General features: G+C 44.6%; 41 protein-coding genes (1 of these 41 cut by a window edge). 25 read left to right on the forward strand and 16 right to left on the reverse strand.

All coding sequences use genetic code 11. From position 1 onward, the window contains the following. The 5 genes from secA to CLV93_RS18590 form a co-directional block, all read right to left on the reverse strand. Nucleotides 1–1,336, reverse strand: the start of a protein-coding gene (secA, locus tag CLV93_RS18570; RefSeq protein WP_106543729.1) for a preprotein translocase subunit SecA. The gene continues 1,991 nt to the left of window position 1, outside the view; only the first 1,336 of its 3,327 coding nucleotides appear in the window; it begins with the start codon at nucleotides 1,334–1,336; its stop codon lies off the left edge, out of view. Between the two features lie 265 nt (nucleotides 1,337–1,601). Next, nucleotides 1,602–2,114, reverse strand: a complete 513-nt coding sequence (locus CLV93_RS18575) for a ferritin (RefSeq protein ID WP_106543730.1) — start codon at nucleotides 2,112–2,114, stop codon at nucleotides 1,602–1,604. Nucleotides 2,115–2,198: 84 nt separating this feature from the next. Next, nucleotides 2,199–3,425, reverse strand: a complete 1,227-nt coding sequence (locus CLV93_RS18580) for an NADP-dependent isocitrate dehydrogenase (RefSeq protein WP_106543731.1) — start codon at nucleotides 3,423–3,425, stop codon at nucleotides 2,199–2,201. 114 nt (nucleotides 3,426–3,539) lie between these two features. Further along, nucleotides 3,540–4,184, reverse strand: a complete 645-nt coding sequence (locus CLV93_RS18585; RefSeq protein ID WP_106543732.1) for a hypothetical protein — start codon at nucleotides 4,182–4,184, stop codon at nucleotides 3,540–3,542. Between the two features lie 14 nt (nucleotides 4,185–4,198). After that, a complete protein-coding gene (locus CLV93_RS18590) occupies nucleotides 4,199–5,323 on the reverse strand; it encodes a DNA polymerase III subunit gamma/tau (protein WP_106543768.1) in 1,125 nt (374 codons plus the stop codon). A 188-nt stretch (nucleotides 5,324–5,511) separates the two neighbouring features. Here CLV93_RS18590 and CLV93_RS18595 point away from each other — a divergent pair, with 188 nt between their 5' ends. Further along, entirely contained in the window at nucleotides 5,512–6,057 is a 546-nt protein-coding gene (locus tag CLV93_RS18595) for a glutathione peroxidase (protein ID WP_106543733.1), read from the forward strand. Here the strand turns inward: CLV93_RS18595 and CLV93_RS18600 are convergent. Beyond that, nucleotides 6,054–7,376, reverse strand: a complete 1,323-nt coding sequence (locus tag CLV93_RS18600) for a cryptochrome/photolyase family protein (protein WP_106543734.1) — start codon at nucleotides 7,374–7,376, stop codon at nucleotides 6,054–6,056. The two genes, CLV93_RS18595 and CLV93_RS18600, sit on opposite strands and share 4 nt — an antisense overlap. Before the next feature lie 229 nt (nucleotides 7,377–7,605). Here CLV93_RS18600 and CLV93_RS18605 point away from each other — a divergent pair, with 229 nt between their 5' ends. The 8 genes from CLV93_RS18605 (at nucleotide 7,606) to CLV93_RS18640 (ending at nucleotide 13,640) form a co-directional block, all read left to right on the forward strand. Beyond that, nucleotides 7,606–8,640 carry a threonine aldolase family protein gene (locus CLV93_RS18605; RefSeq protein WP_106543735.1) on the forward strand — a complete coding sequence of 345 codons (1,035 nt, stop codon included), beginning with the start codon at nucleotides 7,606–7,608 and terminating at the stop codon, nucleotides 8,638–8,640. Continuing rightward, nucleotides 8,637–9,368, forward strand: a complete 732-nt coding sequence (locus CLV93_RS18610; protein ID WP_106543736.1) for a rhomboid family intramembrane serine protease — start codon at nucleotides 8,637–8,639, stop codon at nucleotides 9,366–9,368. The genes CLV93_RS18605 and CLV93_RS18610 overlap by 4 nt, the downstream gene beginning before the upstream one ends. A 150-nt stretch (nucleotides 9,369–9,518) precedes the next feature. After that, entirely contained in the window at nucleotides 9,519–10,469 is a 951-nt protein-coding gene (nusB, locus tag CLV93_RS18615) for a transcription antitermination factor NusB (protein ID WP_106543737.1), read from the forward strand. Nucleotides 10,470–10,475: 6 nt separating this feature from the next. After that, entirely contained in the window at nucleotides 10,476–10,934 is a 459-nt protein-coding gene (locus CLV93_RS18620) for a DUF1573 domain-containing protein (protein ID WP_106543738.1), read from the forward strand. After that, nucleotides 10,931–11,245 (forward strand): preprotein translocase subunit YajC, encoded by a 315-nt coding sequence (gene yajC / locus CLV93_RS18625; protein ID WP_170108998.1) that lies wholly within the window; start codon nucleotides 10,931–10,933, stop codon nucleotides 11,243–11,245. The genes CLV93_RS18620 and yajC overlap by 4 nt, the downstream gene beginning before the upstream one ends. Nucleotides 11,246–11,288: 43 nt before the next feature. After that, the gene (locus tag CLV93_RS18630; RefSeq protein ID WP_146142087.1) at nucleotides 11,289–12,314 is read left to right on the forward strand and encodes a YbbR-like domain-containing protein; all 1,026 of its coding nucleotides are present in this window, start codon (nucleotides 11,289–11,291) and stop codon (nucleotides 12,312–12,314) included. Continuing rightward, nucleotides 12,311–12,910, forward strand: coding sequence for a dephospho-CoA kinase (gene coaE, locus CLV93_RS18635; protein WP_106543740.1), 600 nt, complete (start codon nucleotides 12,311–12,313; stop codon nucleotides 12,908–12,910). The genes CLV93_RS18630 and coaE overlap by 4 nt, the downstream gene beginning before the upstream one ends. Next, nucleotides 12,894–13,640, forward strand: a complete 747-nt coding sequence (locus CLV93_RS18640; protein WP_106543741.1) for a TerB family tellurite resistance protein — start codon at nucleotides 12,894–12,896, stop codon at nucleotides 13,638–13,640. The genes coaE and CLV93_RS18640 overlap by 17 nt, the downstream gene beginning before the upstream one ends. Before the next feature lie 104 nt (nucleotides 13,641–13,744). Here CLV93_RS18640 and CLV93_RS18645 read toward each other — a convergent pair whose 3' ends face one another. The 4 genes from CLV93_RS18645 to ffh all read right to left on the reverse strand — a co-directional run bounded on the left by CLV93_RS18645 (nucleotide 13,745) and on the right by ffh (nucleotide 17,503). Further along, nucleotides 13,745–14,119 (reverse strand): DUF3276 family protein, encoded by a 375-nt coding sequence (locus tag CLV93_RS18645; protein ID WP_106543742.1) that lies wholly within the window; start codon nucleotides 14,117–14,119, stop codon nucleotides 13,745–13,747. A 153-nt stretch (nucleotides 14,120–14,272) separates the two neighbouring features. After that, nucleotides 14,273–15,091 carry a M48 family metallopeptidase gene (locus CLV93_RS18650; RefSeq protein WP_106543743.1) on the reverse strand — a complete coding sequence of 273 codons (819 nt, stop codon included), beginning with the start codon at nucleotides 15,089–15,091 and terminating at the stop codon, nucleotides 14,273–14,275. Between the two features lie 171 nt (nucleotides 15,092–15,262). Next, nucleotides 15,263–16,138 carry a bifunctional methylenetetrahydrofolate dehydrogenase/methenyltetrahydrofolate cyclohydrolase FolD gene (gene folD / locus CLV93_RS18655; RefSeq protein WP_106543744.1) on the reverse strand — a complete coding sequence of 292 codons (876 nt, stop codon included), beginning with the start codon at nucleotides 16,136–16,138 and terminating at the stop codon, nucleotides 15,263–15,265. A gap of 27 nt (nucleotides 16,139–16,165) precedes the next feature. Continuing rightward, entirely contained in the window at nucleotides 16,166–17,503 is a 1,338-nt protein-coding gene (gene ffh / locus CLV93_RS18660; protein ID WP_106543745.1) for a signal recognition particle protein, read from the reverse strand. A 283-nt stretch (nucleotides 17,504–17,786) separates the two neighbouring features. Here ffh and CLV93_RS18665 point away from each other — a divergent pair, with 283 nt between their 5' ends. After that, entirely contained in the window at nucleotides 17,787–20,420 is a 2,634-nt protein-coding gene (locus tag CLV93_RS18665; RefSeq protein WP_106543746.1) for a DUF5916 domain-containing protein, read from the forward strand. A gap of 61 nt (nucleotides 20,421–20,481) precedes the next feature. On the opposite strand, the gene CLV93_RS18670 is transcribed toward CLV93_RS18665, so the two are convergent. From CLV93_RS18670 to argS, 3 genes are all read right to left on the reverse strand, one after another. After that, nucleotides 20,482–23,958, reverse strand: a complete 3,477-nt coding sequence (locus CLV93_RS18670; RefSeq protein WP_106543747.1) for a PAS domain-containing hybrid sensor histidine kinase/response regulator — start codon at nucleotides 23,956–23,958, stop codon at nucleotides 20,482–20,484. Between the two features lie 145 nt (nucleotides 23,959–24,103). Next, nucleotides 24,104–24,394: a PQ-loop domain-containing transporter gene (locus CLV93_RS18675; RefSeq protein WP_106543748.1), complete on the reverse strand. Its 291-nt coding sequence runs from the start codon at nucleotides 24,392–24,394 to the stop codon at nucleotides 24,104–24,106. 139 nt (nucleotides 24,395–24,533) lie between these two features. Beyond that, complete coding sequence (gene argS, locus CLV93_RS18680; RefSeq protein WP_106543749.1) at nucleotides 24,534–26,324, reverse strand: arginine--tRNA ligase; 1,791 nt, start codon at nucleotides 26,322–26,324, stop codon at nucleotides 24,534–24,536. 208 nt (nucleotides 26,325–26,532) lie between these two features. On the opposite strand from argS, the gene CLV93_RS18685 reads away from it, so the two are divergent. Together CLV93_RS18685 and acs are read left to right on the forward strand one after the other, a co-directional pair. Then, nucleotides 26,533–27,378, forward strand: a complete 846-nt coding sequence (locus CLV93_RS18685) for a bifunctional transcriptional activator/DNA repair enzyme AdaA (protein WP_106543750.1) — start codon at nucleotides 26,533–26,535, stop codon at nucleotides 27,376–27,378. Nucleotides 27,379–27,641: 263 nt separating this feature from the next. Further along, complete coding sequence (gene acs / locus CLV93_RS18690) at nucleotides 27,642–29,555, forward strand: acetate--CoA ligase (protein WP_106543751.1); 1,914 nt, start codon at nucleotides 27,642–27,644, stop codon at nucleotides 29,553–29,555. A gap of 70 nt (nucleotides 29,556–29,625) precedes the next feature. Here acs and CLV93_RS18695 read toward each other — a convergent pair whose 3' ends face one another. Beyond that, nucleotides 29,626–30,315, reverse strand: a complete 690-nt coding sequence (locus CLV93_RS18695) for a protein-L-isoaspartate(D-aspartate) O-methyltransferase (RefSeq protein WP_106543752.1) — start codon at nucleotides 30,313–30,315, stop codon at nucleotides 29,626–29,628. Nucleotides 30,316–30,619: 304 nt separating this feature from the next. Between CLV93_RS18695 and CLV93_RS18700 the strand changes: the two genes are divergently transcribed. The 8 genes from CLV93_RS18700 to CLV93_RS18735 all read left to right on the forward strand — a co-directional run bounded on the left by CLV93_RS18700 (nucleotide 30,620) and on the right by CLV93_RS18735 (nucleotide 39,259). Next, complete coding sequence (locus CLV93_RS18700; protein ID WP_106543753.1) at nucleotides 30,620–31,309, forward strand: aspartate/glutamate racemase family protein; 690 nt, start codon at nucleotides 30,620–30,622, stop codon at nucleotides 31,307–31,309. A gap of 136 nt (nucleotides 31,310–31,445) precedes the next feature. Further along, nucleotides 31,446–32,579 (forward strand): lipid II:glycine glycyltransferase FemX, encoded by a 1,134-nt coding sequence (locus CLV93_RS18705; protein ID WP_106543754.1) that lies wholly within the window; start codon nucleotides 31,446–31,448, stop codon nucleotides 32,577–32,579. Between the two features lie 199 nt (nucleotides 32,580–32,778). Further along, nucleotides 32,779–34,671, forward strand: a complete 1,893-nt coding sequence (gene speA / locus CLV93_RS18710; protein WP_106543755.1) for a biosynthetic arginine decarboxylase — start codon at nucleotides 32,779–32,781, stop codon at nucleotides 34,669–34,671. A gap of 48 nt (nucleotides 34,672–34,719) precedes the next feature. After that, nucleotides 34,720–35,286, forward strand: coding sequence for a helix-turn-helix domain-containing protein (locus CLV93_RS18715; protein WP_106543756.1), 567 nt, complete (start codon nucleotides 34,720–34,722; stop codon nucleotides 35,284–35,286). An 83-nt stretch (nucleotides 35,287–35,369) separates the two neighbouring features. Continuing rightward, a complete protein-coding gene (locus tag CLV93_RS18720) occupies nucleotides 35,370–37,598 on the forward strand; it encodes a heavy metal translocating P-type ATPase (protein ID WP_106543757.1) in 2,229 nt (742 codons plus the stop codon). 33 nt (nucleotides 37,599–37,631) lie between these two features. Further along, nucleotides 37,632–37,844 (forward strand): heavy-metal-associated domain-containing protein, encoded by a 213-nt coding sequence (locus tag CLV93_RS18725; protein ID WP_106543758.1) that lies wholly within the window; start codon nucleotides 37,632–37,634, stop codon nucleotides 37,842–37,844. A 197-nt stretch (nucleotides 37,845–38,041) separates the two neighbouring features. Further along, a complete protein-coding gene (locus CLV93_RS18730) occupies nucleotides 38,042–38,704 on the forward strand; it encodes a hypothetical protein (protein WP_211297912.1) in 663 nt (220 codons plus the stop codon). Nucleotides 38,705–38,707: 3 nt separating this feature from the next. After that, nucleotides 38,708–39,259, forward strand: coding sequence for a YceI family protein (locus CLV93_RS18735; protein WP_106543759.1), 552 nt, complete (start codon nucleotides 38,708–38,710; stop codon nucleotides 39,257–39,259). Nucleotides 39,260–39,356: 97 nt separating this feature from the next. On the opposite strand, the gene CLV93_RS18740 is transcribed toward CLV93_RS18735, so the two are convergent. Together CLV93_RS18740 and CLV93_RS18745 are read right to left on the reverse strand one after the other, a co-directional pair. Further along, the gene (locus CLV93_RS18740) at nucleotides 39,357–41,021 is read right to left on the reverse strand and encodes a cellulase family glycosylhydrolase (RefSeq protein ID WP_106543760.1); all 1,665 of its coding nucleotides are present in this window, start codon (nucleotides 41,019–41,021) and stop codon (nucleotides 39,357–39,359) included. A 142-nt stretch (nucleotides 41,022–41,163) separates the two neighbouring features. Beyond that, nucleotides 41,164–42,081, reverse strand: a complete 918-nt coding sequence (locus CLV93_RS18745) for a prenyltransferase (RefSeq protein WP_106543761.1) — start codon at nucleotides 42,079–42,081, stop codon at nucleotides 41,164–41,166. Between the two features lie 309 nt (nucleotides 42,082–42,390). Here CLV93_RS18745 and CLV93_RS18750 point away from each other — a divergent pair, with 309 nt between their 5' ends. The 5 genes from CLV93_RS18750 (at nucleotide 42,391) to CLV93_RS18770 (ending at nucleotide 50,533) form a co-directional block, all read left to right on the forward strand. Next, on the forward strand, nucleotides 42,391–42,969 hold the full coding sequence (locus tag CLV93_RS18750; protein ID WP_106543762.1) for an RNA polymerase sigma-70 factor: 579 nt from the start codon (nucleotides 42,391–42,393) through the stop codon (nucleotides 42,967–42,969). A gap of 141 nt (nucleotides 42,970–43,110) precedes the next feature. Next, complete coding sequence (locus CLV93_RS18755) at nucleotides 43,111–44,169, forward strand: FecR family protein (RefSeq protein ID WP_106543763.1); 1,059 nt, start codon at nucleotides 43,111–43,113, stop codon at nucleotides 44,167–44,169. Nucleotides 44,170–44,418: 249 nt separating this feature from the next. Next, nucleotides 44,419–47,937 carry a TonB-dependent receptor gene (locus CLV93_RS18760; RefSeq protein WP_106543764.1) on the forward strand — a complete coding sequence of 1,173 codons (3,519 nt, stop codon included), beginning with the start codon at nucleotides 44,419–44,421 and terminating at the stop codon, nucleotides 47,935–47,937. Between the two features lie 19 nt (nucleotides 47,938–47,956). Then, nucleotides 47,957–49,732 (forward strand): RagB/SusD family nutrient uptake outer membrane protein, encoded by a 1,776-nt coding sequence (locus CLV93_RS18765; protein WP_106543765.1) that lies wholly within the window; start codon nucleotides 47,957–47,959, stop codon nucleotides 49,730–49,732. Nucleotides 49,733–49,756: 24 nt separating this feature from the next. Next, a complete protein-coding gene (locus CLV93_RS18770; protein ID WP_106543766.1) occupies nucleotides 49,757–50,533 on the forward strand; it encodes a hypothetical protein in 777 nt (258 codons plus the stop codon). Nucleotides 50,534–50,610 lie beyond the last annotated feature (77 nt).

Consider the following 50,610-nt stretch of genomic DNA (forward strand, 5'->3'; position numbering starts at 1 on the left):
TGTCTTGCGACAGCACATCGATACCCTTATCGGTCAACTCAATTGAGTTCAGTTTCTCGTCGATAACGAAGTAAAGCGGGTCGGTAACAACATGCATGTTCTTGCTATTGTCCTGCATGTAGTAGTTCTCCGACTTCTGCATCTTAGCTTTGATACCCTCTTCACTCAGGTAACGAATGATCGCTTTATTCTTAGGAAGACCTTTAAATGCACGGTACAATAACAATGCACCTTCATCACGCTCTTTCGAATCTTCCGATTTTATCTTTCTCTTGGCTTCCGCCAGAATTTGCGCGACCAAGTCACGCTGCAGTTTTACCAAACGCTCGATCGGTGATTTCAACTCTTCGAATAGCTGGTCATCACCTTTCGGAATCGGACCCGAAATAATCAACGGCGTACGAGCATCGTCAATCAAAACCGAGTCGACCTCATCGACGATGGCGTAGTGGTGTTTCCGCTGCACCAAATCGGATGGGTTGATGGCCATGTTGTCACGCAGGTAATCGAAACCAAACTCATTATTGGTTCCGTACGTGATGTGCGCATTGTAGGCAGCACGTCGTTCGGCCGAGTTGGGCTGATGCTTGTCGATACAATCAACAGACAAACCGTGGAATTCGAAAATCGGTCCCATCCACTCCGAGTCACGACGAGCCAGATAATCGTTCACGGTTACCAGGTGAACACCTCTGTCGGCCAGAGCATTCAGGAACACCGGCAAGGTAGCCACCAGCGTCTTACCTTCACCGGTCGCCATCTCAGCAATTTTACCTTCGTGAAGCACTATACCACCAATGAGCTGAACATCGTAGTGAATCATATTCCATCTCTGGTCCGAACCACCCGCTTCCCAGTGATTGGAATAAACGGCTTTATCGCCTTTCATGTCAACATAGTCCTTCGCCGCAGCCAAATCACGGTCGAAATCGTTGGCAGTCACTTCCAGCTGTTCGTTTTCAGCAAAACGACGGGCAGTATCTTTTACGATGGCAAAAGCGGTGGGCAATACTTCATTCAATACCTCTTCAATTTTCGTATCGATCACCTCTTCCAGTTTGTCGACCCGATCGTAGAGTTTTTCACTCTCTTCCAAAGGCACTGAACCACTTTCAGCCTGTTCCTTCAATGAAGCTATTTCGTCTTCTTCAGCCTTGATATACTCTTTAATCCTGGCTTTTAGTTTTTCGGTCTCAGCTCTAAGCTCGTCGTTGGTAAATCCGGTTACGCGCTCAAATTCACTTTTAACGCGTTCCAATACCGGCAAAATCCCTTTGATATCCCTTTCGGATTTATTACCAAAGACTTGTGTTAGAAATTTTGTTACAAATGCCATTATATCTTGTTCTGTTATTTTTTATGTTTACTTCTATCGCGAATCACTCACAAATTAAACTAAAAGTTGCAAGTATTGAAAACAATCCTTGCTTTTTTCAGCGAGTGAAATTCCCCAATTTTTTGCCATCACAGAACAAAAAAAGGAGAATACCGCCAAGGGCACTCTCCTCTTTACGAAATCAATATTTTCGGATGTAAAATCGCGATCGGATCAATTTCCCGCAAGATGGCAGATTTGCCTGACGGGAATTGTTTATCAAGAACTATGCCCCGGCTGTCGGATCTGTAAATGAACGGTTGCCCATTTCCCGATCCATCATCAGCAGGCCTTGTCCTTCGCCGTTGATCATCTTCAGATTATTCAAAATCTGATCAACTGTATTCTCCTCTTCAACCTGTTCGTCGAGGAACCATTGAAGAAAGCTTTTGGTAGCATGATCCGATTCAGCGATAGCTATATCCATCAGTTTATTAATGCGTTCCGTAACGCTTTGCTCGTGAGCCAGCGTCTTTTCATACACATCGATTACATTATCGAACTCAGCCGGAACTTCAGCAATCGGGTCCAGAATTACCCGTGCTCCCCGGTCGTTCACGTAATCGAAAAATTTCTGTGCGTGCGCCAACTCCTCCTTGTATTGAACCTTCATCCAATTGGCAAAACCTGACAAACCGACAGCTTCGAAATAAGCCGACATGGACAAATAGAGGTAAGCCGAATGAAATTCAGCGTTAATTTGCTCGTTGATTGCTTTATTAACTGCTTCTTTCAACATGATTAATTGATTTAAGGTTTATATATCCGAACCCAAATATACAAATAATCAGGCGGGCGCCCAGCCACGTTGGGAACGCATTTATTAACTCATCCGCGCTTTCAGACCGTCTGCCAGCGTACTCAGGAACTGCTCTGTTGTCAGATAGTGTTCCGGTTTCAGGTCCTTGCCGTGAATAGCCAGTGCCAGGTCTTTTGTCATTTTGCCTGATTCAACGGTATCAACGCAAACTTCTTCCAGCGTATGACTGAATTTGATCAACTCTTCGTTGTTGTCAAGGCGTCCGCGGAATGCCAGACCACGCGTCCATGCAAAGATGGAAGCAATCGGGTTGGTTGAAGTCGGGTTGCCTTTCTGGTGTTCACGATAGTGACGGGTAACCGTTCCGTGAGCAGCTTCTGCTTCCAGAATATCACCCTCCGGAGTCATCAGCACGGAAGTCATCAGACCGAGTGAACCAAATCCCTGAGCAACGGTATCCGACTGTACGTCGCCATCGTAGTTTTTACATGCCCAGATGAAGTTACCGTTCCATTTCAATGCCGATGCCACCATGTCATCAATCAGACGGTGCTCGTAAGTGATGCCAGCTTCTTCGAATTGTTTCTGGTAATCTTTTTCATAAATATCCTGGAAGATATCTTTAAAGAAACCGTCATATTTCTTGAGGATGGTATTCTTGGTTGACAGGTAAAGTGGCCATTTTTTCTGCAGGGCCATTTTAAAACAGCTATGTGCAAATCCGCGAATCGATTCTTCGGTGTTGTACATCGACATTGCCACACCAGCTCCTTCGAAGTCATATACTTCGTGGGTTACGGGGTCAGAACCATCTTCCGGAGTGAACGTCATGGTCAGCTTACCAGGACGATCGACAACCATATCGGTTGCGCGATACTGGTCACCAAATGCGTGACGTCCGATGACAATCGGGCCAGTCCACTGCGGAACCAGACGCGGTACATTCTTCACGAAAATGGGCTCGCGGAAAATCGTTCCTCCAATGATGTTACGGATGGTACCATTCGGTGATTTGTACATCCGCTTAAGGCCAAACTCTTCCACCCGCTTTTCATCCGGGGTAATGGTTGCACACTTAATCCCTACTTTGTACTTCTTGATGGCGTTGGCTGCATCAACAGTCACCTGGTCGTTGGTAGCATCACGGTGCTCAATGCCCAGGTCAAAATACTTGATATCAAGGTTCAAATACGGCAGAATAAGCTGATCTTTAATCATCTGCCAGATAATCCTGGTCATTTCATCGCCGTCAAGTTCTACTACGGGATTGGAAACATTAATTTTGTCCATGCCTGAATAATTTTTTAATAGAGTAAATTAGATGTTGTACTAAACAAGAATTGACTGGTTTAGTTTGAATTCATTAACATCTCAGGTTACGGTACATATAGTTTCAAGATTCTCTTAACTGTCAAAATCGAGCCCGAACATCTTCTTAAAAAGCGCCAGCGAAGGATTTTCATCCACCATGGCCTGCCATTTTTCCGAGTCGGAATAAGGCTTACGCGGTAACGCATCATCACCTTCCGCAATCTGAAACTCCACTTCAATCCGTTCGTTCCGCAATGTTCTTCTCAGGAATCCCAATAATTTGGGTTTCACTTCCAAAACCAGCCTTTCGCGTTGTGTCTCGTTGTCGAGCATGTAATTCACCGTCCAGCCATCACCCAACGAGGGTTCGCGCGTCGATAACGCCGCATTCAACTGAGGTGCTTCCACCCGCACCACAAACTCTTTCCACACAGCAACCAACTGTTCTCCGGTAAACGGTTGTTCTTCCGGCTCAGCCGCCTGCGTTGCCTTCTGCGTCACCTCTTTTTTGTATTCACCGGACGAGATATTTCCTTTCAGTGCATTGGCAATCGAAGGTGTTGAAATGCTGTCCCTTCGTGCCACTCTCCTTGTTTTTACCTTTCCGGGCGAAGTTACCGTCGGCGTATTAACCGGCTTGTTCACCTCGGTTGGTTGACTCCGAACTGCACTGCTTTGTGTTGCGGCACCCTGCGGTTTATTAGCTTTCGTTGCTGCCGGTGCCGAGAATATGGGCAAAAGTATAGTTGAAGCTACGCGTTCGTCAGCTCTTTTTTTTTTAATGCCTCTTCCAGCTGTGCAATACGAATAAGCGCAAGTTCCACCAGGAAGCGTTTGTTCGAGGAAGACTTGTATTGCATGTCACATTCGCTGGCCAGCCTCAAGCCTTCCACCAGAAATGGTAAATCACATGCTTTCGCCTGCTGGCTGTATTTCTCTTTGATATCGCCGCCTACTTCGAGCAGTTCCACCGTCACCTGATCCTTGCAAACCAGCAAATCGCGGAAATGCTGACACAATCCGGCTACAAAATGGTGTCCGTTAAATCCCTTGTCCAGAATTTCATTGAAAATCATTAGGACACCTGACACATCTCCTTTCTGAAATCCGTCAATCAATCGGAAATAGTAGTCGTAATCCAACACATTCAGGTTGGCAATAGTATCCTGGTAAGTGATATTACTTCCCGAAAAACTTACCACCTGGTCGAAGATGGAAAGAGCGTCACGCATCGCACCATCCGCTTTTTGAGCGATGATGTTCAATGCTTCCGGTTCAAAAGTGATTTGCTCTTTTTCGGCCACCGAAGCCAAATGCTTTTCGATATCGGTAATACCAATCCGGTTGAAATCAAAGATTTGACAACGCGAAAGAATGGTTGGCAGTATTTTATGTTTCTCGGTCGTGGCCAGCACGAAAATAGCGTGTGCCGGCGGTTCTTCCAGTGTTTTCAGGAAAGCGTTGAAGGCAGCCTGCGACAACATGTGCACCTCATCGATAATGTACACACTGTATTTTCCAATCTGCGGGGGAATCCGAACCTGGTCAACCAAGGTACGGATATCGTCTACCGAGTTATTGGAAGCTGCATCCAGTTCGTGAATGTTGTAGGAGCGATTTTCATTGAATGCCATACATGATTCACAGGTATTGCATGGCTCTGTTTCAGCAGTAAGATTCTGGCAATTGATGGTTTTGGCAAAAATACGGGCCGAGGTCGTTTTCCCTACTCCACGGGGACCGCAAAACAGGTAGGCGTGCGCCAGATGACTGTTCCGGATCGCATTCTTAAGCGTGGCTGTAATAGAGGGTTGCCCAATTACTGAGCTGAACGTAAAAGGTCTGTATTTTCTTGCTGAAACAATATAATTCTCCATAAAAATTCCTCGGGTGCCAGATTTGAAATCCAAATATAGTATAAAATGGGAGACCATTTGTGTCCCGTTTTCGCATAAGTTATCAACGACTAAAACAAGCTTCTGGTTTACTGCCAGATGAAAATTACCGGAAGCAACTTTTTACCAGAGTTTATTGTTATTAAATCCGAAATAAAAACTGACAGGTTATGAAAAAATTCTTTTTGCTCATCTCCATCCTGACAATGACACTCACTACGTTCGCGCAGGAAAAGACCATTTACGATTTCAAGGTAACAGATATTGATGGACACCCATTTGATATGGCGTCGCTGAAAGGTAAAAAAGTGCTGATTGTAAATACCGCTTCCAAATGCGGATTCACCCCTCAGTACAAACAACTTGAAGCCATTTATAAGAAATACGGACCCGACAAGTTTGTCATCGTTGGCTTTCCGGCCAATAATTTCATGCACCAGGAACCAGGTACCAATGCCCAAATCAAGACGTTCTGTACCGAAAATTATGATGTTACATTCCCGATGATGTCAAAAATTTCGGTGAAGGGTGATGACATGGCCCCACTCTACCAATGGCTCACGGAAAAATCAAAAAACGGAGTGATGGATGCACCGATCAAATGGAACTTCCAGAAGTTCATGATTGATAAAACAGGCCATCTTGTTGGAGTCGCGTGGCCACAAGACAAGCCTGATTCGGAAAAGATTATCAGCTGGATTGAAAGTAAAAACTAAGCTTTCGCTTTTACCGCTTCGGCATAACGTGTAAGCGCCCGCTCGCGGGCTTCAGCATGGACGACAATGGGTTTCGGATAGGACATGGTTCCATATTCCGGGACCCATTTTACAATGTACTCACCTTTCGGATCGAACTTCTTTGCCTGCAACTCGGGATTAAACACACGGAAATAAGGTGCTGCATCATTTCCTGAACCGGCCGCCCACTGCCAGCCACCATTATTCGAAGCCAGATCATAATCCAGCAACTTACTGGCAAAAAAAGCTTCGCCCCAGCGCCAATCGATTAACAAATGCTTACACAGAAAGCTGGCCACAACCATCCGCACGCGGTTGTGCATGTAGCCCGTAGCATTCAGTTCCCGCATCCCGGCGTCGACCAGCGGATAGCCGGTCCGTCCTTCACACCAGGCCTCGAACTGCCCCTTCTTGTTCTCCCACAAAATATCATCGTAGGCCGGCTTGAAAGACCGGTGCACGACTTCCGGGAAGAACCACAAAATAACGCTGTAGAAATTCCGCCAGAGCAATTCGCTCAGAAATGTATCGGAATGCTGCATAGCCAATGCTGTCACCTTCCGGATACTAACCGTTCCAAACCGCAAATGGACACCCAGGTGTGACGTTCCGTTCCGGGCCGGAAAATCCCGTTCGGATTCATAGTTTTTCAGCAACTCGGCGGGTAACTTCCGGGCTGGTATCGGCACATCCACTCTCGAATATTTCATTTCTTCCAACGATGGCATCGGTATTGGCACCGTCCGGAAAAAGTTATGGGCATATTTAGAAATGGGTGCCGGCACAACCATCGACAAATTCAGCTTTCGCAGAAACCGTTGCTTGTAGGCAGTGAAAACCGTATACGGCTCACCGTTATCTTTTACTATTTCGTCTTTTTCAAATAAAACATGATCCTTATAGGTATGAAACTCCACCTCATGTTGGTTCAAAAAAGAGGCTATTTCTTCATCCCGCTGAAGCGTGTATGGTTCATATTCCCGGTTGGCATACACACTAAATATGTGATACGTTTCCATCAATGTTTTGAAAACGTCAAGCGGCTTTCCTGCCGCGACATAAAGATCGGAACCAAGGATTTCCAGTTTTTCCTTAATACTCAGCAATGCATCATAAACAAAACCTACCTGAACATTTCGGTTCTTTTGATCCCGCTGAAATATTTCCGGATCGAAAATAAACACTGGCAACACATTCTCCCTGGTTTTCAGAGCATGCATGAGACCGATGTTGTCTTCCAGCCGCAAATCGCGACGAAACCAGAAAATACTAACGACAGCTTTCTCTTTTTTTCTCATCTCAAAACCTTTACCAAGTTATCACCCATATTAGCAGTGAAAAAATGGCCATCCGGTTTGGATAACCACTAAAATCAATACTTCCGTGCATTTGAAAATACGACAATTTAATCTAAAAAGAAACATATTTTTGCGCAGAATAGTTAATATCGTAACTTCAAACCGGTACAAAAACCAACCGATCACAGGAGTAACGCCTGAAAGTTTAATTTAAAAATAAGATTGATACATGACACATGAAAGAGGCTTTGCCAGCGACAATAATTCCGGGATTCATCCCGATATCCTGAAAGCAATGGCAGAAGCCAACCAGGGCCATGCTGTCGGCTATGGCGGCGACAAATGGACCGAGCAAGCCATTCAACTTTTTAAGAAAGAGTTTGGCGACGATACCGAAGTATTTTTTGTATTCAATGGCACTGGTGCCAATATTCTCAGTTTAAAATCAGCTTCCCGCTCATTCAATTCCATCATCTGCGCCGAAACAGCGCACATCCAGGTAGACGAATGCGGTGCTCCGGAAAAATTTACCGGCTGTAAATTAATTCCCATCAAAACATCCGACGGTAAGCTGCGCCCGGAAGACATCAAACCGGAACTGCATGGCTTTGGTTTCGAGCATCATGCTCAGCCCGGAGTTATCAGCATTACGCAGGCAACCGAACTGGGAACCGTTTATAAAAAGGAAGAGGTTCAGGCATTGGCCGATTTGGCACACGAACACGGTATGTACCTGCACATGGATGGCGCCCGCCTGGCCAATGCCGCTGTCGCACTCGATATGAATTTCCGCGAATTCACCCGCGATGCCGGAGTCGACATTCTCTCATTCGGCGGTACAAAAAATGGAATGATGATGGGAGAAGCTGTTGTTTTCTTCCGTCCGGAACTGGCCACTTTAACGAAATATTTCCGCAAACAGGCAGCACAGTTGAGTTCCAAGATGCGCTTCATCAGTGCCCAGTTTATTCCTTATCTGGGAAATGGCTTGTGGAAGGAAAACGCCACACACTCCAACCGTATGGCAAAATTACTCGAAGAAGAAATCCGCTCCATCGAAGGTGTTGAAATCACCCAACCGGTAGATGCCAACGGCGTATTTGCCATTATTCCCGGCGAATTGATTCCTGAGTTACAGAAAGAATTTTTCTTCTATACCTGGGACGAACAACGTAACGAGGTACGCTGGATGACCTCGTTCGACACCACCGAAGAAGACATCCGTACGTTTGGAAACCTGCTACGGCAAAAAATGAAAAAATGAGCATATTCCGGTACATTCCGGGCAATAATTACACCGAAGAGCAACGACAACTGGACAAGCGGATTTTCCGGCACAGCCTGTTCTTTCCGTCTTTCCTGGTTGTCTTGCTTTGGCTAATCAGGTTATTCGAATCAGAATTTCATCTTGATTTGGTACAGGGCGGGATTTATCCACTTCATGAGAAAGGACTGATCGGAATCATTACCGCACCTTTGGTTCACGGTAGCTTCAGCCACCTGATGGCCAATACCGTCCCGCTATTTATCCTCACCGTCGCGCTTTTATTCTTCTACCGGGATCTGGCCTATCGCATCTTTTTCCTTATTTGGATTTTGTCGGGAACGTTCGTTTGGCTGGGAGCACGGGAAGCCTGGCATATTGGCGCCAGCGGTGTCATATACGGACTCGCTGCCTTCCTTTTTATGAGTGGTGTCGTTCGCAATAATGTTCGCCTGCTCACCATTTCCATTATTGTGGTCTTCCTTTATGGAGGACTGTTTTGGGGAATCTTTCCCATGAAACCGGAAATCTCGTGGGAAGGACATCTCTGGGGAGGCATATCCGGACTGGTTTTGGCAGTCGTCTACCGGAAGAAAGGCCCGCCGGAAGAAGAACATCACTGGGAAGAAGATGATGATGAATTCGTTTCGACAGAGGAGAAGGTTGAAGAAAACACCATTTCGCCCGATTCAGCACAAGATTTCGAAGAGGAAGAACGTCCATCCTGAGCCCATCGGTATACGACTCAATATCAACAAATAGTAAATAAAACAACGAACGTCAACCGAATTGGTCTGTACATCCAATAAATGTTGTATTTTTGCCCTCGTAACAATTAGCAATAGGAAATCTAATAAAAAGAAAGTTCTTACCCGATTATGATTAGCCGTAGGATCATCCGCACCAAAGTATTGCAGATTCTGTATGCCCACTTTACCACACCGGGAAAAACCATTAACCAATCAGAATCAGAACTAAACTTCAGCATCCGTAAAACATACGACCTTTATCACTTACTGTTTGCTCTGCTCATCGAAGTTCGCGATTTTGCCGAAGAACGACAGACTGCCGGAAAGCGTAAAAACATTCCGTCGTGGGATGATCTGCACCCCAATACCCGCTTTATCGACAACCGGATTATCAACCGGCTGAAAGAGAACGAAGCGTTGAATAAATACATCGAGGACAACAAAATCAGCTGGAAGAACAATCCGGAACTCATTCGAAAGCTCTACCTTGAGCTGGCAGAAGCGGAATTTTACAAGCAATACCTCACAGCCGAAACAAGCAGCATTCAGGCCGACCAAAAGCTTTGCGAACGCTTCTTTGCTGAGTTGGTTCTCAACAACGATCTTTTCGAAAGTGAGCTGGAAGAACAGAGCATATACTGGAACGACGATTTAGATTTTGTTATTAGCATGGTCATCAAAACCATGAAAAAGGTAAAACAGGATCCTTCTCCGACCCTTCGTCTGCTTTCTCTTTATAAAGATGATGAAGACAAGGATTACACCGTAAAACTATTCCGGAAAACGATTCTGAAGCACGAAGAGAACCACAAAATCATTGAGTCGTACACTAAAAACTGGGACGTGGAACGTGTGGCACTGATGGATATTCTTATCCTCGAGCTGGCCATCACCGAGCTGACAGATTTCCCTTCCATTCCGATTAAGGTGACGCTGAACGAATATATTGAGCTGTCGAAATATTACAGTACGAAACGTAGCTCAACCTTTATTAATGGTGTACTCGACCGGATAAGCAAAGATTTCCAGGAAGATGGCCGCATTGTGAAAGCCGGTCGCGGACTGTTGGATGGAAAATAAGAAAAGATGAGCCGTTTTACCGTCGTCATTTATCTAATTACGTTACTTTTTTTGTCGGGATGCCATAACCATCCTGCCCGAAAGAACAACATCCAAAAAGATACGACATCTGTAAAACAAAAGGGACCGGCCAAATTTGAGTTTCACGACGAAATCCATAATTTTGGTACCCTGAAGGCAGGAGAGGTCGTCTCTTTTTCCTTCCGTTTTGAAAACGCAGGTGGTAAGCCGCTTACCATCTCAAAAATAGATAACGAATGTGGATGTTTGGAAATTTTATATCCGAAAAAACCGGTTCAACCGGGAGAAAAATCCACAATTGAAGTTATCTTTAACTCCGATGGTGAATGGGGAAACCAATTCAAAACCATCGAGATTGAGACCCGCAGCGGGTTGAAGAAGAAAATAGCCGTTACGGCGCATGTATTGAACAAACAATTTGAAAAACTGATAAATACGAAATGATGAACAACTTACTCTTTGTTATTGCACAACAGCAAACCAATCCATTGATGACCTTTCTTCCCCTGGTATTGATTATGGTCGTTTTCTATTTTTTCATGATCAGACCTCAGATGAAACGTCAGAAAGAACTACGAAACTTCCGCTCTTCGCTACAAAAAGGCGATAAAGTAGTGACTACCGGTGGATTGTATGGACGGATTGTTGAAATTAAAGACAACATTATCTTCCTCGAAATTGCCCCTAACGTGAAGGTAAAAGTAGACAAGAGTGTTGTGCTAAAAGACATCAGCGACGCACCGCAGCAAAAATGATAAAAGGCTGGTTCTTCCAGCCTTTTTTAAATTTTAGTTGGCCGTGATTAGAGAAATACGAACAAGGATATATAAAATCAAAAGATTTTTCCGTGACGAACATCCGCTTCGCCGCGACGGCAAACTGTTTATATTTCTCATCTGCTTTGCGATTTCGTCCTTTTTCTGGACACTTAATAACCTCAGCAAGAATTACACGGCCCGCATCTCCTTTCCGGTAAAATACATCGATCTCCCCACCGACCAGAAGTTATCACAACCACTTCCGCAACGATTGGAATGTACCGTAAATGCATACGGTTTTACCTTGTTGCGACACAAACTCAGGCTATCTTTCTCTCCCATTTTAATCAATGTGAGTGAACTAAAGACCAAGCATAAAGTATCGGAAAATAATCATTTTGGTTTTTCGGCTTCAACCGAAGCGAACCGGAGCATGATTGTTAATCAGATTAGTAACGAAATTCAGGTACTGAACATTTACCCGGACAGCCTCTATTTTAATTTCGACCCGATTGTTGAACGAAAGTTTCTGGTCAAACCGGAAGTCAACGTCACCCTGCTCAATCAATACATGCTGAAACAATCTCCCTACACCACACCCGACTCGGTAGTAGTTAGAGGCCCCGAGGATGTTTTGGATACATTAAAATTTGTATCGACCCGGAAACAAGAATACAAGAATCTTTCACATAGCATTCAGCGAAATGTTTCAATCGCCGCAAATAATGAATTACAGTTTACGCCCCGCCGCGTGGTACTGAATATTCCAGTAGAACAAATAACCGAGGGAACCCGCGAAATTCCGCTCGTCATCAAGCATGTTCCCGACAGCGTTGATCTGAAGGCTTTTCCCTCGTCCATTAAGGTATCGTACAAGGTGGGATTGAGCCAATACGATCAAATCAGTGCTGATAGCTTCCAGCCTTCCATCGATTATGACAGCATCAGCACTTCGCGTCAAAAACTTCCGGTAACGATGGAAAAACATCCTCAGAATATTATTTCGTACGATTACTATCCTAAGGACGTAGAATTTATCCTGGAAAAGAAAAACAACAACCAATGAAGCAAATTGGAGTAACCGGCGGGATTGGTAGCGGGAAGTCCACTATTTGCGGGATTTTCCGTCTGTTGGGTGCGCCTGTTTATGAAGCCGATGCCGAAGCCAAAAAGCTGCAGGACGAAAATCAGGATATTAAAAAAGGCCTCATTAACCTATTTGGCTCTTTTATCTATTTCGAAAACGGGAAACTGGACCGGAAAAAGTTAGCCGGCCTTATCTTTTCCGATAAGTCGTTATTAAAAGAAGTCAACGAGCTAGTCCATCCAGTTGTGCACGCACATTATGAGCATTGGCTGACGGTTAATGGCCGTGCCCCGTACATTATTTACGAAGCCGCAATCCTGTTTGAAAGTGGCTTTTACAAAGACATGGATGAAATCATCCTCGTTACAGCTCCCGAAGAAACACGAATCGCGCGGGTAGTTAGTCGTGACAAACTAACTTACGAGCAAGTAAAAAGCAGAATTCAGAATCAATGGCCGGAACAAGAGAAGAGAAAACTGGCCGACTACATTATTGAGAACAACAACTCGAACCTGGTGATACCGCAGGTTGTTGAATTGGATAAACGTTTTAAGAACAATGGGAAAATTCGCTAAATGGATTGGCGGCGGCCTGGGATGGACGGTCCTTGGCCCTATCGGAGGATTAATCGGTTTTATTATCGGCTCGGTTATCGACAGTGCCGATGTAAATATCAATCAATACCAACATCCGTACGACCAGACGCAACAACGCAAACCGACCACTCAGGGAGACTACATCGTTAGCCTGCTGGTGCTGGTCGCAGCCGTTCTAAAAGCAGATGGCAAAGTGCTCCGTTCGGAACTGGATTACGTAAAAAGCTTCTTTAAGCAAAACTTTGGCGTTGAAACCGCTACCGAAGCAGTGAAATCGCTCAAAGGATTACTGGAACAAAACATACCGGTTGCAGAAGTCTGCCACCAAATTAAACGTCACATGGACTACTCTTCGCGGCTACAACTGATACACTTTTTGTTTGGCATAGCAGCTGCAGACCGCGAGATTGATCCACGGGAAAAAGTACTGGTAAAAAACATCGCTTATTTCCTCGGAATATCCGATGCTGATTACAATTCAATCGAATCGATGTTTGTTCCCAGTACGGACTGGGCATACCAGGTTCTGGAGATATCTTCGACGGCCAGCGAGCAGGAAATCAAGAAAGCCTACCGCAAAATGGCCGTAAAATATCATCCCGATAAAGTTAGCTACCTCGGAGAAGATGTTCAGAAAGCCGCTAAAGAAAAATTTCAAAAGGTTAACGAAGCCTACGAGGCTATCCGGCAGGAAAGAAAAATGGTTTAGGATTAGTTAGGCTACCGGTTCAGTACCTTATGAAAATATTACCAGAACGAGAACAGCCGCTGAAGCATTTCAGCGGCTGTTCTTCTATTCTCGTAACCGCTTTGTTAGCTTGATGCTAAATCTTCGAACTCAACGTCAGAGTACTCTTTTAGTACATCCTTTTCCTCCGTTTCACGAGGTTCGTAAGGTTGACGTTCCTGAATGTAATCGATAATCTCAGTGAGCCCTTCCGAAAATTTGTCGAAATCCTCTTTGTACAGGAAGATTTTGTGTTTTTCGAAATGGTACTTCCCATCTTGATCAAACTTTTTCTTACTCTCAGTGATGGTTAAATAATACTCGTCCTTACGAGTCATTTTTACATCAAAAAAGTACGTTCTTTTTCCAGCTCTTACAGCTTTCGAATAAACCTCTTCACGGAACTTCTTATCACCTTTACCGTGATTATCAGTTCCATCCTTTTTATCAATACCTTCCATATTCGAAAATTTTAATTTTCTGTGTATTGTTCGAATCTTTTCAAAATTATAAAAAAGAATTAAAAAAGCTTAAAAGAGAACATATTATGTACACCAAATAATAGGTTGTAAAACAGAAAATGCAATATTTATAACGAATATGGATAGTGAAGGCTAATTATCCTTCGCCTGTTGGTAATATTTTAAAGCCTCAGGTAAATCCTGTTTTATTTGAGCAATCCGATGCGAATCAACCGGGTGTGTACTAAGGAATTCGGGCATTCCGCTACCTCCGTTCGCCTCCATCCGCGTCCAAAAATCAACGGCTCCTCTCGGATCATAGCCGGCCATGGCCATAAACATCAACCCCATTTTATCCGCTTCCAGCTCGTGACTCCTCGAATACGGAAGGATAGCTCCCACCTGCGCACCGATGCCATAAGCAGTCATATATATTTTCTTGGTCTCTTCAGGCTTCTGAGCGATGGCTGCTGCCAATCCCATTCCGCCCAGTTGAACCAACATCTCCTGGCTCATCCGTTCGTTACCATGGCGCGCAACCGCATGGGCAATTTCGTGTCCCATCACAACAGCCAAACCATTTTCATTTTTGGTAATTGGTAATATTCCTGTATAAACCACCACTTTACCGCCGGGCATACACCACGCGTTGGCTACCGAATCTTTCACCAGATTAAACTCCCAGTTAAAGTCTTTCACTCGATCTCCCAGGCCATTGTCTTTCAAATATTGGTCGACCGCCGCAGCGATCCGCTTTCCGACCCGTTGCACCATTGCAGTTTCCTGCTGATTGTCCGATAATTGATTACTTTTCAGGAAGTCATCATACTGTGTCAGACTCATCGACAACATCTCAGACTCGGGAACCAGGTTCAGCTGTTGTCTTCCGGTTAACGGAACGGTTGCACAGGCAGCAAACAAAAAAAGGGAGAAAATCCAGGATAACCTAACCTGAATTCGGCTAATTTTCATTGGTGTCATTTTCATACTACGGTTTATATTAAGCAGTGAATATTTTCAGTTTAGAAAACGTTTTCAACTCAGTTTCGGTTCATCTATAACGGATTAAACTACCGTGAAGAGCTAAAAAAAGAGCTGCCAGACAGACAGCTCTTAAAGTCAATATTTTTATTTCAAAGTACGCTACGAATAAATCTCACCTTTCGCAGCCAACAAGGTATTTTTCAATAATGATACTCGGGTCATCGGGCCAACACCTCCGGGAACAGGCGTAATGTAAGAACATTTTTCAGCTACTTCATCGAAGGCCACATCGCCTTTCAGCTTAAAGCCCGATTTGGTCTTATCCGATTTTACACGTGTGGTTCCTACGTCGATAACAACCGCTCCTTCTTTCACCATGTCACCTTTAATGAACTCAGGCGAACCGAGCGCTGCAATCAGAATATCGGCACTGGCACACAACTCTTTCAGGTTCTTGGTGCGACTGTGAGCAACGGTTACCGTAGCATTTATCGCTTTCTGAGACATCAGTACACTCAACGGGCGGCCGACAATGTTGCTTCGTCCAACCACAACACAATTCTTACCTGACGTTTCAATATTATAGCGCTTCAACAAATCCACGATACCGTCCGGCGTAGCCGAAACAAAGCAAGGCAGACCGATAACCATTCGCCCTACGTTAATCGGATGAAAGCCGTCAACATCTTTCTTCGGGTCAATCGCTTCGATAATTTTCTGTTCGGAAATGTGTTTGGGCAAGGGCAACTGAACGATGAATCCGTCCACATCGTCATCATTATTCAACTCGTCCACTTTAGCCAGCAACTCTTCTTCGGTCACGTCGTCTTCAAAACGAACCAGGCTCGATTTGAAACCGACCTCGGCGCAATCCTTCATTTTGAAAGCTACGTACGATTCGCTTCCACCGTCGTGGCCCACAAGTACAGCCGCCAGGTGGGGTGCTTTTTTACCGTTGCTTTTCAGCAGCTTTACTTCGTCAGCAATTTCGGCTTTTAATTCGGCCGATGTCTTCTTTCCGTCCAGTAAAATCATTGAAGATATTTATTTTGATGATTTAGCTTATCTTCTTTTTCCGCGTTGCGCTTTAGCAGCCATATTACGCACATTTCCGCCCTGCGAAACCATCTTCATCATTTTCCGGGTTTCCCCGAATTGCTTGATCAAACGGTTTACTTCCTGAATGTTCGTTCCTGAACCGGTAGCGATACGCTTACGACGGGAACCATCAATCAAAGCCGGATTGTCACGCTCATCAGGTGTCATGGAATAGATAATGGCTTCGATGTGCTTGAAGGCATCGTCTTCCAAGTCAATATTATTCAAAGCTTTGCGCATTCCCGGAATCATCGCAGCCAAATCCTTCAGGTTACCCATCTTTTTGATTTGCTGAATCTGCGTCAGGAAATCGTTGAAGTTGAACTGGTTCTTCGCCAGTTTCTTCTGCAATTTGCGGGCTTCCTCTTCATCGAATTGCTCCTGGGCACGCTCCACCAACGAAACGATATCACCCATCCCGAGAATCCGGTCAGACATACGACTGGGGTGAAATACATCGATGGCATCCATTTTTTCGCCGGTACCCACAAATTTGATGGGCTTCTTAACTACCGTACGAATCGAAAGCGCAGCACCACCACGGGTATCACCATCGAGTTTGGTCAGGATAACTCCATCGAAATCGAGTCGTTCGTTAAACTCTTTGGCTGTATTCACAGCGTCCTGACCGGTCATCGAGTCAACCACAAAAAGCGTTTCATCAGGATCGATAGCCTTTTTAATGGCTTCGATTTCCTGCATCATCTGCTCATCGATGGCCAAACGACCGGCGGTATCGATAATGACCACATCATTGCCTTCTGCTTTTGCTTTCTTAATCGCGTTTTTGGCAATTTTTACCGGGTCTTTAACACCTTCTTCCGTATAAACCGGAACCTCAATTGATTCGCCAACTACCTTCAACTGCTCGATTGCAGCCGGACGATAAATGTCGCAGGCAACCAACAACGGATTCTTCTTCTGCTTCGATTTTAAACGATTGGCCAGCTTTCCGGAAAAGGTAGTTTTACCTGATCCCTGCAAACCTGACATCAGAATCACTGACGGCGATTTCGTTAACGAAATATCAACCGTCTCGCCTCCCATCAGTTCCGCCAACTCGTCGTGAACGATTTTTACCATCATCTGTCCCGGCTTCACCGACTCGAGCACTTTCTGCCCGATGGCTTTATCCTTCACACGATTGGTAAAATCTTTGGCTATTTTGAAGTTTACGTCGGCGTCAAGCAGTGCACGACGAACATCCTTTAATGTTTCGGCAACATTTATCTCGGTAATCTGCCCCGAACCTTTGAGCAGTTTAAACGATTTCTCTAACCTGTCGGTAAGATTTTCAAACATTTGTATTCCCGTTTTTTTGAGTGCGTACAAAGATAATGAATTGGCAGAATTAGGAAAATATAAAATTGCTCAGCTATGCCCTTTCATATGGCTGGCAATTGGTAACTCATCCATACCAATTTGTCATCAATAGCCCCGCCGCCAAACTCATGTAATACACTACTCATCAAGATACTAACCAACACACTTTAGAAATAAGCAAACAATAATTCAGACAAACGTGTAACGAAACATCTTTTTCGGCGTCCTTTTAAGATGAAAGCTAATCTGCGAATTTCAAACCATGAAAAAACCGTTTTTTCTATTCATATTTTTTCTCATTATAGCGAGTAACGTATTCGGACAGGACGTTCAGAAGAAACGCTACAACGCCACCAGACTTCAGTCGCCGCTCACCATCGATGGAAATCTGTCAGAAGCAGCCTGGCAATCGGGACAGTGGGAAGACAGCTTTACGCAAAGAGAACCATACGAAGGGAAAGCTCCCCGCCAGAATACGACTTTCAAAATTATGTACGACGATAATTTTATTTACGTCGGGATAAAAGCTTTCGACACTGCCCCCGACAGCATCGTCAGAAGAATGAGTCGGCGGGACAATCTGGATGGCGATTACGTTGGAATCTCGTTTGACAGTTACCACGACCGCCGCACAGCCTTCAATTTCATTGTAACTGCTTCAGGAGTCAAAGACGATGCGATCATGACCAATGACGGCGACAATGAAGATGACACCTGGGACCCGATTTGGTATGTAAAGACAAGCATGACTTCATGGGGATGGAGTGCTGAAATGAAGATCCCCTTTACGCAGTTACGATTTAATAAGAACTCCTCCACTGTTTGGGGACTGGAAGTTGTTCGCTACATCTATCGTTATGCCGAAACCGATTTCTGGCAACCTATCGCGCGTAATGCTCCCGGCTTTGTTCATCTCTATGGAGAACTGGGCGGCTTGAACGATATTAAACCGAAGAAACAGCTCGACCTGACTCCCTACGTGGTGGCCGGAGTAGAATCGTACCCGAAAGAAGAGGGTAATCCATTTTCGACCGGCCACAAAAACCGGTTGAATGCCGGCCTTGACGGAAAGATTGGCGTAACCAATAACCTGACACTCGACTTCACCATCAATCCTGATTTTGGACAGGTAGAAGCTGATCCATCAGAGGTCAATTTAACGGCGTTCGAAACTTTCTTCCGCGAAAAGCGCCCCTTTTTCATCGAAGGAAAAAGCATCACCAGTTTCCCGTTAGGATTTGGTGACGGCGACCTTTCTACCGAGAACCTGTTTTACTCGCGCCGAATAGGACGCAGGCCTCAATATGAACCGGACCTGCGAGACAACGAATACATCGACAGCCCAAAAAACACCTCAATTATTGGAGCTGCCAAATTAACCGGAAAGACAGAATCAGGTTGGTCGGTTGGAGTTATTGAAAGTGTTGCTGCCGAAGAAAAAGCAAAAATTGCATACGAAGGCGAACAAAGAACGCAGACCGTAGAACCATTGACCAATTATTTCGTCGGTCGTTTGCAGAAAGACCTAAACAAAGGAAATACCCTGATCGGTGGTATGGTCACCAATACTTCCCGCCAACTCGATAATGTTTTGAAAGACTACCTCCATCGTTCAGCAACGACCGGAGGACTCGACTTCACACAATATTTTAACGACAAAAATTATCTACTCTCAGTTCACGGAGCTTTCAGCAAAGTAGAGGGAACGAAAGAGGCTCTATTGGAAACCCAAACCTCTTCGAGACATTATTACCAGCGACCGGACGCCACACATATTCATTTAGATAGTACCAGAACCAGTCTTTCTGGATTTGGAGGGAATGTTCAATTTGGAAAAATCGGTGGTAACCTGAAGTTTCTGTTAGCAGCTATGGCCAAATCACCGGGACTTGAACTGAACGATGTAGGCTACCTTCGCTCCACTGACCAGATTTTCCAGGTTTTCTGGATGGGTTATCGGTTTAACGAGCCCAAAGGAATTATGCGGAAAGCCAATTTGAACCTGAACCAATGGAATGTATGGGATTTCAGCGGACAATACCTCAATTCGGGCGGAAATGTTAATGGCTATATTGAGTTTAAAAACTATTGGTCATTTCATTCAGGAATCAATTTCGATAGCGATGAAGTAGACAATTACATTCTGCGGGGAGGTCCGGGCATGATTGTTCCCGGAGGAATGAATATCTGGTACGGAATTGAGACCGACGAACGCAAGAAACTGAAACTATCCTACTTCGGAAGCAACAACTGGAACAAATACAACAGTCGCACCTCATGCTCGTATTCACCTGAAATTGAATACAGACCAAACAATACGCTCAATTTCAGTTTGGAGCCATCGCTGTACAAACAGAAAAGAGAGCTGCAGTATGTGGATGAATATTCCATAAACGGAGATAATCGCTACCTCATGGCACATCTCGACCAAAAAGTATTGAGTTTTTCGATGCGGGTTAATATCAACCTGACGCCCGACCTGACCATTCAGTACTGGGGACAACCGTTTTTCGCTTCCGGAAAATACAACGAGTTTAAGATGATTACCGATCCCAAAGCCGATCGATTCTCCGACAGGTTCCAGCTCTATTCTCCAAATCAGTTGACTTACAACGACTCTGAGGAGATGTACTACATCGACGAAAATCAGGATGGAACCACCGACTATTCTTTCGAGCAACCCAACTTTAACTTCAACGAATTTCTTTCCAATCTCGTAGTGCGATGGGAATACACTCCGGGTTCCACCGTTTACCTGGTATGGTCTCAATCAAGAGATTATTCAGACAGTTTTGGTGATTTTAATTTGGACAGGAGTTTCGATAACTTGTTTAACGGCAACCAACCGTACAATATTTTCTTAGTCAAATTCTCGTACCGTATCGGATTACACTAATGAAAAAATCCCCGCCTCAATTTTAGTGCGGGGATTTTCCTTCATAAACTATTTATTAACCTTAAAAGAGTTTGTCCACCGTTTCAATTACATCTTCCGCCTTAAACGGCTTGCTCAAATAACCGTCCATTCCGATACTCAAACACAAGTCAATATCTTCCTGAAGTGCGTTTGCGGTCATGGCAACAATCTTTACCGGTTTTCCATTCTGCTCCTCCTCTTTCCGTATCATCTTCGTTACCTCATAACCGTTCAGTTGCGGCATCTGGATGTCCATCATTATCAAGTCATACTCGTTATCGCGGTACATTCGCCATGCTTCTTCTCCGTCTTTGGCCAGATCAATGGAGTCAGACACACACTTTAGTGTCAACATGGCGACCTTCTGATTAATCACATTATCCTCGGCAACCAGAACTTTCAGATTTCTTTTCTTTCCGTTAATTCCTTGATTCTTCGTACGAGTGGCGTCAGTATATGACTCAGGTAACTGCTTACCAGTTACTTTAGCCATGATATTAAGCAACTGATCGAGTTTTATCGGCTTATTCAAATAATACTCAAAACCAGCACTTTGAACTTGTCCCCTCGGCAAAATATCGGAAACAGATGACAGTAATATTAGTTTAGTTGAAGCAATATCCGGGTCCTTTTTCACACGGCTGGCGAAGTCTAGTCCATCCATCTCGCTCATCTGGAAATCAACCAAAGCGATATCGTAAGGTTGTCCTTTTGAGGCTGCCTTCTTCAATTTCTTCAAAGCGCCCATACCACTCGAAGCTTCATCCGAAGAACAATCCCAGGTCTCTAAATATTTTGAGAAGATTAACCGGTTGGTCCGATTATCGTCGACAATCAACACCTTTACATTTTCCAACTCAATCACTTCTTTTGGCTGGTCACTGACTGCTCCCGCCGCTGCTTTTTCAAACTTCGCGGTAAACCAAAAGACGGAACCCTGATTGACTTCGCTTTCCAAACCGATTTCTCCCCCCATCTGTTCGCTCAGTCGTTTGGAAATAGCCAGTCCCAGGCCGGTACCTCCGTACCTTCGGGTCGTTGACGAATCGACTTGCGTAAACGAGTCAAACAACTTTTCCTGTGCCTCTTTCGGAATTCCAATTCCGGTATCTTTTACCTTAAACAGTACTTCAACCTCAGAATTAACCTTCTGCAATTCCGCTGAAATAAACACCTCGCCGCTCTTGGTAAATTTAATAGCATTATTGGCCAGGTTAATAAGCACCTGCCGTAACCGCACCGGATCGCCAAGCACCGTGTCAGGAATTGCCGCGTCGATATAAGTCACCAGGTCGAGCCCTTTGTTATTCGACTTTATAATCAACACGTCAGCCACATCCTCTACTATCTTGCGAATATTGATGGGTGTCGATTCCAACTCCATCCGCCCGGACTCAATTTTCGAGAAATCGAGAATGTCGTTAATAATAGCCAACAGGTTATTTCCCGATTTGGTAATTACGTCGAGATATTCTGTTTGCTCTTCATTGAGTTTTGTCTTTCTCAGGATATCCGCCATTCCGATTACTCCGTTCATCGGCGTGCGAATCTCATGCGACATATTGGCCAAAAACAGGCTCTTGGCCCGGTTCGCCTCCTCCGCTTTATTTTTGGCTATTTCCAGATGCTTTTTAGCCTCAACTTCAATTGTGTTATCTCTTGAAATACCGACCAAACCGATGATGTTGCCCTCAACATCACGAACAGGCATTTTCGTAGCCGACATCCAACGAACGGTTCCATCAGTTAGCGTCAGCTTTTCCGGTTTATTAATGATCGGCTTTCCACTCTTTAGCAGCTCCTTCTCATCGAGATTAATCTGCCAAATCTCTTCATCCCGGAAAAAGTCAGATTTTGTCTTTCCAATCGCCTCTTCTGCGTTTTCAACTCCAAGCAATTGGGCCATTGCCTTGTTGATCCGGGTAAACCGCGATTCTGCATCTTTAAAATAGATACCGTCGGGCACACTATCCATCAGAATTCTTAACAACTGACGCTCATGCTCTAACCGATCTTCCATTTGTTTCCTTTCGGAATAATCCCGCGAAACGCCAACCAAACCAATAACTCGTCCATTCTTCTCTCTAATCGGAATTTTGGTTGTTGTCACGTACCGAAGTTCACCGTATGCATCCACAAATTCCTGAAGTTTGTCCACAATTGCTTCTCCGGTTCTCATCAAATTCATATCATCCTGATAAGATTGCTCTGCAAATTCGCGATCATGAAACTCGAAATCAGTCTTTCCTATGGCATCTTCCGGCTTTTTCAATCTCATAAGCCTGGCATGCGCCTCGTTTATACGGGTATACCTGGCTTTTCTATCCTTGTAATAAATAATATCGGGACTGTTTTTCAGGAATGTGTCAACCAGTTCCTGTTGCTGACGCAATTTCTCCTCATATTCCTGCTCCCTGGTTACGTCCCGGGATATTCCAACGAGGCCAATAATTCTATCCGCCTGATTGCGAATTGGTATTTTAGTGGCCGTAACATACTTCAAGCCTTTTGCCGTTACAATCTTTTCCACCTGATTGACAAGCGGAATGCCTTTAGAGAACAACTCCTGCTCATCGGTTAAGGCCTGTCGGGCATGCCGTTTATCAAAATAGTCAACATCTGTTTTACCAATGGCTTCTTCAGGAGTCGCTATTCCGAGCAGGTTGGCCTGTGCTTGATTAATACGGGTGAATTCCGACTTTGTATTTTTAAAGTATATCGTGTCAGGAATGTTATCCATCAACATCTGGAGAAAGTCCTTCTCCTTTTCCAATTCCGCCTCTGCCAGTTTCTGATCGGTGATTTTCTCATACATTCCCAAAATGCCGATGATGTCGCCTTTTTCATTGCGCATGGGAATCTTGCTTTTCCGCAACCATTCCGTTTTCCCATCCCGGTTCGGGATGGCTTCCACATAGTTTATCATGGATTGACCGGTAGCAAGCACTTCCCGATCCCTGGCAATATTGCTGGCAGCTTCATCGGATGAGAACAAATCAAAATCGGTCAGACCAATCACCTGATCAAGGTTATTCAATCCTCTATCACTAGCGAAAGTTTTGTTGCACCCCATGTACTTCAAACGGGCATCTTTCCAGAAAATGGCTGTAGGAATATGTTGAATAACCCAATCGAGATGCTCGCTGGTTTGGATTTCCCGCTTGCATTCGCTCACCATTTCTTTGAGCAAAATCCGCATGCTGTTTGGATTGAACTCATCAGAGATGACGAATACAAATTCAGGAAGTTCAGAAAGATCGTTGTTCCCGGAATTGTCGATTAGTACAACCTTGAACTTTCCGGAATACAGGATATCACGCATAGCTGACTCTTCCGCCAGATCCTTAAAATCATCGATACCTGTGATGAAAAGATTCGGGTTGATACGATGAATATCCTGAGCAAAAGAGGCTTTATCATTCAAAAACACGGCACTGAACCCGGAACATTCCGAAACAGCATCCAGTATCTTCGAAACAATGGTAGTATCTATATGAAAAACGGCAATCCTCTCCATAACAGCAACATGCTAATTGCGTAAAAAAGTTTGTAGTTAGTTCAACGTCCCCTCTTGTCCATTGATGAAATGAACATTCACCAAATCTTACTATATGTAACGTAAAGATTGCTACAAATATTTTACCGCCTACGCAGCAAAATGCTTATTTAGTTGTCACCGTTTTTCCATATTTATATTTAGCATAAACTAAATAGAAGGTTGCTAATATGTTAACTATATAATTGAGCCAAAGTGGCCATTGAAACGAACCACGAACCATATCGCCTTGCGCGATATATACAAACGTGAATAACACACCAAAAGCCCACATCAGTAGAAATGGCCAGTTAAAACTGGAGACATCGTGTGTGCGCCATGTTTGGATGACCTGCGGGATGACCCCAATACTAAGAATAATGTTTCCAAACCAACCAAGGAATTCAAATGGATTCATATGTCAAATTTTTTCTTCGCTAAAGGTAAAAATTTTTCGATGCGGCAATCGTTCTGACCAATTAGGCTCAACAGCCAGACAAAAATAAACCCCGAAAATCAGAAGATAATCGGGGTTGAGTCTATGTTACAATAGTTCTTTACATCCGTTCAGGAACTTCGATTCCCAAGAGTGAGAAACCATTCTTAATGGTCTGACCGACGGTTCGGGCCAGCACCAACCGGAAAGAACGTACCGTTTCGTCCGGTTCATTCATGATGCTGTAATCATGGTAAAACTGGTTGAACTCTTTCACCAGATCATACACATAGTTGGCGACAATCGCAGGACTATGGTTATCGCCGGCTTCCTTAACAACAAACTGGAAACGGTTAACTGCTTTTACCAGCTCAATTTCCTTGGCATTGCAATTTATGGACGGTGCTACCATCGGAATATCGATTCCTGAATCGACGGCTTTGCGCAGTACACTCTGAATTCGTGCATATGTATATTGAATGAAAGGACCGGTATTTCCGTTAAAATCGATGGATTCTTCCGGATTGAAGAGCATATTTTTACGCGGATCAACTTTCAGTATGAAGTACTTTAACGCGCCGAGCGCTACAATCCGGTAAATGTTCTTTTTCTCTTCTTCCGAATAGCCGTCCAGCTTGCCCAGCTCTTCCGATACTTTACGTGCAACGTCTATCATCTCTTCTACCAGGTCGTCGGCATCTACTACAGTTCCTTCGCGCGATTTCATTTTCCCGTGAGGAAGCTCGACCATTCCGTAGGAGAAGTGATACAGGTCTTTCCCCCACTCATATCCCAGCTTATCTAACAAAATCGCCAATACCTGGAAGTGATAATTCTGCTCGTTCCCAACCACATAAATCATGTGATTGATATCGTAATCCTGGTAACGCATTTTGGCGGTACCGATATCCTGGGTCATGTAAACCGATGTACCGTCGGAGCGCAACAGAATTTTTTCGTCCAAGCCTTCGGCCGATAAATCTGCCCATACCGAACCATCTTCGCGACGATAAAAATATCCTTCGTCCAAGCCGCGTACTACTTCATCACGACCAATCAGGTAAGTATCAGATTCGTAATATATTTTGTCAAAATCAACACCCAACAGTTTGTAAGTCTCGTCGAATCCCTGGTAAACCCAGCCGTTCATATTTTCCCACAGCTGACGGATTTCCGGGTCGTTCGCTTCCCACTTGCGAAGCATATCACGAGCAGCCTGAATAGATGGCGCTTTGTCCTTGGCCTCGTCCTCCGACATACCACCGGCAACCAGCTCCGCAATTTCCTTTTTATATAACTGGTCGAATTTCACATAGTATTCTCCTACCAGGTGATCACCTTTTTTTCCCGATGAAGCCGGTGTTTCACCATTTCCCAGCGTCTTCCAGGCATACATCGATTTGCAGATATGAATACCACGGTCGTTAACAATGTTGGTTTTCACTACCTTGTTTCCATTGGCCTTCATAATTTCGCTAATCGAGAAACCAAGGAGATTGTTACGGATGTGTCCCAGATGCAATGGTTTATTGGTATTTGGCGAGGAATACTCAATCATCACCAACTCCGACTCGTCGGTAACCGGAGAAAATCCGTACAGCTCATCTCCAGCCGCCTCATTGAGCTGATTAATCCAGTAGCTACCGTCAATAACCAGGTTCAGAAAGCCTTTCACAACATTGAAACCGGCGATTTCACTCACTTCCGCAGCCAACAAATTTCCCAACTCCTCGCCTGTCTGTTCAGGAGATTTCTTTGAAAACCGAAGAAAAGGGAAAACCACAACGGTTTTATCGCCTTCAAAATCCTTACGGGTATTCTGAATTTGTATCTGGTCGGGATCTACTTTCTGACTGTAAAGTTTCTCAATCGCCTCAACGACTTTATCTCTGATGATGATTTCAATATCCATATCCGGGTAATTTGTCAATTCCGTTTTTCGAACCGCAAAGATAGAAAACCACCATGAAATTTCCTTCCGGGAAATGTGACTGATTGCCGCCAGCCGCCATAATATGACACAAAGTTAAAGTTGGACGGAGTCGTCGTCAGAAAAGCGGGTTAACAGAAAAGCAATTTTCGGGTTGTTTCTAAAAGTCATTCGCTTTTACTTTACCCTCATGGATACGTATGAAATCATTGCCCGGGCACTTGGCTACATTCGCGATCACGCCAACCGACAGCCGTCACTCGACGACATTGCTGCCAGTGCCAACATAAGTCCTTATCATTTTCAACGGTTATTCACCGAATGGGCCGGAATCAGTCCTAAAAAATTTCTGCAGTATCTTACACTCAACTACGCTAAACGCTGCCTGAAGGAAAACCGTTCGCTGTTTGATACGGCTCACCAAACAGGCCTGTCAGGAACTGGTCGCCTGCACGACCTTTTTATAAACCTCGAAGGCATGACGCCGGGAGAATATAAAAATGGTGGCGAAAACCTCACCATTTACTTTAGTGTTCAATCTTCTCCTTACGGAGAATTTGTCGTGGCTTCAACCGACCGCGGCGTTTGCAACCTGTTTTTCATTGACGATGAAAACCCGGCAACATTACTTGAAAAAGAATGGTCGTCGGCCCGACTTATTGAAGAAGAACAGCCAATTCACAGGCAGGTAAGCGCTTTTCTATTTCAGGAAAAGCCGAACGGCCCCATTGCTTTGCGACTAAAAGGAACGTCATTTCAACTAAAAGTGTGGCAGGCTTTACTGCAAATACCTGAAGGAACACTGACCAGCTATGGAGTTATTGCCGACCACCTCGATACTCCGTCGGCTCAAAGAGCTGTCGGAACAGCCATTGGGAGAAACCCGGTAGGATACCTTATTCCTTGTCACCGGGTCATTAAAAGCATGGGCGAAACAGGAGGCTACCGCTGGAACCCGGTTCGCAAACAAGCCATGATTGGACGGGAAGCAGCACAAACTGATCAAGATTTGGAAGGACAACAAACGCTATTTTGACCTGAGAAACGCATTTTATTTTTATTTAGATTAAAATAAGATAAAAATTACCTTCTCTGTTTCAATGTCAATATTTACAATCAACAGCCATAATCCAACCATTTCACCCATTTACACCTTAATTTTTCCTGTTTTTAGTTCATTTTTCATAATTTTAAGCTCATGTAGAATGGCACTATGTGACTTCAATACTTGATTGTTATTTTTATTCAATATAAATTAAGGCTTTTTCCGAAATCCAAACACTATTAAAATAAGATCGCATGGTACCAAAAATTCATTCCTTAGGAGGTTACATTCACGAATGTCAAAAAGGAATAGCCAACCCCGAAGCATTCTGGAATCAGGTTGCTGAATCGTTTTTCTGGAGAAAACGTTGGGATAAAACTGTTGACTGGGATTTCAAAAAACCCGAAATCAAATGGTTCATCAACGGAAAGCTCAACATCACAGAAAACATCTTCGAGAAGAACCTGTATACCCACGCCAATTTGCCTGCTATCATCTGGGAACCCAATGACCCGAAAGAAGAAAATCGCGTACTGACCTACAAAGAATTACTGGCCGAAGTCAACATGTTTGCCAATGCCCTAAAGCGACTTGGAGTGCGCAAGGGTGACCGGGTAGCGCTTTACATGCCCATGGTACCTGAATTAGCCGTTGGAATGCTGGCTTGTGCCCGCATTGGCGCCATTCACTCTGTTGTTTTCGCCGGATTTTCGGCACAATCACTTGCTGATCGGATTAATGATGCCGGAGCTACGGTATTATTAACCGCTGATGGTGGATACCGCGGTTCCAAAGTTACCCCGTTGAAAGACATCGCAGATGACGCGCTAAAGCACTGTCCTACGATAAAAAACACTGTTGTCTTCAAACGGACCGGTTCATCAGTTAACATGAAGGAGGGGCGCGATATCTGGTGGCATGATGTTATTCATGGCGAACCGGCACACTGTGAGCCGGAAGAAATGGATGCAGAAGATGAACTTTTCATCTTATATACGTCCGGTTCAACCGGAAAACCCAAAGGAATTGTCCACACGACCGGTGGATATATGGTTTATTCGGCCTATACTTTTAAAAATGTTTTCCAGTACGATCCGGGCGATGTTTATTTCTGTACGGCAGATATTGGCTGGATTACCGGGCACTCGTACATCGTTTACGGACCGCTGCTGAATGGTGCACAAACACTCATGTTCGAAGGAGTTCCTTCCTGGCCCGATGCCGGCCGTTTCTGGGACATTGTAGCCAAATACAAGGTGAACCAGTTTTACACTGCGCCTACTGCTATTCGTGCATTGCTTGCTAAAGGACCAGAGTTCATCGAGGGTAAACGACTCGAGTCATTGAAGGTTTTGGGAACGGTAGGTGAACCCATTAACGAAGAGGCCTGGCACTGGTACCATGACCACATTGGGAAAAACCGCTGCCCCATTGTTGATACCTGGTGGCAAACCGAAACCGGTGGCATCATGATTAGCCCGATTGCAGGCGTAACGCCAACGAAACCTTCGTTTGCCACGATGCCAATGCCAGGAGTACAGCCCGTTGTTGTCGACAACCAGGGAAATGAGCTGGTCGGCAACAGTGTAGAAGGAAACCTTTGTATCAAATACCCGTGGCCGGGAATGCTTCGTACCATCTGGGGTGACCATAAGCGAATGAAAGAAACCTATTTCTCCCGGTTCGAAAATATGTATTTCACCGGTGATGGTGTCAAACGCGATGAAGATGGCTATTACCGAATTCTCGGTCGTGTCGATGATGTAATCAACGTATCCGGTCACCGCCTTGGAACCGCTGAAATTGAAAATGCCATCAACGAGCACCCGCTGGTAAACGAATCAGCCGTAGTTGGTTATCCTCACGCTATTAAAGGACAGGGAATTTATGCCTTTGTTGTTTGCGGTGAACTGTCGACCGGAGGTGAAGATGGTATCCGCAATTCAATTATGAAAGGGGTTACCAAAATCATTGGTCCGATTGCCAAACCCGACATTATTCAGTTGGTTCCGGGCTTACCCAAAACCCGTTCAGGTAAGATTATGCGGAGAATTTTACGGAAAATTGCGGAAGGCGATGCCTCTAATCTCGGCGATATTACCACGCTGCTCGACGAGGAAGTTGTCGACCAAATCATCGATGGCGCGTTGGTTGATGTGAAAAGATAATTCTGAACACCTCATAAAACAAAAGCCGGAGTTTAAACAGCTCCGGCTTTTTTGCTTTTAACAATATTTTTTATTCCCGCTGCAGCGGAACAAACTGAACCGTCGCGAGGTTTTTCCTCTTGATTCGACCGTTTCGCTTGATTAGCAACACCAGTTGCTGAAAACTTCCGGGCTGGCCAACCGGCATAATCAAGCGCCCGTTTTCTGCTAACTGGTCAATCAGCGGACGGGGAACATGATCGCCGGCTGCAGTAACCAAAATTATATCGAAAGGCGCATGCTCCGGCCAACCACGATAACCGTCACCCTGTTTCGGGACAACATTGTCGTAATGATGTTCGGCCAGCACTTTCGCTGCGTGCCGGGCTAAGCCGGGAATTAGTTCGATCGTATAAACTGAATCAACAATTTCGGCGAGCACCGCTGCCTGATAACCGGACCCTGTTCCAATTTCCAGAGCTCTCTTCCCTTTCGAAGGTTTTGTTTTTTCGGTCATCAAAGCCACAATGTAGGGTTGCGAGATAGTTTGTCCGTAACCGATGGAAAGCGGGGAATCTCTATACGCCTGATCGCGGTAGGCATCAGGAACAAAATCCTGTCGAGGGACTTTGCGCATCGCCCGGATAGTCGGCCCGTCATTGATACCACGTGCAATGATTTGCTTCTTCACCATTTCCATTCGCTTGGCCTCAAAATCTTCCTGGGCACAGGCCATCAATGGAAAAATAAATATCAGTAGTAGTATGGCTATTAGCTTCATTCTATTTCATTTTGTGTTAAAATACGGAATTTCGTTCTGGGAATCAAACCTTGATTACCACTCAGAAACATGGGTTTCAGGTTAAACTTCCGGTCTGTAAATTCCTTTGAAACTAAGGTTTTCTGTTCATTTCATCAGTATAATCCATCAAAGAATAATTACATTATCGACGGTTGTAAAAACTATTTTCTGAACTAAAAATAAGTCTTCTTTCCCAAACCCGTTTTCTCAAAAATTCCAATTATGCCATTAAGAGTTATCATTCTTCACTAACTTAACACGCCTAAATCTAAAACAGACGAGAGTGAAAACAATTGGACTTTTTGGCGGAACCGGTTGGGTTTCCACATTGGAATATTACCGTTACCTGAATCAGGGAATGAACAAACGACTTGGCGGCTTGAGTTCTGCACGCATTTTTATGCACTCAGTCAATTTTGCCGAATTAAATGAGCTAAAGGAAAAAGGACCGCAGGAAGTTTATAATTACATCAAGGACAACTTATTGAAACTGGTTGAAGCAGGAGCTGACTTTGTAATGCTGGGAGCTAACACGCTGCACATGCACGCAGAAAAACTGACAGCTGAACTTCCGGTTCCTCTGCTCCACATTGCCGATGCCACGGGCGAAGCCATCAAGACGAAAGGTTTTCAGAAAGTTGGATTGTTGGGCACCATGCGAACAATGGAGAAAGACTTCTACAAGAAGCGCCTGGCTGAACACGGAATTGAAGTACTGGTTCCGGAAAAGGAAGAACGCGAATTCATCGACCATGTTATCTGGCACGAACTGGAAAAAGAAATATTTAGCGATACTTCGAAAAATCGTTTTCTTGAAATCATGAACACCCTGGCTGAAAAAGGTGCCGAAGGAATGATTCTCGGTTGTACCGAAATACCGCTGTTGATCCGTCAGGAAGATACCGGACTGGAACTCTTCGATACACTAAAAATTCATGCAAAAGCGGCTGTGGAATTTGCGTTGAAAGATTGATAAGACGACAGAGTATTAGCTTAAAACGTCTAACTGACTCAGACAACATTCCGTTTAAAAACGTTTAACAAACAGGTAATTACCAACAATTTTTCATTGTCTTAAAATTGCCTTTTCTTTGCGGCCAAAAAGCGGAATGCACATTGACATTGAACCGAAATATACGGAGCAAATCAAACCTGCAGCTGTACCGCAGCAAACGGCTTTTTGGGCCAAAGTGAAAGAAAATCTGGGCTACGAAACCCGCGCCTTCGATATCAAAATTCCACAGTCGGAACTCAGCGTTGATAATTCTCCTTCGAACCAGCTAAAGCACGTAACCGACGATTTGCTGGTAGTTATGCAGCAAGTAGGGGCAGACCATCAGGTTGCTTACATTCCTTATGGACCGCTCGTGAACCCGGATGAAGATATTCGCGGATTGTACCTCGAAGAGCTATCCGAAAGCATCCGTCCGTTTTTGCCATCGAACACCATTCTTATCCGCTACGATTTGATTTGGGAATCGCCATGGGCCGACGATGAAAACCGGTTCAACGACCGGGATGACTGGCTGGGACCGCCGGAACCACACTACCAGGAAATGCGCGTTAACTTCAACACCCACAACTGGAACCTGCGCAAAGCTCCGTCGGATTTACTCCCCTCTCACACCATTTTTCTGGACCTGAACCACAATCAGGATACTCTGCTTCAGCGAATGAAGCCCAAAACCCGCTACAACATTCGCCTGTCGAAACGCAAAGGTGTGGAAGTAAAAGAGGTCAGCTTCGATAATCTCCCGGTCTGGTACGATTTGTACCGGCAAACTGCTATCCGCAACGGCATTGTTCTCGATGATATCAGCTATTTCCGTACCGTGCTCGAAACACAGGCATCCGATACCAACTCGCCCGCCGATGTGCATATGCTCCTGGCCGAATCAGACGGTGTTCCGTTGGCAGGTATGTTTCTGGTCATCACCGGAAAAAGAGCCACCTACCTGTACGGCGCTTCATCTTCTCACAACCGGAACATGATGGCTACTTATGCATTACAATGGGAGGCCATTAAAATTGCACGGCAGAAAGGCTGCACAGAATATGACATGTTTGGTGTAGCTCCTACTCCGGAGCCATCACATCCCATGCATGGTCTATATCGATTTAAGACGGGATTCGGCGGCGATTTGTACCACCGGATGGGTTGTTGGGACTATCCATTAAATGAAGAACAATACAAGTTATTCATGATGGCGGAACGCAATGCCCAGGGATACCACATCCGTTAATCTTCAGACAAATACAACACAAAACCGTAAGTTTTAACATATTTATTGAAAAATATGGGCTTTGCATTTGTTATACCTGAAAACAAACCAACAATTTTTTCCTAATTTTAGCCCGAAAACGTAAAAAATGGCTCGCCTTTTAAAAGGCAAAACAGGCAATTATAAACTGAATAACGAACAAAAGTAAGAAGTCGCAAAAATGAGAAAATGGCGCGTTGAAGATTCTGCCGAACTATACAACATCACAGGCTGGGGAATAAATTATTTTTCGATTAACGAGAAGGGACATGTTGTGGTAACACCCAAAAAAGACGGTGTTCAGGTAGACTTAAAGGAGTTGGTCGATGAACTTCAATTGCGTGATGTTTCGGCTCCGATGCTGGTTCGGTTCCCTGATATCCTCGACAGCCGGATCGAGAAGATGGAAAGCTGCTTTAAAATCGCAGCCGAAGAGTATGAATACAAAGCGCAGAATTTTACGGTTTATCCCATCAAGGTCAACCAGATGCGCCCCGTTGTTCAGGAAATTGTCAGTCACGGCAAAAAATTCAACATCGGCCTGGAAGCCGGTTCCAAACCGGAATTGCATGCTGTCATTGGTGTGAACACCGATAACGACTCACTCATTATTTGCAACGGCTACAAAGACGAAGATTATATTGAGCTGGCTTTGCTGGCGCAAAAAATGGGTCGTCGCATTTTCCTGGTGGTAGAAAAGCTGAACGAGCTGAAACTGATTGCGCGCATTGCCAACCGTCTGAAGATTCGACCGAATATCGGTATCCGCATCAAACTGGCCAGCTCAGGTAGCGGCAAGTGGGAAGATTCGGGCGGCGACGTCAGTAAATTCGGACTGACATCCAGCGAATTACTGGTAGCGATGGATTTCCTGGAAAAGCACAAAATGCAGGATTGCCTGAAGCTCGTTCACTTCCATATTGGCAGCCAGGTAAATAAAATTCGCCGCATTAAAATTGCCTTACGGGAAGCAGCGCAATTCTACGTACATCTTCATCTCAATGGCTTTCCGGTTGAATTCGTCGACATTGGCGGCGGACTGGGCGTCGATTACGACGGAACCCGCTCGGCAAACAGTGAAAGCAGTGTCAACTACAGCATACAGGAGTATGTGAACGATGCCACTTCATCGATGGTCGACGCGGCCAACGAACACGATATTCCACATCCCAATATTATCACCGAATCGGGACGTTCATTAGCGGCTCACCATTCGGTACTTATCTTCGAAGTGCTCGAATCGGCAACATTGCCAAGTTGGGATGAAGAGGAAGATTTGCCCGAAGATGCGCACGATCTGGTGAAAGAGCTATACGAATCATGGGATATGCTAAACCAGCCGCGAATGCTGGAAACCTGGCACGATGCACAGCAGATACGGGAAGAAGCACTCGACCGTTTCAGCCTCGGATTGGTCGATTTGAAAACCCGTGCGCAGATTGAGCGCCTGTTCTGGTCCGTTGCCCGCGAGGTGCATCAGATGGCCAGCAAACTGAAGCATGTGCCGGAAGAATTGTTAAACCTACCGAAATTATTGTCCGACAAATATTTCTGTAATTTCTCGCTGTTCCAGTCGCTACCTGATTCCTGGGCTATCGACCAGATTTTCCCAATCATTCCGATCCAGCGCCTTGACGAAAAGCCGGATCGCTCGGCAACACTGCAGGATATCACCTGTGATTCGGACGGGAAGATCAACAATTTCATTTCAACCCGAAACTTTTCTTATTATCTACCCGTTCATTCTCTCAAAGCGAAAGAGTCGTACTACATCGGAGTTTTCCTCGTAGGTGCTTACCAGGAAATTCTCGGCGATCTGCACAACCTGTTCGGCGATACCAACGCGGTGCACGTGTCGGTTGATGACAAGGAATACAGTATCGACCAGATCATCGACGGGGAAACGGTAGCCGAAGTTCTCGACTACGTGCAATACAATCCGAAGAAGCTGGTTCGCACAGTTGAAACCTGGGTAACTTCATCGGTGAAAACCGGAAAGATTTCAGCGGAAGAAGGAAAAGAATTTCTGTCGAACTACCGCTCCGGACTGTATGGTTACACTTACCTGGAGTAATGATTTCCGGCGAAAGCCGAAATAGAAGCTCTTGGAAAAACGATAAAAGTGAAGATATACATCAAAAATATGGTTTGCGATCGTTGTAAGCTGGCCATTAAAAACCAGCTCAACGATCTGAAACTGGAGCCCATTTCAGTAGAATTAGGCGAAGTGGATTTTGGTGAAACAGAGCTCACCGCCGACCAAATGAAGCAGATAAAAACCAACATCGAACCCCTCGGTTTCGAACTGCTCGACGATAAGAACAGCACATTAGTAGAAAAAATAAAAACGCTCATTATCGAGTTGGTTCACCGGAACGACGAGCCTATTCAAATCAGGCTGTCGGATTATATCCGCACCCATCTCAATTACGATTACCACTACCTTAGCAACCTCTTTTCATCCATCGAGGGAACAACGATTGAGCATTACTACATTGAGCAAAAAATCGAAAAGGTAAAAGAGCTGCTGGTATATGACGAACTCACACTAAGCGAGATAGCCTTCCAAATGGGATATAGCAGCGTGGCGCACCTGAGCGGACAATTCAAAAAAATCACCGGTTTAACCCCAAGCCATTTCAAAAAACTGAAAGACGCCAGGCAGCGTACCCCGCTCGACAAACTGTAAATTGTATAACTCTTTTCAAAAATCCTGTAACATCCCAAAGGCCCGCGTGCACTAGCTTTGTAGCATAAATAAAACTTTATGCTATGTCAGCTTCAAATTACATAACGCAAACCTTTCCCGTTACCGGGATGAGCTGTGCGTCCTGTTCACTGAGCGTCGAAACCATCCTGAATGCAACAGATGGTGTGATAGATGCCAAAGTGAATTTTGCGAACGCCAGTGTTCTTGTGAAATGGGACGAACAGGTGATACAACCTTCCGCGATGAAGGCAGCCATTCAGGCAGTAGGTTACGACCTCATCGTGGAGGACAAGGAAACTGCCGGTGAAACGGTAGAAGAAATACAACGAAAAGAATACGACCAGCTGAAAAAACATACATTGGGAGCGGTTCTGTTTTCCATCCCGATTGTAGCTATCGCTATGTTTCTACCCGATTTGCCCTATGCAAAGTGGATCGAACTGGCACTGACTCTTCCGGTTGTATTTATCTTCGGAAAACGATTTTACGTAAACGCCTGGAAACAGATGAAACACCGGGTGGCCAATATGGACACGCTGGTGGCTGTAAGTACGGGCATCGCATTCCTGTTCAGTCTGTTCAATACGTTATATCCCGAATTCTGGACCAGCAAAGGTTTCGAGGCACATGTTTACTACGAAGCCGCCGCAGCCATCATCGCCTTTATTTTGCTGGGAAAACTCCTGGAGGATCGAGCCAAGTCGAATACTTCATCAGCCATTAAAAAGTTAATGGGACTGCAGCCCAAAACGGTTGTCAGAATTGCTGAGGACGGAACAGAAACCACCGTTCCGATTAAAGACGTAGCCATTGGTGATATTTTGCTGGTAAAACCCGGCGAGAAAATTCCGGTGGACGGAAAAGTAACCTTTGGCAATTCCTTTGTCGACGAAAGTATGATCAGCGGAGAACCGATTCCGGTAGAAAAAACAGAAAACAAAGAGGTATTTGCCGGAACCATCAACCAAAAAGGAAGTTTCCGGTTCCGTGCGGAGAAAGTCGGTGGCGAAACTCTACTGGCACACATCATAAAAATGGTGCAGGAAGCCCAGGGAAGTAAAGCGCCGGTTCAAAAACTAGTCGACAAAATTGCCGGCATTTTCGTTCCGGTCGTCATGGGAATTTCGCTTCTGACCTTTATTGTCTGGATGATTTTCGGCGGCGATCAGGCCTTTACTCATGCCTTGCTGGCAGCCATTACGGTCCTGGTTATTGCTTGTCCGTGTGCACTGGGACTGGCTACACCGACCGCCATTATGGTTGGAATTGGTAAAGGCGCCGAAAATAACATTCTCATAAAAGATGCAGAAAGCCTCGAAACAGCGCATAAAGTAAATGCTGTGATTCTTGATAAGACAGGGACCATCACGGAAGGAAAACCGGTGGTTGCCGATATCATCTGGAGTGAGAATGCAAATCAAGAGCAATTGACACCATTGTTACTCGGAATGGAAAAACAATCGGAACACCCGTTGGCCAGTTCCGTTGAAGAATATTTCAAGAGTAAAGAAGTCAAAGGAACGCAGTCGGATCAGTTTGAAAGTATTACGGGACAAGGTGTAAAGGCCGCTTTCGCGGAAGAACACTACTTTGTTGGAAACCACCGGTTGCTGGAAGAAAATAAAATAGCCATTCCGAAAGATATTCAGGCGAAAGCCGGGAAAATGCAAGAAGATGCACAAACAGTCATTTTCTTCGCCAACGCGGAAAAAGTACTGGCAGTTATTGCTATCGCCGACCAGATTAAAGAAACGTCGAAAGCAGCCATCGCGCATTTGCAGAACGAAGGCATCGATGTTTACATGCTGACCGGTGACAATGAGCAAACGGCTGAATCCGTATCAAAGCAAGTTGGTCTGAAGCATTTCAAAGCAGGTATTCTGCCGGGCGACAAAGCCGATTTCGTGAAAGAACTGCAGCAGCAAGGCAAAACAGTCGCTATGGTAGGCGACGGAATCAACGACTCGCAGGCTTTGGCTCAGGCTGATATTAGCATTGCCATGGGAAAAGGCTCGGACATTGCTATCGACGTAGCCAAGATGACCTTGACCACCTCCGATTTAAACAGCATTCCCAAAGCATTGAAACTGTCGAAACAAACCGTGGCTACCGTTAAGCAGAACCTGTTCTGGGCATTTATTTACAATGTCATTGGAATACCAATTGCCGCCGGCGTACTCTATGCTTTCAATGGCTTCCTGCTGAACCCGATGATTGCCGCCGCCGCCATGGCGTTCAGTTCTGTTTCAGTAGTGTCGAACAGTCTTCGATTAAAATGGAAATCACTTTAATTATTTAATCAATAACATAAAACTCAAGTAATCATGAATTTCACCGTAAAATACAAGACAAACATTAATTGCAACGGATGCATTGCAGCAGTAACTCCTTCCCTGAACGGCTCAGATGCTATTGAAAAATGGGAAGTCGACATCAATAACCCGGAAAAAATTCTGACAGTAGAACTGAAAGAGAACAATCCGGAAGTAGTAAAAGAGTTGGTAAAAAAAGCCGGGTACAACATCGAAGAGGTATAGAAACCGAACTTAACGGGCAAAATAAACAAGGTAGGTGATTCGTCAACGACGGGTTTCCTACCTTTTCTTTTGCATTAATTATCAGTGCATAACCCCATCATATAATTCTTAAAATTCTCTTAAGATTATGCTCCCCTGAACAGGTCATTTGAAATAAGTCTTAATTTAGACTAATCTCAATTAATAATAAGGGAAGTATGAGAATCAGAACAATTCTTTTTATCGTCACACTTTTGCTGTCCATAGGGCACTTGTCGGCACAGACCGATACCACAAATGTTCAGAGTGATACGACCAAGGTTCAAAACGATCTGCTCAATTCGATCATGACACCTCAGCAGGAGCACGTTCAGCTTCTGCCGAAAAAGTATCCGTTTACCCAGAAACTTCTCTGGGGACAAAAGGGGCTGATGAGGAACTTCAAAGCATTTCAGCTCTCTCCGGAAGAGCGTGAGAAAGAACTGAAGATCCGACGGACTATGTTAAAGTGGCACCAGGCATTGGGCTTTATTTCCCTGGCGGGAATGGCTGCCCAGGGAGTCGTCGGGTATAAATTGTACAACGGCGACTACAAGATAAAGGGATTGCATGAGGGATTGGCCGCAGGAGTCGATATTGCCTATTTCTCGACGGCTGCATTGGCACTTTTTGCACCTCCTAAAATGCTGGACGAACGAAAAGGATACAGTAGTATCAAAGTTCACAAAATTCTGGCCATCGTGCACTTTACCAGTATGGTTGCCACAAACATTCTCGCCACACAACTTGAAAGCCATCCCAACCTAAAACCTTACCATCGGGCTGCTGCCCTAACCGCTTTTGGTTCCTTAGCTGCTGCTATGATTGTCATTAAATTTTAACCCATGAAGAAAATTATTTTATCAATGATGGTGGTTGCCATTACAGCGACCGTAGGTTTTGCACAGTCAACCTCAAAAATGATGTCGGACACCCAAAAATCGTATGTACGGTATGCCATGTCGCACCCGTTGCACGACTGGGAAGGGACCAGCAAAAGTGTAAAGGGGGTTATTGTTGTAGACAACAAAACAAAGGAAATTAAGCAAACGGCCATTGCCATCAAGGTTTCGACTTTCGACAGTCACAATGCCAACCGCGATTCTCATATGATGGAGGCGACTGATGCTATTAAATTTCCGGATGTTACTTTCGCCAGTACTTCCTTTCAAAAAGATCAGCAGGGACAGGAAACGGTTACCGGGAACTTGTCATTTCACGGTATCTCTCATTCCATTACCGTTCCTATTGTTGAGAAAACCGACAGCAATGGCGAGATGGAAGTAACCGGAAAGTTTGACGTAAAGATGACTGATTACAAAATCGACCCACCGAGCCTCTTGGGAATGCCCGCAAAGGACGATATCAAACTGAATTTTGATCTTTTCTTTAAATAGACGGTAGTTCCATACTTGATGTTCAAAAAAAGAGGGCTCCGGATAACAAATCCACGCCCTCTTTTTCATTTAATCTTCTTTTTCAGAATACAAGCATCTATTTAACATCCATCCAATCGAACCTCAGCGTTCCCTTGTCTACTTTTAATCGTATCTGGTTCTCTCCTTTTTGGAAGAATAATCCACCCAAATCAATCTCATTCCAGTCGGCTTGTTTCACATCAACATCCTTCTTCACGCCGTTCAATGTAATGGTAAATGATGCTGGCAATTGAGCCGCTTCCGCACGGACACTGACCAGATGATTACCCTCTTCAGCACTTTTTACGGTATAAGCAGTCCACTCTCCTTCTGTCAGGCGAATATACTGTTGTGAAACGCGTTCTTTCTTGTTGAAATTCATCACCTCAACGGGAACCGGCTCATCGGTCCGGTAATACTCCGATTTTTTCGTGGTATCCTTCACGAAATAAGAGACGTTATACCCATCCGGGCCATAATTTTCGGCCTCAATCTTCACCGGAATCCGGCGGAAAAGTGAATTTACCACATCGGGGAAATAGACACAATTGGCCAGCTTAATATTTTGCAGATAGTGGTCAAGCACCTGTTGGGCTACTTCTTTTGAGGGTTTTTCTTCTCCCCTTGAATAAGCGGCAATCAGGTCCCAGTTTTCAGGTTTGTTGATAGAATATGGCGTATTTTCCGTGTCCATCTTTTTCCAGGGCCAAAACGACCATCCGATGTTGTTCGCTTCGAAATACTGTGTGGTGGCCCAGTAAATCGCTTTACCTTGTTCGCCGGTTTCGCCCACCCAAACAGGAGCATTCAGCTCTTTACGTTTATCGAGAAATTGCTGAATACTATTCAAATGGTCGGGACGTCCCCAGCAGTAATAATGAAACTGGAAGAACATGTTACTATCAAACTTTTCGGTGAACTCCGACCAGTTATTAGCCCAGTTGTATCCTTCCACGACAATCATATGTTTCGGATCGACTTCCCGAATAGCTTTTGTTATCCGCTTGTACAAAGGCACCAACTTGTCTTTGTATTTTTCAGCTGTGCCGGTATTTTCCGGCAGCGGCTCATTCAACAAATCGTAAGCGGCAACCGTCGGATTATTCTTATACCGCTCTGCTATTTTCACCCACAGTTTAACCAGCCGGTCCTGATTCTTTTTATCCATGAAAAGCTCCGGCTCATTATTGGCACTGTCATCGATGTTTGCCCCGGTTTGCCCGCCCGGTGCACCATGCATATCGATGATGACATATAATCCATATTTTCCACACCAGCTAACCAGCGAATCCAGCAATTGAAAACCTTCATTGACGAATTCCGGGTTATCGCCTTCGGTTAGAAAAAGCCGGGAATTGAGTGCCGGACGGACGGAGTTGAAGCCCAATTCAGCAATTCGTTTGATATCCGCTTCCGCGATGTAATTGCGATGGAAACTTTTCCAGAATTTAGCGGCTTGTTCCGGTCCAATCATATCGCTAACCAGTTGCTCAATTTTCCGGGGCCTGTCACCATTCTTGCCAAATTTCCACATATAGCCTTCCGGAAGCATCCAGTTTCCAAGTCCGACTCCACGAAAGAATACTTTGTTACCGGCATCGTCCACAAAGTTGTGTCCATCGGTATGAAGCCAGGGAAGTGTTTTGTTTGCCAGAGCCGTTTCTTTCTTCTCCGCACAGGAATTAAATAGCAATGCTGTAACAAACAACACTACTGTACTTAAGACGAGTAATTTTTTCATGCCATTGATGTTTGGATCAGTGTTTTATCGATTTACGTTAGAAAATCTCTTCGGATTTTGATCAAAGATAATAGAAGAATTCAGGAAAGCGCAGCACATGAAAACGCAGACACCAAAATATTAACTAAAAATCGCGACTACATTACCATGATATGAAAATGGAAAGTGCTAATAACGCATCGGTCAACAGAACGGATAGGATGTTTACTCTCATCGTAGTAGTAAAACTTCTGTCATTTACCGGCTGAAATAGAATTGTTTTTGCCGAAAAAAACAAAAAGGGCAGCGGAACCAGGGCAAACCAAATCCAACCTGATCCAATATCTGTAAATGGAAGAAAAGCAATAATTAAATAGGTCAACGTTAGAATACTCCAGAACACCCGGGCTTCTTTTTTCAAGGCAATCCGGCCCGTCTGCTTACTGGTTTTTCTGCCATTATAATTCGGAATTTGGTTCAACAACAACAAAAGCGAAGTCAACAACCCGGGAGGCAATGCCACTAACCAAACATCGCCCGATGAAAGCTCAGAAACCCGCTCCATAGGTGATGCTGACAAGGCAATATAACTGCCAATCACAACCATTGTTCCGAAAATGATTCCGGAAAATATTTCACCCCAAAGTTTGCCAGCAAGCAAATCTTTATACGTGACGATAGCAAAGCCACCAATCAATATAAACAGCATTAAAACCCAGTGCGCAGTAAGCGTGAAATATATTCCGATGAAAGTAGCAGCCATCAGTGCAATAACAGCAACAGCCAACACCGTGGAAGGTCGGGTATAACCCAAATGCAACATGCCACTTTCACGATAAAACGAATCTTGTTTTATTTTTAATGTCTTTCCTCCCCGGAAATCTGAATATTCGTTGAATAAGTTAACCGAGGCATGAGCCAAAACAACTCCGGTAACCAATAATACAATACGGAACAATTGAAAAACATGCTTCTCTGACGAACTTCTGCACGCCAAACTGACACCAATTAAAACAAGTAGAAAAGCGAGAATCAGAAAATTAACCCGAATCTGCTTCAGCCAGACAACGAGGAAGTTCATATACCTTTCAATTGATTAGCTCATAATTTACAATACATTACTCAATTTGGCATGAGACCAAGAATACAACCGGAACAAAATTTTTATTTCTCCGGAAGCAAAATTTTATAAAAATCCTTACGAAAACTTCTTTTATAGGTTCCAAATACCAATGATTGTAATTTTCACAATAAGATCAGGCCAATAATGACAACTTCGACAGATTCCCCTACACCCCCTTATTATCTTATAGCCTGATAGCCTGAACCTTTTGTTCATTTTGATATTTCATGAAACCTTTCTATCATTGTTTTCACTTATTCTTTTCCGATGCAGGATAATTCGAAGACATATTGCGATCGACTTATTAAGGGCGACAAAAAGGTAATTGATCGTTTATATGAAATATACCATGCTCGTATTTTCCACTTTGCGCTGAGTTTTCTTAAAAATGAAGAAGATTCATACGACATTGTTCAGGAAGTTTTTGTCAAGCTTTGGGAAAAGCGGTCCTCATTCAGAAAAGGCACCAACATCGATGCCCTCATGTTTACGATGGCTAAAAACACTATTCTTTCTATTTTCCGGAAAAGGGCCAGCGAGCAGAAATACATCGAATTTCTGGGACATAGCATGCAAATCAACACGGACGCTACATCCGAGCAAGTTGATTATTCATTTCTGAAAGCACAATACGAATCCGTTATACCAAAGTTACCACCCAAACGAAAAGAGATTTTCATTTTAAGCCGCGAGAAAGGGCTTACGAACAAGGAAATTGCCAAACTCAAAGGTATTTCAGAGAAGACCGTCGAAGATCACATTACTAAATCGCTGGCCTTTTTGAAAAAGCACATTTCACAATTTGGTATTTGGGCGCTGCTTTTTTACGCTTTATTTATCGAATAAATATAGAACATAAACAACTCACTACCTACTCATTACACGTAAATCGACTATCAACCCGTCCCAAAACCACATTCTTTTGAAAAAAAAACGCAACAAAGAGCAGGGGATACATATTGCCTTTGCGTTGTACTTGTAATATAAATGAAAAAACTGCTCGAAAAATACATTGAAGGCAACTGCTCTGAACAGGAATTGAAAGAGGCGGTAGAGTTATTGAAAGAGCCTTTTGTAAAGCCTGAAGTCAGGGAAGTGATGCAATCGCGCTGGACTGAATGTGAAAACAGTAAAGATGTAGATCTGCAAAAATCGGAAGAAATCCTGCACCAAATTCATCATCGGATCAACCTGATGGAAGAGCAACCATCCACACTTAAGAGAATCTATCTTGGGTTTTCAAAAGTAGCTGCCATCCTCATTATTCCTTTACTGATTGTAGCAGGTGCATTTATTGTACGTACCATCAATGCGAAAAAATACCTCGCACAAACAACCGTCAGTGTACCGTTGGGAGCGACCAGCCAACTACAGCTTCCCGATGGAACCAAAGTCTGGCTCAATTCCGGCAGTACACTTACCTACCCGCTTTCGTTTCGCAAACACCACACACGCCTGGTAGAACTGCACGGTGAAGGATATTTCAAAGTAGCCAAGGACAAAACGGCTCCGTTTATTGTCGACATGGCCGATATGGATGTGAAAGTAACCGGAACGGTTTTTAACGCCCGGGCATATGACGACGAAGCCTATGCAACAGTTGCCCTGGTGGAAGGTTCAGTTGACTTGGGAAGTCAAGCGGATAAGGGAAAGGAATTCACCAAATACGGAAGCCTCATCCCCTATGAAGTCGCTTTCCTGAATAAAAGAGACAACCAGCTAAAAATTGAAGCCAAATCAGATTTGGATAAGTACACAGCCTGGCGCGAAGGACGAACTGTTTTCGACAACGACCCAATTGAAATTGTGGCCGACAAGTTTGAGAAACTGTTCAACGTAAAAGTAAAAATCGAGGGTAAAGACTTGCTTCAATACCGTTTTACTGCAACGTTTGTGAATGAAACCCTTGAACGGGCATTGAAAATACTTAGCATCTCCTCGCCGATTCGTTACAAAATAATCGAAGGAGATAAAGACAGCAACGGAGCCTTCAGGCAAAGAACCATCATTTTAAGCAAAGCAAACCATAAAGAAACTGAACAATAAATAAATCCGTAACCATGATTAAAAAATCTAATTCTGCATGAAAAACAAAACTCTACACTACCAGTCAAGAAATACTTGTTAAATGAATTCGCTGTAAAAGCAACTGGATAGGCTGTCTCTGTTGCTACAGACAATCTTACAAAAAGTATTTTGATATCAATGTAAAAAAGGAGAGTGATGGCGCACCCTCCTTTCAAAACTACCTGCGGCTAACAGGTAGGAGTATTAATTATAAACCCGTTTAAATCTATGAAAAAAATCCTGAATTTCAGGAGGAGACTGCATATACCTCTTCCTGAACAAAGCAAACGCATTATGAAACTTACGCTCATGCTGGTATTTGGGACGATATTCAGTATTTATGCTAACAATTCCTATTCGCAAAATACCCGAATATCCTTGAACCAGGAAAACGCAACAATTCACCAAGTTCTAAAGCAGATAGAACAAAAATCAGAGTTCTATTTTGCATACAACAACAAACTAATTGACGTAAAACGCAGGGTAAACGTGAACGCTGATAATGAGAAAATCAGCGCAATTCTTAACTCTATTTTTGCAGGAACAGACGTAACATACACGGTTCTGGATCGCCAGATTGTACTTTCATCAAAGAAAGCAATGGGCGAAAGTGCACCTCAACAGAAAGGAAAGACCGTTACCGGAAAAGTGACTGATTCCGATGGAGGCCCCCTGCCCGGCGTCGCAGTGGTCATTAAAGGAACCACGCAGGGTACCATTACCGATGCAAATGGTAACTACTCCATCGATAATGTGCCCGCTGACGGCTACCTCGATTTCTCCTTTGTGGGAATGAAACAAGAGGAATTATCCGTTGCCGGAAAAACGACGCTCGACGTTGTGATGAAAAGCTCGGCTATCGGCCTTGATGAGGTGGTAGCCGTTGGATACGGTTCGCAGAAGAAAAAAGTAGTGACAGGCGCCACCCTCCAGGTTTCCGGGAAAGACATCGAGAAACTGAATACGCCCAATACACTGGGAGCTCTGCAAGGAAGTACGCCAGGTGTTCAGTTGACCAAAACCGACGGACAACCAGGCGACAGCTACAACATTCACATTCGTGGTATGGGAACCATTGGAAACTCGACTCCACTGTATGTAGTTGATGGCGTTGTGGTGGGAAGCATCGACAACCTATCACCTTCCGACATCCAAAGTGTTGATGTACTGAAAGATGCGACAGCAGCTATTTACGGTTCGCGTGCTGCCAACGGTGTTATCCTGATAACCACAAAACACGGACGCAACAACGAAAAAACAACTGTAACCTACGATGGTTATTACGGTTGGCAAAATGTGTACCGGACAGCCAACACGTTAAATGCTCAACAATATTTGGCCATCGTTAACGAAGGAATGGTAAACAGCGGACAGTTGCCTTACGACATTACCGCAATGGCTACCAGCTTGAACGGAAACGACAACGGAGCACAGGTTCCGCTTGTTCCTGATGCGGCAGGCATTCTGGCGGGCACCAACAAAGGTACCAACTGGATGGACGCAATTACCAATGCCAATGCGCCAATTCAGAGCCACGCAGTGAATATGACCGGCGGTAGCGCAAAATCAACCTACTCGTTAGGATTATCCTATATGTCACAGGACGGTATTCTCGGAAAGCCGGTAGCTTCGAAATACGACCGTTACAATCTTCGTATCAATAGCGATCATAAGATTATCACCAATAATGACAGAACCATCTGGAGCATCGGTGAAAATCTGAATTATTCATACAACAAAAAGAGTGGTATCGCTATTGGAAACGGTTACTGGAACGATATTTTCAATATGCAGTCATCCAACCCGTTTTTGCCGATTTATGGTGCTCAGGGTTTATACAGCTACCCGATTCCATGGGATCACCTTCAAAACAATCCCATTGCAACCATGATTTACTCGCGCGGTTTGAATGAATCGAAGAACCACAATTTGTCGGCCAGCTTTTATACCAATATTTCACCGGTTAAAAACCTGAAGTTCACTTCTCGTTTCAGTGCGAATATTTCAGCAGGCAGCTATCGTTCCTTCCAGCCCACCTATGAGCTGGGTTCGGTATCGACTTCTACTACAGCGGTAGGAAATTCGGTTAACAACACCACGCAGAACATGTATGTGGGTATGAACTGGATTTGGGAAAATACCCTGACCTACGATTTTACCATTAACGACGACCATAAATTCTCTGTTTTGGCTGGTCAGTCTGTTGAAAGAGACGGATTGGGGGAATCGATGAATGCTTCCAATCAGAATAACATCTTCAACACCTTTGAATATGCTTACTTGTCGAACACACCGACCACTTCATCAACCGGAACGGTTGTTGGCGGCTCAGCCTGGGGCAAAGGAGGAATTCTCTCCTACTTCGGTCGTTTGAACTACAGCTACAAAGACAAGTACCTGTTTTCAGCAGTTGTACGTAACGACGGTTCGTCGAACTTTGCATCGGGACATCGCTGGGGTACATTCCCCGCATTCTCTGCAGGATGGGTGATATCCAGCGAACCATTTATGGAAAACACCCAATCGTGGCTCGACTTTTTGAAATTGCGTGCCAGTTGGGGTGAAAACGGAAACCAATCCATTGATAACTTTCAGTATCTCTCGACTATTCAAACCGGGGGAACCGGCGCAGGTAACTATTATACCTACGGCGATAAAACGGTTCAAAGTCCGGCTGCCTATCCGAATATTCTGGCCAACCCCAACGTTACCTGGGAGACCTCAAAACAAACCGATATTGGTTTGGATGCGAATTTCCTGAACAACCGTCTGACATTCAGCTTCGACTGGTACGACAAAACCACCGACGGCTGGCTGGTACAGGCTCCGCTCCAGGACATTTACGGAACAAATGCTCCTTACATCAATGGTGGAAATATTCAAAACAAAGGATATGAGGTTAGTCTTGGATGGCGCGACCATATTGGCAAATTCAAGTACAGCGTTAACGCCAATATGTCCTACAACGACAACAAAGTGACAAAAATAGCCGGCGACGGAACCATCTTTGGTAAAACCGGTTTTTATGGAAACAACAGCTACTGGTACGTTGCCAAAGTCGGACTTCCTGCCGGAGCATTCTATGGCTATAAAACCGATGGCATTTTCCAGAATCAACAAGAAGTACAAAGCTATACCAACAGCGACGGCGGTATGATCATGCCAGATGCCGTTCCTGGTGATATTCGTTTTGTTGACGTGAACGGTGATGGTAAGATTGATGAAAATGACAAAACCGATATCGGAAATCCACATCCGCCCTACACTTTCGGATTAAATATCAGTCTTGAATACAGTGGATTCGACTTCTCGTTACTGGGAACAGGCGTATCCGGAAATAAAATTATTCAGGCTACCGACTGGAATTCGCTGAATGACCCGCTTGCCAACTACACCACCGGAATTTTGGACCGTTGGCACGGAGAGGGAACATCCAATACTATGCCGCGTGTATCGCTGAATGGTAACATGAACAACAACAACCTTTCGGATATGTGGCTGCAATCAGGCGATTTCTTCCGCATCTCCAACCTCACGCTAGGGTACGATTTCAAACATTTGTACAATGCCATGCCTCTGCAACAAGCTCGTTTGTATGTTACCGTGCAGAATGCGTATACGTTTACCAATTACAGAGGAATGGACCCGGAAGTTGGATATGCTCCGGACAAATGGTCACAAGGAATTGATATAGGATACTATCCTTCACCAAGAACTGTAATGGTCGGTGTTGATCTTAAATTCTAATCGAAAAAACTTTATTCGAATGAAAAAAATAATTATATATTTCCCTATACTCCTGATATTTGTCTTATCAGGATGTTCACAGAGTTTTCTGGATACAAAGGATTTGAGCCAGAAAACGACTGCTAACTTCTATCAAACCCCGTCGGATGCCGCACAGGCTCTGACCGGAATTTACTCTTCGTATGTCTCAGCCATGGACCCAAACAATGGAGGCTCCATCTTCCTGCTTTCGGAACAGATGTCAGACGAATGCTTCAGTGGAGGTGGCCAGCACGATAACCAGGGAGCCATGGATCAATGGCAGGAATCAAAAACCGACCAATATGCCGGAACCTGGAAATATTACTATCAGGGAATTTTCAGGGCCAACACCCTGATTAAATACATCGATCAGGTAAAAGGATGGTCAAAAGACGACAGAGCCCAAACGCTGGGTGAAGCCCGGTTCATGAGGGCCATGAACTATTTCGACTTGATGCGCCTGTTTGGTGGACCGGTTAGCGGAAAAATGATGGGCGTTCCACTGATTACCGACCCTGATTATCCGTCAGCTAAAAGAGCATCAGTCGACAGTGTTTATGCACAAATCGCATCCGACCTGAAATTTGCCATCGACAGCATGCCAGCAGTGGCCTACAAATCGCTGGAACCAGGTCATGCTACCAAATGGGCTGCCGAGGCTTTAATGGCTCGTGTATTCCTTTTTTATAATGGTCAGGCTTATGGAAGAACTTACAACAGTTCGTCAGCAACAATGCCTTTGGCAGACGGCAGCCAGGTAACCAATGCACAGGTAGTTGGCTGGGTAGATGACTGTATTTCCAGCAGTGGCTACTCGGTTGAACCGACGTTTGGTAATCTTTGGCCTTATTCCTACAAAAGCGACAATAACAATTACCCGTATGCCGTCGATAATGGCTTGGATTGGGTAGGCGATGACGGTGCAGGAGGTGACAACCCCGAAGCAGTTTTCCAGATTGTTTATTCCACCTTTGGAGGATGGAATGACAACCAAAGTACCTCATATGCCAACATGATCAATTTGTTCCAAGGGTGGAGATTGCAGGGAACCCTTCCTTTCGGCTACGGCTGGGGATGGTGTACAGTTAGCCCGACCGTTTTCAACACGAACAGTTGGTTTGCCAATGGTGACAAACGTAAAGTTGGTTCTGTATGCGATGTCAGTGATCCGAATGAAGGCGTTACCCCATCATATACCTGGGGTGGCGATCTTTGGGAAGAGACCGGATACTGGCAAAAGAAATATGTTCCAATTAACGTAGAAGCTCCTGCTAGTGCGGGTGCAACCGGAAATATGTGGAACTACAGTCACGAGCTGTTCCCGGATTTGACTTATAACACGCAAACCGACAATACGCAGAACCTGATTCTCATTCGTTTCTCTGATGTATTGTTAATGGGAGCCGAATTAGGAAGTTCGAATGCACTTTCTTACCTGAACCAGGTTCACGCTCACTCAGGCTTGGCTGATTTAACCGAGGTGACGTTGGCAAATATCCAGAAAGAACGCAAAGCTGAATTGGCTTTCGAAGGCATACGTTACTGGGATGAGTTGCGTTGGGGCACAGTCGAGTCTGACTTGAACGCAGAGAGTGGAGTAACCATTTGGAATGCTGCCGTACAAACGACTTACACTCCTAATGTCGCTCGTTTCAAAGCTACCAAAGGTTTCTTGCCAATTCCCGAGACGCAAATTACGCTCTCTGACAATGAACTCAAGCAGAACGATGGCTGGACAGCAGCTGATGGTGACCGTGTTTACCAGGGGAATTAATCGAACTTCTAAACATCGAAAAAAATGAGAAAATATAGAATCATATATAGTCTAATCGCTATTCTGTCACTGTTTTTCACAGCATGTGACCCGATAGTAAGCAACGATGGTAGTCTCGGAGACCTTCTGACTGCCGATCAACTCAGTTTGGATGTTCATGCCACCACCGATGGCGGGAACCAAATTGTCATGATCAATAATACGCCCAATGCTGCAGGTATGTGGCAAACAGGAGTGGGAACTTCAACTGTTCAGAATGATACAGTTTTGTTGCCGTTCCTCGGTGATAACACAATCTATTTTTATGCCACTTCAGCAGGCGGAATTGTGAAAGATTCCGTAACCATTAATATTTCAACCATTGATCATGCCCTCTCACCTACGTGGACCAAACTGGCAGGAACTGGTTCGAAGACCTGGGTTTGGGCGACCGATATTCCTGCGGATTATGCTCCCGGAGTACAAGCAGGTATGTGTTACGGAAACGGTGGTTACCTGGCAAGTAACGCTCCTGCTTGGTGGATGAACGGTCAGTCTGCATTAGCTGGTTGGGGCGTAGCCGATGATCAAATGACATTTGACTTAAACGGTGGTGCCAACTTCACATTAGTGACCGGAAATAACCAAACGTTAGATGACGGCTCGCCAAAAGGTTTGCCGGCGGGAACGTACCATGGTTCATTCAAATTCGATATGACCAAAACCAAAGCAACGGTGAATGCCCCATCAGCAACGGGAGGAGATAACTGGTCAATCGGAACGTTAACCTTCAAGGGGGTACATTGTCTTGTCCTGAAATAGGTTTACACAAAAAGTAAACTTATGGCAGGATTTAGTATGTATAGCGAGAGGTTTATAAAACAAGTCGTTAACGAAGT

This window comes from Prolixibacter denitrificans, from assembly GCF_003014495.1.
Lineage (GTDB): Bacteria > Bacteroidota > Bacteroidia > Bacteroidales > Prolixibacteraceae > Prolixibacter > Prolixibacter denitrificans.

Excerpts from the sequence above, each read along its gene's own strand:
- CLV93_RS18755 (WP_106543763.1), top strand. The coding sequence starts at position 43,111 with ATGAAAAAACTGCTCGAAAAATACATTGAAGGCAACTGCTCTGAACAG.
- CLV93_RS18575 (WP_106543730.1), bottom strand. The coding sequence starts at position 2,114 with ATGTTGAAAGAAGCAGTTAATAAAGCAATCAACGAGCAAATTAACGCT.
- CLV93_RS18665 (WP_106543746.1), top strand. The coding sequence starts at position 17,787 with ATGAAAAAACCGTTTTTTCTATTCATATTTTTTCTCATTATAGCGAGT.
- CLV93_RS18720 (WP_106543757.1), top strand. The coding sequence starts at position 35,370 with ATGTCAGCTTCAAATTACATAACGCAAACCTTTCCCGTTACCGGGATG.
- CLV93_RS18740 (WP_106543760.1), bottom strand. The coding sequence starts at position 41,021 with ATGAAAAAATTACTCGTCTTAAGTACAGTAGTGTTGTTTGTTACAGCA.
- CLV93_RS18610 (WP_106543736.1), top strand. The coding sequence starts at position 8,637 with ATGAGCATATTCCGGTACATTCCGGGCAATAATTACACCGAAGAGCAA.
- CLV93_RS18620 (WP_106543738.1), top strand. The coding sequence starts at position 10,476 with ATGAGCCGTTTTACCGTCGTCATTTATCTAATTACGTTACTTTTTTTG.
- argS (WP_106543749.1), bottom strand. The coding sequence starts at position 26,324 with ATGGATATTGAAATCATCATCAGAGATAAAGTCGTTGAGGCGATTGAG.
- CLV93_RS18645 (WP_106543742.1), bottom strand. The coding sequence starts at position 14,119 with ATGGAAGGTATTGATAAAAAGGATGGAACTGATAATCACGGTAAAGGT.
- CLV93_RS18595 (WP_106543733.1), top strand. The coding sequence starts at position 5,512 with ATGAAAAAATTCTTTTTGCTCATCTCCATCCTGACAATGACACTCACT.
- CLV93_RS18735 (WP_106543759.1), top strand. The coding sequence starts at position 38,708 with ATGAAGAAAATTATTTTATCAATGATGGTGGTTGCCATTACAGCGACC.
- CLV93_RS18730 (WP_211297912.1), top strand. The coding sequence starts at position 38,042 with ATGAGAATCAGAACAATTCTTTTTATCGTCACACTTTTGCTGTCCATA.
- CLV93_RS18640 (WP_106543741.1), top strand. The coding sequence starts at position 12,894 with ATGGGAAAATTCGCTAAATGGATTGGCGGCGGCCTGGGATGGACGGTC.
- CLV93_RS18650 (WP_106543743.1), bottom strand. The coding sequence starts at position 15,091 with ATGAAAATTAGCCGAATTCAGGTTAGGTTATCCTGGATTTTCTCCCTT.
- CLV93_RS18600 (WP_106543734.1), bottom strand. The coding sequence starts at position 7,376 with ATGAGAAAAAAAGAGAAAGCTGTCGTTAGTATTTTCTGGTTTCGTCGC.
- CLV93_RS18695 (WP_106543752.1), bottom strand. The coding sequence starts at position 30,315 with ATGAAGCTAATAGCCATACTACTACTGATATTTATTTTTCCATTGATG.
- CLV93_RS18725 (WP_106543758.1), top strand. The coding sequence starts at position 37,632 with ATGAATTTCACCGTAAAATACAAGACAAACATTAATTGCAACGGATGC.
- coaE (WP_106543740.1), top strand. The coding sequence starts at position 12,311 with ATGAAGCAAATTGGAGTAACCGGCGGGATTGGTAGCGGGAAGTCCACT.
- CLV93_RS18580 (WP_106543731.1), bottom strand. The coding sequence starts at position 3,425 with ATGGACAAAATTAATGTTTCCAATCCCGTAGTAGAACTTGACGGCGAT.
- CLV93_RS18760 (WP_106543764.1), top strand. The coding sequence starts at position 44,419 with ATGAAAAAAATCCTGAATTTCAGGAGGAGACTGCATATACCTCTTCCT.
- CLV93_RS18750 (WP_106543762.1), top strand. The coding sequence starts at position 42,391 with ATGCAGGATAATTCGAAGACATATTGCGATCGACTTATTAAGGGCGAC.
- CLV93_RS18685 (WP_106543750.1), top strand. The coding sequence starts at position 26,533 with ATGGATACGTATGAAATCATTGCCCGGGCACTTGGCTACATTCGCGAT.
- CLV93_RS18670 (WP_106543747.1), bottom strand. The coding sequence starts at position 23,958 with ATGGAGAGGATTGCCGTTTTTCATATAGATACTACCATTGTTTCGAAG.
- ffh (WP_106543745.1), bottom strand. The coding sequence starts at position 17,503 with ATGTTTGAAAATCTTACCGACAGGTTAGAGAAATCGTTTAAACTGCTC.
- CLV93_RS18705 (WP_106543754.1), top strand. The coding sequence starts at position 31,446 with ATGCACATTGACATTGAACCGAAATATACGGAGCAAATCAAACCTGCA.
- CLV93_RS18590 (WP_106543768.1), bottom strand. The coding sequence starts at position 5,323 with ATGGAGAATTATATTGTTTCAGCAAGAAAATACAGACCTTTTACGTTC.
- speA (WP_106543755.1), top strand. The coding sequence starts at position 32,779 with ATGAGAAAATGGCGCGTTGAAGATTCTGCCGAACTATACAACATCACA.
- folD (WP_106543744.1), bottom strand. The coding sequence starts at position 16,138 with ATGATTTTACTGGACGGAAAGAAGACATCGGCCGAATTAAAAGCCGAA.
- CLV93_RS18605 (WP_106543735.1), top strand. The coding sequence starts at position 7,606 with ATGACACATGAAAGAGGCTTTGCCAGCGACAATAATTCCGGGATTCAT.
- CLV93_RS18675 (WP_106543748.1), bottom strand. The coding sequence starts at position 24,394 with ATGAATCCATTTGAATTCCTTGGTTGGTTTGGAAACATTATTCTTAGT.
- nusB (WP_106543737.1), top strand. The coding sequence starts at position 9,519 with ATGATTAGCCGTAGGATCATCCGCACCAAAGTATTGCAGATTCTGTAT.
- CLV93_RS18770 (WP_106543766.1), top strand. The coding sequence starts at position 49,757 with ATGAGAAAATATAGAATCATATATAGTCTAATCGCTATTCTGTCACTG.
- acs (WP_106543751.1), top strand. The coding sequence starts at position 27,642 with ATGGTACCAAAAATTCATTCCTTAGGAGGTTACATTCACGAATGTCAA.
- CLV93_RS18765 (WP_106543765.1), top strand. The coding sequence starts at position 47,957 with ATGAAAAAAATAATTATATATTTCCCTATACTCCTGATATTTGTCTTA.
- CLV93_RS18745 (WP_106543761.1), bottom strand. The coding sequence starts at position 42,081 with ATGAACTTCCTCGTTGTCTGGCTGAAGCAGATTCGGGTTAATTTTCTG.
- yajC (WP_170108998.1), top strand. The coding sequence starts at position 10,931 with ATGATGAACAACTTACTCTTTGTTATTGCACAACAGCAAACCAATCCA.